The sequence below is a fragment of the Butyricimonas hominis genome (assembly GCF_014287455.1).
Classification (GTDB): Bacteria; Bacteroidota; Bacteroidia; order Bacteroidales; family Marinifilaceae; genus Butyricimonas; species Butyricimonas muris.
In genome coordinates this window covers 57,672-115,342 of record NZ_JACOOH010000004.1, presented here as the reverse complement: position 1 = coordinate 115,342, position 57,671 = coordinate 57,672, and the positions used below count along the sequence as shown (strand labels likewise).

The window sequence follows — 57,671 nt, the reverse complement described above, 5'->3', positions numbered from 1 at the left end:
GGGTTGTATCGTGTCAGCGGTCGTGTTAACGGGGATTTTAATTTGAGGAAAAACGTGTTGATATCTGTCGGGTTGAGCGGAAGTTCACAAAAAGCAAAATACAATCATTCGGCGTATTCGGCTTTTAACGAGGCGTATAATATGAGCCGGGCGGTACCTGCACGAGAGGAAAATGGCGGTTTGTATTATATTGACCGGATATCTATTCAGAATACCACTGGTGATTATCGTTACGTGAAATACAATATCTTGAATGAACTTGCTAATTCGGGTCGTACGGTGTATAACTGGGATTTTAATGTTCGTGCTTCTGTTGATTGGGAGATTATTCATGGTTTGAAGGTTCGGAGTCAATTTTCTTTCCGAAATACCACTAATTCTTCCGAGGAGTGGATCGGTGGAGATACGTATTATATGTCAATGTGGCGTTCTATCGGTGATGACGCTGACGAGGAGAGTAAAAAGGGTACGGTGGTACCTTTCGGTGGATTGTATTCCAGCGGTATGGTGCTTTCGGAGGCAACTTCCATATTGACACAGATCAACTATAATAAGTCTTTTGGGGAACGGCATTTTTTTAATTTGAATATAGGGCAGGAGGCTTCGTCTACTATTTATAAAGGGGCGGAAGGTTGGATGGCTCCCGGTTATAATCACGAGCAAGGTAGGTCGTTTATAAAGATTCCGACTTTTTTGATGACGGAGATTGATGATTTGAAATATCCTTTCATGCTTCGTTGGTTGGCGGCTGGAGGAGTAGGTGGAGCTTCAGTTTATCCGACCGTTACGGATCGCGTGAGGAACGTGATGTCGATGTTCGCTATTTTTAATTATTCGTTTGAGAACAGGTATATTTTCAATTTTAATATCCGAAGTGACGGTTCCAATCAGTTCGGTCAATATGAACGTTATAAATTCAGACCGGCGTGGTCTACTTCCGTGCGTTGGAATTTGCATAATGAACCTTTTATCAAGAATATGGCGGTGTCGTTTATGGATGAGTTGGCTCTTCGTTTGTCTTATGGTTTCCGGGGGAATCCGCCTTCGGCTTCACCTTATCTGACGATACAGAATTACGGGCAAGGTAATACAGATTTATCACCGGAGTATGTTTCCGAACTGGCATCTTTCCCGAATGCTAATTTGAAATGGGAGCGAACGAAGACTTTGAATATCGGGTTGAATCACTCTTGGTTGGGTGGTCGTATCAGCGGGGCTTTGGATTACGGGTATTCGAAGAGTCTCGATTTGTTGTTGACTCGTCCGGTTTCTTTAGTTAATGGTGCTTCTTCTCAGTTGTATAATGGAGGTTCGAAGGAAGACCATACTTTCGAGTTTAATATTATGACGCAGAATATTAAGACAAAAGATTTCCAATGGAATATGAATTTTAATATCACTCGTGTGAAAGAGAAAATTCTGGATGGTATTAACGAGGATGTAAGTTTCAGTACCGTAGAGAGTTTTTTGAACGGTTCGATTTATATGAAGGGGTTCCCGATAGACGGTTTTTATTCTTATCGTTTCGGGGGATTGGATTCCAATGGTTTGCCGACGTTCGAGGGAATGGTTGGCGATAAGAATCTTACGAACCGGGATGGTTATTGGGATACGAGGACGATATACGCCCAATTACAAAAAGCTCTGGTGTACGAGGGAAGTCGGTTGCCTTTGTTTTACGGGGGATTCGGGACGGAGTTTAAATATAAGAATTTGAGATTATCTGCAAGTTTCACGTACAAGATAGGGCAGAAGGTTCGTTTGTTGGAGATGTATGGTGAGAATCAAACGATGCCGTTGCCGGAGCAGAATATGACGGGCGAGTTTAACAAGAGATGGCGTAAGCCCGGGGATGAGGCTCATACGAATATTCCGGCTTTGTCCAATGAACTTTTGACTCCGTCGTATACTTTTGAAGAAGCCGTGTCTCCGTATGTTCTTCCCTGGCAAAAATCTTACTGGTGGGCTTATGACCGGAGTGATGTACGTACGGCTAAAGGAGATTATATCCGGTGGCAGCTTTTGACATTGAATTATGATTTGCCCGATCGTCATTTGAAACGGTTAGGTATTTCTAATATGCGCTTCGGTTTTCAGGTTCAGAATATCGGTTACTTGACTTTTGATAAGAAGTTGAAGGGGAAGGATCCGGAGCAGGTGAACTCTGTGGGAATGCCGGTGTTACCTTCTTATAATTTTAGCCTTGGTTTTAGTTTTTAATGTATTATGTTGAAATTATGAAAACAATTAACCTGTATCTTTTGCTTTTGACAATTATATTGGCTGGGTGTGACGGTTTTCTTGATGAGTCGTCACAGGATCAGATTAGACCCAATAAGGCCGAGCATCTTGCTTCTCTTGTTTTGAATGAATGCACGTTGTCGCATCCTTATTTTTACGGGGCAAGCCACATGACGGATGATATTTCCGAGAATATGCTTACCCCGACGAGTAAAAAAAGGAATTATAAGACCATTTATACTTGGAAGAATGAGATTGAACTTGATGATTACGGTGCGCAGATCGGGACGAATGTGGCGTGGGGAAATTTGTATCGTTCGATCGCTATTTTGAATGACGTGTTGATCAGTTGTGAAGATATTCATGATGACGAGAAGGAGTTGGCTTTCGTGAAAGGTGAAGCTTATTTTTTACGGGCTTTGGCATATTTTGACTTGGTAAATTTGTACGGGTTGCCCTATGATCCGGAAAAGGCTAAAGAACAATTGGGTGTTGCTATTCGTTTGGATCATGGGGTCGAGCAATTTTATTCAAGGAATAGTTTGGAGGAGTGTTATAATTTGATCGAGCGTGATTTGTCGATTGGTAAGACTGAATTGGAGAAGTCTGGGTTGGAGAAGTCGTTGTGGCACCCGTCTGTGAATGCATGTAATTTATTGATGTCGAGAGTGAAGTTATTCCGTCAGGAGTGGCAGGCCGCGGCAGATTACGCTGATTCGGTTACATCGAAAGTCGGAATGACCAAGTTGTTGGATTCTATGAAGTTTGTAGATCAGTCCAATAGCGAGATTATTTATTCTTTCGTGTATGATAGAAGAGTTTTAAGTATCGAAAATATGGAGAATACCGGTTTCGTTGTTAGCGAGAATCTGCTTTCTTGTTATGATCAGGATAATGATATTCGTTTCCGGAGCTTTTTTGTAATGCGGGGTGATTCTCGGCAAAAGTATTATTACCCGAGAAAGTTTGAATCTTATTTCACTTCTCTTGGCGGGTTTAATATGCGAGTTGCCGAGGCATGGCTGAATAAAGCGGAGGCTTGTGTTCGGCTGGGAGATATTAATGGTGCCCGTTTGGCGGTGAAAAGGGTGGTTGATCATCGATACAGACATCCCGCGAATGTAGTTATCCCTTTTGATGATGAGGAACTTCTGCAATTCATATTCGATGAGAGAAGGCGGGAATTTTGTTTTGAAAGTCATTTCCGTTGGTATGATTTAAGGCGGATGGGTGAGGAATACAGACCGGAAATTAAGCATGTATTTACCTATGTTAATGATGATGAGGTGAGAGAGGGACAGGAGAGTTACCGTTTACTCAAGAATGATCCTAATTACGTGTTGCCGATTCCTTTACAGGAACGCGAGAATAATCCGTTGATTATTAATAATGATCGTTTGGAGAAATTGCCTGAATAATCTTTTGACTTTTAATAAAAATTACCGAGATGAATAGGATAAGTATTATTTTAGCTATTAGCGCATTATTGTTTTGTTGTGTCGCTTGTGAGGACGAGGATGGGTTGTCTCCCTCGGGCTTGGATGTTGACCGGGTGCAAGATTTGCTTGATTGGTCAAATCCCGTTGTCAAAAGATATTATGATGATTATGGTGTGGCATTGATGACGGATTTTGATGAAAATCTGGATATAAAGTTTAATTTTTACGAGAGTTGGGCCAATCGTTTCTGGAGAAATATGGAGATCGGGAAGATGGAGCGAAAATCGGAATGCGATTCGGCGATAGCGGTTCTTGATACGGCTGTTTTCCGTTATTTTAAAGATGAACTGGAATTTCAAGGGGAGGTGTATCGTTCTGATTTTAAGAAGAAATATTTTCCGAATAAAATATTGATAACAAATAAGTTGATTGTCGGTACGGATGTGAGCGGTCTGATAATGCAGACGGTGAACAGACCGAGTAAGACGGGGGCAGGTTCTACTTTTTGCCAGAGTAATGATAATGCGATAGTGGTTAATTTGGAGTCCGGTATGTTGAATATTTCACCGGAGAAGTTTGAGCAGGTGACGAAAGCTATTTTGTACGTGATGATTATTTATGCTTTTGAAAAGTATGATTTGTATAGTATGATTCCTGACGCTTTCTATGAATTTAGTAAACCGTATTATGGTAAACGTGTTTATCAAGTTCAGGAGGAACTCGGTGAGGAACAGCACGCTATTTCTCGAATGGAGTGGGTTGAGAATTACCACATGGTTGTTACAAGCGTGGGACCAACGGATAATATGTTCGGTTTTCTTGCCACGTATCCTATTCCTGATGCGAAAAGGGATGTCCGTATTTGTATCGATCATTTGATTAATCCGGAAACGCTCGATGGTGCCCGGGTAGAAACGGAAAGTGATCCTTTTGTTTACCAGTGGGATGCGCGATGTTCTATCAAGATGTGGTATATCGCCCAGACGTTGATAAAGTTAGGAATTGATGTTATGGCGATATCTCCGGATCCTAATTTCAGGGAATTTATATCCAACAAGACGCAGGAGGATATTGATGATATAACCAATAATTTGTTTTAAGCCATGATGAGGATGAAAAGTACATATTTATTTTTTTTCTGGTTGAGTTTTTTGTTTATAGCTTGTCAGGAAACTCCGGAGTTTCCCGATCCGAAGTTCGATTCGACGGATACGCGAGTTTATGAGGTAAGGCGTGACACGGCGGATTTCGTGAATCTGGAGTGTTTTATGGATGTACCGAACGGTATTGACCGGATAGAAATTTTGGAGGGGCGTAGTTATGAGGTTTTGGACGTGTTGGAAGAGTATAAGGGCGAGAAAGAGTTGAATTTTAATTATCAGGTGGATGTCAGTGATATCGTGCGCGATTCTTCTCTTGCTTTTATCGTGAAAGTTTATGATTTAAAATACCGTACGTATAATAAGGCTTTTATGGTACGGGTGAAGAAGTTTTCCGTTCCGGAGATTATTTTAGAGGGGGGGGGAACGATTTCGACGGATGTAGATGCTTTTTCTATACGGGCGACTTTGACCACGGGAATGATCCCGATTCGGCAGGTACGTCTTACGGTTGACGGAGAGAAACAGGAACTCCCGGCAGTGGAGGAAGATATGACCGAATACCTGTTGAATTATCGTATACCGTTACGTCGTCAAAAAGAGTATTCCGTGCAAATTTTACTGGAGGATGTGGATGGAAGACGAACGACGAAGAGCGTGAAGATTTTTAAAGTTCGGGAGATGGAGAAACCGGTAAAGATTCTTTGTGGTGGCCAGCTGCCGTATGAGGTGCTTTTGGAGTATGATGAACAAAATCGTATAAGCTTGATCGATGTTTTGGAACATTACAAGTTCCAGATTATGTATGATCAGATCAAGGAAAAGGAGGTGATACGGAGTATTTCTCAAAGCGGTTACGGTTTGGAGAATCCGGATAATATCAATTATGTTTTTAATTATGACACGACAGGGATGTTGCAGAACGTGACCGAGTCGTGGGGAGCGGCAGTTACTTACCATGTCGGTCAATGTTTGTATGATAAAGAGAAGTTGAACGGGTTCGTGGCGGGTGCTGTTGTTGTTACCCAGGTTGCGTACGAGGATATAACCGGAATCGGAGAGATTATGTCGGAGGTTTGGGGAACTGCATTTGCGGCGACATTGGAGAGGGATCGTCTTCGGGCAACAGATTTTCAAACGATGAGGATTCCGACTTATTTGAAACAATTGCCTTATTCCCTGTTTGTTCCTTTTAAAGTGGGTATTTTGTTCCAAGATGTTTTTCTTAGTCCGTACGTGTATTTGAAAATGGTAAAGTATTTGGATGCTTCTGTTGTTGTGAATAATTTTTCTTACAAGACGGATGAAAAGGGGCGTTTGTCTTCTCTGACCAGAACTTCTACGAGTACCGGAAGTGACGGTCGTGCTATTATGTATTATTATCAGTTTGTGTATAAAGATACTGTTTTGCCCGAGAATTAAGTTTTAATAAAAAATAATATGAAAGACAGGATTAGCTGTGTTAAAATCTTTTTGTTGCTTTTATTCTTGGGATGGAATGGAGTGACAATGGGCATACCGGCCCAAAGAGGGGTGTGTTATAAGGTATTGCCGGATGGAACGACTTTATCCATTCGCATGTATGGGGATGAACGATTTCATTACTTGACAACGCTTGACGGTTATGTGATCGCTCAAAAAGAGGACGGTTTTTATTATTACGTTGATTTTTCTTCGACAGGTGCGAGGGTGATTAGTGATATGCGGGCTAATGATCAGGGAAAACGTGATTCCCGGGAGACGGCTTCTTTGACAAAACGTACGAAGGGGATTCCTGCTAGTTTCAAGGTGCGTGCAAAGATGCGATACGCGGAGCGGGAACAAAAGGAGGTTCAAAAAGTTTTTGTAGCCAAGGGAAGCCCGAAGGCTTTGGTGGTGTTGGTCGAGTTTGAGGATGTTAAGTTTGCAACGCCTTCTCCTCAACAAGCCTTTAATGACCTGCTTAATCTGGGGGGATATAGTGCTAATGGGGCTACGGGGAGCGCACGTGATTATTATCGGGATAATTCATACGGGCAGTTCGATCCTGAATTTGTGGTTGTGGGACCCTATAATTTAGGCAAGCCAATGGCGTATTACGGAAAGAACGATGATTATGGCAATGATGCGCGTATGGTGGATTTTGTTAAGGATGCCTGTCAGAAAGTTGTGGATAACGGGGTTTCGTTGAGACAATTTGATACTGATGGAGATGGGGTGTTGGATAATGTTTTTATTTATTATGCCGGTTTTAATGAAGCGGAACACGGACCGGCAGAGTCGATCTGGCCTCATCGTGCTTCTCTCGCTTTGTATAATTATACTGTGGATGGGATGAAGTTGGCTGATTACGCGTGTACTTCAGAGCTTCGCGGGAATACAGGAAATAGAATGGCGGGCATCGGGACGTTCTGTCATGAATTTGGTCATGTCGTAGGTTTGATGGATGCTTATGATACGGATTACGGTGAAAATGGAGAGGGAGCGGGTTTGTTCGAACTTTCTTTGATGTCATCGGGGAATTATAATAATGACGGGTGTACACCCCCGTGTCTTACTGCCATGGAGCGTGTGATGGCTGGGTGGCTGGAACCGGAGGAGTTGACTCGAGCCGGTAGTTATAATCTGCTCCCGATCAGTGAGAATAAAGCTTATTTTTATACGACAGATGTGGAAGGGGAGATTTTTATGTTGGAATGTCGCGAACAAAAAGGATGGGATGCATTTATTAGAGGTGCGGGGTTATTGATTTACCAAATCGATCGTTCGAATAATTGGGTGAATGGTGTTAAGGCAAAAGATCGCTGGCTTCAGAATACGATTAATTGTATTAAGGCGCATCCGTGTATGAGAATTATTCCGGCGAATGGTGTTGAGGCAGGTGGTTTTAGTAGTTCGGGCATGTTTTATCCCGGTTCGTTGAATAAGACGCAAGTGCAGCCGAAACCTTGGTCCGGTATAGAGTTGGGGAAGGGATTGTCTAATATCAGTCAACGTGGGAGTGAGCTTTCATTTGATTTTTATTTAGCGGAATCGGTTGGGATGACAGGTGTGGTTACGAATATGAAGGGAGAGCCGCAGTCGGGTGTGTGCGTTACGCTGAAAGCTGTGGAAGAGGTGGTAGCTAAGAGTGTTGTTCCTTTTATTGAATATGCCAGAAGCGCACGAAGTGAGAGTATTGAGACAATCACGGATTCTCGCGGAAATTATACTTTTAAGGATATACCCGCGGGAAAATATGTTGTTGAAGCGGAGAAAGAGGGGTTTGCTCGTTTTAGTACGGTGAAAGATATAATATTGACCGATAATCGTTTAGATATACAACTTCAAACACCTGCGGAGGAGCGTGCTATGAAGTTGTCCCAGAATAAGGATGAAGAGATTATGGGTTCGATACGTAATATTTCGGGAGCGGGTCCGCTTTACGTGGCGCACAACTGGACAGTGGAGGAGTTGAGGGATTATGAAAATTGCAGTTTGAAGTGGGTGGATTTGGATGTGTCGAAGGCCGCCGGTTTGGAACTGAAGGTATGGCTCGATGATGCTTGCGTGTTGACCAAGTCGTTGGATAATTTTGTTTACGGAAGGTTGAATCGGATTTACCTGGGAGATGATGCCGTTATGATTCCTGCCGGTAAAACTTTAAAGATTGGTGTACGTGCCACGGGTGAAACGAACGAGATCGAGATCCCGATTACCGCTTCCCGTGTTTCCGGGGGAGGAGTGATGAGTTCTAATGGGACGTCATGGGAAAAGCAGGAGGTGTGTATGATTTTGTCTGCTTGGTTGTTGGAAACGGTGTGGTCGACGGGAGTAGAGTTGGATCAGAAGGAGGTGACCGTGGGGATTTTGGATACAGTGAGATTGAGTGCGAAGGTTCTTCCGGAGGATGTAACTAATAAGGCTATCGTGTGGAGTAGTTCGGATAATCAGATTGTTAAAGTCACGGATAAAGGGGAAGTTATCGGGTTGACCGAGGGGGTGGCTACGGTTACGGCAGCTGCGGCAGACGGGAAAAGCAAGATAACATGTAACGTGACTGTTGTGCAGGATATTGTTCAGTTAAAAGATTTCATGATCGGACAGCGGGAAGTACGGTTAGTTTGGAATGACGATAAAGAGGTGTTGAATTGGAAAATCAGGTATAAACAGCAGAAAGATAATAATCTCCGTGTTCTTGAATCGGATACGACGTTCTGTATTATCAATCAATTGCTGCCAGGTACGGCGTACGACGTGGAGATTGTGGTTCAATCGGGGGATGTGGAAACCGGAGCGTTGGTGAGCAGAAGTTTTACTACGGAGAAGATTCAAGAGGAGGTTGCTTCTTTGGCGGGCATTCGGACGGATTGGCGTGAAGGAGATTTGTATTGGCCGGTAGTGACTAATATTCAAAAGGATGTACGTCGGATTGTGTGGAAGTTGGACGGTAAAACTTTCGTGCCTACCCGGGATTTAGTATTGCCTGCCGGCTCGCATGTTTTGAGAGCGGAGGTGACAACGACTGATGGTGTGACGGAAATTCTGGTTCGTAAAATAAATGTTCAATCTAAAGCAAAGAAAGATGTTAAATAAAGTTGTGTATCCGTTAGTACTAATGTGTTGTTTGCTCGGTTGTAAAGATGACGAGGTTGAGACGATGGGGGATAATGCCAAGCGTGAAAAGTTTTTACAACAGACGGTGAGTGGCGTTTATGATGGCGATGTCCCTTTGTTGATGTTCGATGAAGCTAATCATCAAATGGCTTTTACGGCAGATCAAAGGGTTTGGAGAATCCAAACGGATAGTCAGGATAAATATGTTCATTGTGAATTGTCGGAAGCTCCGGTGGCAGAGGCTAAGGTGGTGATGAGCGTGAAAGCTAAAGGGGTGAATGAAGTGCTTGTCGGAGAACAGGAAGGAGTAGTGTTGAAAAAGGAAAATAATAAATGCTGGCTCTGGTCGATTGCTGCCGGAGTCGGTTATTTGATGCAAAATAATGAATAATTGTTGAATTAAAATCTGATGATTATGAAAAAGAATCTGATGTTAATGCTTGTGTTAAGCATTTGGGGAATGTTGTGTTCTTGTAGTGATAGTGACAAAGAACCTTCGGAAGTGCCTCTTACGGTGAGTCCGTCTAAAGTGGAGTTTAGCGCTCAAGGAGGAAGTAGGGAGCTTGCCGTGGTTACGACTGCCGAGGCGTGGATGGCTTCTTCCGATGCGGAGTGGTGTAAGATTGAGCAGGCAGGTGAGAAGTTGAAACTTACGGTGGATCCCCATAACGAGGTGGAGTTACGGACGGCTAAGGTGACTGTTAAAGCGGAGTATGCTATAGACCAAATTGTTGAAGTACGTCAATCTGCTGCAGCTGCCGCTACTTTGGAATTGTCCGCCGATGTTTTAGAATTCAAGGCTAAGACCGAGGAAACTAAGACGATAACTATAGAGACGAATCAGGCAGACGTGAAAGTAAATACGGAGGGAATGGCTTCGTGGTGTCATGTTACACTTGCCGAGGATAAAACTTCATTGAGCGTGACACTTGATTTGAATTCCGATGTGGCTCGTGAAACGACCTTTAAGGTGATTGCAGGTACGGAATCAAATAATGCAGATGCCGAGGTAACTGTAAAACAAGCGGATGGTTCTATCAAGATTGAGTTGTCATCTACGGAAATAGAGTTGAATTCTCTTGGATACAGGGAGATTGTAATTGCTAATATTGATGTTAAGCAATTGCAACTTACGTCTGATGCGGATTGGTGTAAAGTTGAAGCTACGGATAACGGTATTGCTATTTCTGCCACGACGAATTTCGGTCAAGATGAGCGGAATGCTGTAGTGACGGTTTCTGATGGAAAGGAAACGAGTGTGGAAGTAAAGGTATTACAAACCGGAGAAGAGTTGAAAATGGGAAGTATCTTTTACTACAAGGGCAAAGAAGTGGGGATAGTGATTAGAAATGAAAATAATCAAGTTGATGTTTGGGCATTGGAAGAAAAGGCAGGATTGGTATGGAGTACGGAAACTAAAACAATCGGTAATTATCTGGAATCAGCTGAAGCTATCTTCAAAAAAATCAAACAACAGGAAAATTGGAAAGAAAAATATCCTGTGTTTGCCTATTGTGCTGAAATGGATGAGAAAACCGGTATGGAAGGATGGTATATCCCTGAAGCTGATGTTTCAGGTTCAAAACCTAATTGTCTAAATCTTGTATTGAAAACAAACCTAAGTGTGTTTAATAAAGTATTGGGGGATTTGGGGTTGGAGCAATATGATAGAGATAACCAAAAAATTTACGCAAAATATTGGACTTGTTCAGAAGTTCCTGGGGGTATGAGTGTTTACGCTTGGCAATATACTCCTTATAATTTTTACGCTGAGACAGTTAAAACTAGTGCTGCATCCGGTCGTACTTCGAATTTCACCGAGATGATAACTCGTTGCGTTTGGTCGTATAAGTATTAATAATGGTGTTTTTATGAAGGTGTGTTTAAAAGGGAATGGACTTTTAACACACCTTCGCTTTTTCTTTTTCAGTATAGAATATTAAAATGGAGTATGAGTAAAAACTATGATTCCTTTTCAAGAGGGAGAGGTTGCGTTATGTTTCTTCTTTTCTTCTTGATACTCCCCGGTTGGGGGGTGTTGAATGCCACGACGATTCCTAAAATAATTCATACAGAGTCGCAACAAGTTAAGGATTCTTTGATTCATGGAGTGGTTGTCGATGAAAAGAATGTTCCCATGCCGGGAGTGACCGTGCGAGTGGAGGGAACAAAAGTGGGTACTGCTACGGATAATAAAGGTGAATTTAAGCTACGGTTACCGGGGAAAGGTGGAGTCTTGATATTTACGTTTATAGGGTTTAAAGAAAAGAAAGTTGCTTATAAAGCGGGGGCACCTCGTATGGTGGTGGTGCTTGAAGAAGATGTCGAAAGTATAGATGAAGTTGTTGTTGTGGGATACGGAACAACAACTCGTCGTAAAGCGACCGGGGCGGTTTCCGTTATTAAAGCAGAGGAACTTGAGGGAATACCTACTTCTAATATAGCTAATCTTTTGCAAGGGCGGGTTGCCGGTATGGATGTTACCAATATGTCGGGAGCTCCCGGAAGCGGGGGAACGGCTATTACTATCCGGGGGTACAATTCGTTGGATGTTGAACAGGGACGGCGCTTTTCCAACCCGTTGTGGGTTGTTGACGGGGTCCCGTTGAATTCTTTTACTTCTCCGGTCACGGGTACAAATTTATTGTCGGATTTGAATCCGGATATGATAGAGTCTATCCAAATTCTTAAGGATGCGTCTTCTGCGGCTATTTATGGTTCTCGTGCTGCTAACGGGGTTATCATCGTGACCACGAAGAAGGGAAGTAAGAACCAAAAGGCTACTTTTTCAGTCAATGCCTCCCAGACTTGGAGTATTTTACCCCAGTTGCCCACGGTTACCATCGGGAGTGCCGAGCGTCGTTTCCGGCTGGAACAACAAAGACGGTTGATGGTGGCTTATCGGGATCCAGAAACGGGACGATATAAATATCCGACTTCTTGGAAAGAGGTATATGAAGTGGGTGGTGATGCAAAATTAGACGGTTTTTGGGAGCCGCATAGGAATTTAATTGCCAAGAAAGGAAATATTTATCAAGATAGTTTGAATGCTTTTTACGCTCATTCAACTAATTTCTTCCCGATGTATTATCGCACGGGGAGAGTGACGAATGCCAATATTCAGGCTTACGGGGGACAAGAGCGAATGACTTATGGTATCGGTCTCGGGTATTATGATGAAGAAGGTATTGTGAAGGGAACCGGGTATAATCGTATCGATTTGAATTCGCAGATGAATGTTACTCCCGTGGAACGTTTTAATGTTGATTTGCGTTTCAACGCTTCTCTTGCCGGTCGTATGCGGGGAGTTCGGTCCGGGCAATTGACCTCCGTGCAGAACGTGGAAACGGTACCGGGAGATCCTTACCAGTTAAATACTTTCTTGCCGGGAGAAGGAACTGTCGTTTGGGATGAGATTATTAATCAATATCAAGGGATTCACGAACGGAATCGGTCTGTACGTTTGCGTTCTAATTTTAAACTCGGTTTGGATTTGATCGAGGGATTGAATATTTCGGCTTCACTTGCTGCGGATTATTCAATTGAAAGAAGAAATTATTTTGCGCCCGCTTCGTTGGACGTGAACGGGTGGTCGAACAGTTTGGGAGAAACGGGAATTAATCTAATGGTATTAAATGAGAACTTGATTTCTTATAATAAGATAATTGGAGAGAGTCATTCGATTTCTGCTATCGGTGGTTTTTCTTATCAATATGACCAGATAGAGTACAACGGGGGATATGCCCGGAATTCTCCCAGTGATAAGATCGAGTATGCGCCCGGTGGACTACCCGGTTTAACGATTTTGGGAAGTGGTGATTTTCAACAAACTGTTGCGTTGAAGAATTATATTTCGGACATGGAGGAGAAAACATTACTTTCGTGGTTTGCCCGTTTGGAGTATAATTATTTGCAGAAGTATTTTTTATCAGCTTCCATACGGAGGGATGGTTCGTCAACTTTCGGGAAAAATAACAAGTGGGGGACGTTTCCTGCTATTGCCGCGGGTTGGACTTTCACGGAGGAAAATTTTATGGAGTCGTTCAAAAATTGGTTCAATTTTGGAAAGCTTCGGGTGAGTTGGGGGATGTCCGGTATGCATTTTTATCAGAATTATCTGGCGTTGGGAATTATGGCCGTGGATAATTCTTCTTATTTGGGTAATCCTGTTATTACTCCGGTGTGGAATGACGGGTTGTATAATCAAGATCTATCGTGGGAGAAAACGTCCCAGTATGATTTCGGGCTTGATTTGAATTTTTTGAATTATCGACTTGGTGTTACGTTAGATTACTATTACCGGTATACGGAAGATTTGCTAATGCCTGTGCCCCTGCCGGGAAATTATAACGGTTTTCAGAATCAATGGAGGAATACTGCCGCAATTTCTAATGAAGGTATAGAGTTGATGGTGGAGTACAAGTTCTTTGATCGTCCCGATTTTTTGTGGCGTATGTCGGTTAACGGGGCAAGGAACTGGAATCGTTTTGAGAAATCATACGATGGTCATGATTTGGATAATAAGATTATAGGTAAGCCTCTTAATCAGATGCGCGTGTTGAGAACGGAAGGGTTTATTAATGATCAGGCGGAAGTTCCTGTTAGTTGGAAAACAGATGGTTCAAACGGACCGATGAACGTGGGTTCAGGATATATGCAACCGGGAGATTACAAAATCGTGGATGCGAGTGGCGACGGTCATATAGATGGTAATGATTTGGTATATATCGGAAGTGCTTTGCCCTCTATATCCGGGGGAATTGTCAATGAGTTGAAATGGAAGGGATTTGATGTTAATATGTTATTAAGTTATCAGTTGGGAAGGCATATTTTGTATCCGTATGCAGTACAGTCTATTATGATGAATAATGATTACTACGCTTTGGTTTTCGATTTGGAGAAAACTACTTTCTGGGAAAAAAACGGGGATCGTGCCGATTATGCTAGATTGCAACCGGGAATTCTTGATAATCATGTGTATGATTATTTGTTAGATAGAAATGTTTCCAAGGTGAATTGGTTGAAATTGAAAACATTGACTGTTGGCTATACTCTTCCCTCTCGATGGACGAGACGTTGGTTTATCGATCAATTGAGGTTTTTTGTTAGTGGAGAAAATTTGTTGACTTGGACGAATTATATCGGTATGGATCCCGAAACTGTCGATATTACCACGGGTATTGACGGGGTGCTTACAGGAAATGGAATACAAGGTTCTTATCCCTTGGCGAGGAAGTTTACCATAGGTGTTACGTTTAAATTTTAGTGAGGATGAGAAAACTTAGTTATATTATAGGTTTGGGCATTTTGTTCGGTTGTTGGGCATGTAATGACATTCTGGATATGGATCCGGAAAATTCGGTTACTTTTTCGAATGCGATGCAAACAGAACGAGAGATCGAGGTCGGTTTGGGAACAATAGAAAAGAAAATTCGGGATTATTCGCAAGATAACCAGCGGATTAAACCTGCTCGGGCCGGACGTTTTGCTTCCAATATTTGGGGTAATAGTGAACAAACTCTTGATCAACCGTATACTTACGCTTTGTGTGATTGGGGTAATATTTATCAGATTATTGCTTCGGCTAATATTGTTTTGCCTTATATCGATCAGGTAAAAATGACTCGAGAGCGAAGGAATTTTTACAAGGGTCAAGTATATTTTTTCAAGGCATTTTGTTATTACGAATTGATTCGCAGATGGGGTGATTGTCCTTATATCGGAACTCAGGTCGAGCTTGAGCCGATTGCCAAGTCTCCTTGGACAACGATTGCGGATTCCGCGATATACATGGCGCAGATGGCTGCGGATTTGTTACCGGAATTATCGCAGGCGACAAAATGTGATGGAGGCGGGATATCGTATAAGTCGACTCCAGTCAGAGGGGCTGCCAATACGTTGTTGGCGCATCTTTGCGCGTGGAAAGCGGGATGTAAGTATTTGGCTTCACGGGATGAGAATGATTACGATGAAGACGAGTTATGGCAAAGAGCGGAAACCGCTTGTACCGATGTTATTTGGTCGGAAGAGTACGAGTTAGCTGCTACACCGGAAGAAGTCTGCACGCGGGTGTTGGTTGATGGAGGGAAAGAAGCGATTTTCGTGAGTGTTTTCCGGAATTTCTGGAATGAGGTAGGGTCTAATCCTTTTAACGTGTATGCCACGATTTACACGACTTATCCGGTGAAACCGATGGTTGGTCCCGGTGAAAATAGAGGTTGGGATGCTGTAAGTTATCAGGATGTAAAAGCAATGTACCCGGGGAAAGATCAACGACGGAATGCGTATTTTTATAAGCCGGATTCCATGAACGTGCAGGTGGTCAGTGAAGGCGGTACGCCTTTGTATCGGGATGCGTTTTTATATAAATGGAGAAAATGTGTGTTGGAGACAGCGGGGAATGATAAGGGGAAGTTCATCACGTTTGATCAAAATATGATTTGGTGGCGGTTGGCGGATGTGATTTTATTGCGTGCGGAATGTAGATGCCATTTAGGTAATAAGAAAGGTGCGATCGATGATTTGAATACGGTACGTCGGCGTGCGGGAGCTGCTGATTACAAAAATACCGAGTATAACGGAGATTTGCAGCGTGCTATATTCAAGGAGCGGGAGAAAGAGTTGCTGTTGGAAGGTGAGCGTTATTTCGATATTATGCGCAATAATTATCGAAAACTTGATTTGAGGGGAAATTTTATCACCTTGGATGATCAGGATTTTGTTGACGGTGCGTTCTGGAATGCTGTCGGTTCGGCGGCTTTTGTGAGGAATACATTGATGAGACAGAATACGTTTTGGTTGAAAAAAATGTAGAATTATAAAGGTGTATGAAAACGATGTTGAGATATATTGCAATATGTATTTTGTGTGTCTGTTGTTTTGCCTGCACGAAACAGGATGTTATAGACACGGGTATTTCTTCTCCTTATTACGAGGGGTCGGTTATGGATTATCTTCGGGGGGATCATTACAATTTTGGTATGACGGTCGAGATGATCGAGCGTGCCGGACTTGTTGATTTGTTCGAGGGAATGGATGCGGATTGTCCGGAAATTACTTTTCTGGCGTTTAAGACACATACGGTTTATCTTTATTTGTTGCGAAACGATTTGGATAGTGTGCCTCAACTTAGTTCTACATTTTGTAGAAACGTGGTTATGCATCATGTGATCCGGGGAAAGCATCTTAAACAAGAGATGGGATACCGGAATCCCGAGGTTAATTTCACTGATGGGGAGTTACCCGCGGAGGAAATCGGCGGTAGTGTGTTTACGACGTTGGATGGAGGGGAAGTGTTGATTTACCGGGAGAAGACGGATTACGGGGGCATACCGGATATGGGACCCGAGTTTATGTATAGCTATTCTTTGACGGATAAGAAGTATTGGCCTGTTGCCACTCCTGATATCCAGCCTGTCAATGGGGTTATTCACGCTCTCACGGAGTATTATCGTTGGGATTATAAAATGGCGGAATGGCAGTAAGTAATATGATGGATGAATGTAAAAATTAGATAATATGAGAAAATTATTAGGAATAGTTCTGTTATTACTTGTCTACTGGGGATGTCAGGATATTACGGTAGGTTATCTGGATGTAAAAAATGCGGCATACAATCCGGATTCTCTAGTCGTACGTATTCATTTGGACTCCACGGGTATAGATGCACAACGTGTTAAAACGGGACAGCCTTGGATGAGTTACCAGATAGAAGGCGTGGAAGGTACGAGACCGATTTTTTTTAGTGTTCGGGATGTTGTGGCTTTTGATGGTGATAAAGATAGCATGTTGAAATGGTTGTCTGTTAGAAATGATGGAACATTTATGATTCCGTTAGAACATCAAATTGCTCCCGGACGCTACCTCATCTCTCTTGATTTTGAAAACGAAGGATATAAAAAGTTTAAAGATGCGGTGTTTACTGTAATTGTGAAAGAAAAATGATGAAATTGAAACAGATTATTGCGTGTTTGATTTTCGGTTCGCTTGTTGTTTTAATGGCTGTTCAGCAGAAGCCGGGGTTTGTTATTGAAGGTTATGTTGATACTCCCAAGGAGGGAACGATGTTACTTATTACTTTGAACGCCAGTGATACTTTTGCGAGGGCTCCTATCGTGGACGGTCGTTTCCGGCTCACGGGATCCGTTGATTCCATTATCGAGGCAGCGTTAATTCCTGAAGGGTGTACGATGGGATCTTTACCGCTTTTTCTTGAAAATAGCGAAAATAAATTTGAAGCTTATTATAATCGGACGAATGATATTTTTTCCAGTAAGGTCACGGGAGGAGGTATTCAAGATATTGCGGCTAAATTCTTAAGCCTTTCTTTGGGTTTTAGAATTAAAATGGATGCGGTAGCCAAGGATATTCAGCGGGCTCAACAGGATGGAAAGCAAGAAGATCTAGAGCGTGCCGCTCGTCGTTACGGGCAATTGAAAGTTCAAGCGCGACGGGGTGAGGACTCTTTGTTGAATGTATATAAAGATACTTATGTTGCGGCTTATTTGTTGTTTACCAGAAGCAGGCATGATCTTGATTTGTTGAAGGCGGAAAGTCGGGTGTTGGGACCAAACGCTTGGAACACGACTTATGGTAAATATATCAAGTCGATGTTGACGCAATACGAGAAGTTGAAAGTTGGGGAAACGGCACCTGATTTTTTCGCGTACACGCCTGATGGAGAATCGGTATCTTTGTATGATGTTAAAGGTAAGGTGAAGTTGTTGTATTTCTGGGCTTCTTGGAGTGGAGATTGCCAGAAAGAAGGTTCGAAATTACTAAAACTTTATGATGAATTTCATGACAAAGGATTGGAGATTGTCGGTTTTTCCATGGATCTTAGCGAGAAAAGGTGGTTGGGGGCTTTAGAACGGGATCAATATTCTTGGATTCAGTTGATTGATGAGAAGAATCAGGGTAAGGCTTCAGATTTGTATGTAGTTACATCAGTTCCGAATATATTGCTTTTGGATGAGGATAATAAAATTGTAGGTCGGAACTTGCAAGATGAAGTTCTTCGGGCGGAATTGGAAAAAAGATTAGGAAAATAATAATTGTAAATAGAGTTCCCGGGAAGTGAAACGGGAACTCTACTAGTATAAAATCTAAAATTCTATTTTATAACTAATATTCGGTATTACATTCGCTTCTCTTTCGGCCTCCACCTGACGCGTGATATAATTATACCTATGCCCGTAATAATCCTTGTATCCGGTAATATTCAGTACTTTGGCCGCAACCTCATGTGACACTTTTTTCTTGTTTATTTTATAACTTATTGTGAGATGTCCCAGTAAAACCGGGACTAATTGTTTAGAATAAGGTTTACTCTCGTCATGAATTGCGTCTTGTTGTTTTAAAGAAACGATTTCATTAATCGGGGAATACCTGTCACCACCTTGAAATGTTGCTCTGGCATTTATCCCCAGTATATTCTGATTATTTTCACCTAGCATCCATTCTTTCCCTGCGAGTAAATTGAGTACGAAATTGCGATTATAACGTGTATTATACCATTTGTCCCTTGTTGTCTTGTACCGGGAATTGAATATGGAAGCTGTTATCATGTAATAATCCCTGCGTGACATATATTTCTCGAATGTGATATCAATCCCGTAATTAAGCCCTTTCCCCGTGTTAATAAGCCTTTCCGACAGAAACCAATCATCATTACCTTGTAAATTAATAAAAGAGTAGGTGCTATCGGGTAAAACCGGAACATCATATAGATATTGTATATAAGGTTCAATTTTTAAATGTTTATTTTCTTCAATATTCAAATCATAACCTAAAGACAAATGATGCGCTTTCGTGAAATCAAGGTCTTTATTTATTTTTTCCCCTTCTTTTTCCGTGAAATAATAATTCAGCATTTCCAAACGACTGTGCACGCCATAGGCCAAAGAGTATGCTTGGTTAGGCATAAATTGACATTTCAGGCTCACTCGCGGTTCAATCGTGTAATTCCCGTTGAGGGTAAAATATTGTGCGTTTATCCCGACATTCACGCTCCATTGGTTTGTAAACCGGAACGTGGATGAGGAATAAGCGGTAAGCAAAGAACTGAATCCCGACTCATCAGTTAAAGTTTGTAATTCTCCCCTTGTTTGTTGCGCGTCTTGCATGAACATGTCATATTTCAACCCAGTAATTCTGAAACCTGTTTTATTTGTATGATGTTCACTGAATCGCTTTTGGAACGCGGAGGAAAACACGAAGTTCCAGTTGGTATTTTTTATGACGTTTTTCGGTACAAGTAACACGTGTTCATTCATTCGTTCCGTGTGCATATTCAACCCGCTAATGGTCAGTGCTATTGTTGTTTTCAAGAAAGATGTCTTGTCAATATTTATCTTGTGATTGACTCCCAATGCCCCGGCGTATTGTTTCACGTCTTGATTTTCCATATCCTGCTCGTATTGCCATTTGCTTTTATCTTTCTCCGCTATGGTACCCGAGTGGTCAATTAACCCTATTCCCCATGCGGAAAAAACTCCGGCCTTACGGGTTGGGAAAAATAATTTGAATGACAGGTCTTGATAGTCCGTGCCGTCCGCGTCTTCCGGTTGCAACGGTGATAATAATGCCAGCGTGGAATAACGGTAATTAAAGAGATAGGAACCGTCGTATCCTTTCGTGAAAGGTCCTTCGGATGCAGCCTCGATACCGAGAAAACTAATCTGCGCGGTATGTTCATGTCGTGTGTTATTGCCATTTCTAAGATACATGTCAAAAACACCCGATAGGGCGTTGCTGTATTCGGCAGGAAAAGCCCCGGTAAAAAAATCGGAGTTCCCGAGAACCAGACTACTTAGAGCTGTCAATCCTCCACCGCCGAAACTCGTGACGTCTGCAAAATGGTTCGGGTTGGGTATCTCGACATCTTCCATGCGCCATTGTAGAAACTTGGGTGCGTTTCCCCGTATCGCGATGCCATTATTTCCCACGTTTGCCGTTACTCCCGCGAACGAGGATACCAGACGTGCCGGGTCATCCATCCCGCCCGCGTAACGGCTTGCTTCCTCCACGCTCAGCATACGCCCGCCCGCAATAGCCATGCTGTTAAGAGGTTGTGTTTTATTGATGCTCGGTTTGACTGTTATTTCGCCCAATTCCATTAAAGTTTCCTGCAAACGGATGTCAAGAATTATTTCTTTGGAAGAACTGACAAGAATCTCTTTCACGGTAACGGTTTCATACCCTAGACAACGTACTTCTATAGTATGTCTTCCCACCGGTACGTTCGGCAAAGAAAATCGGCCTGCCGTATCCGTGGTGGCACCGATGACGGGAGTAATATTAAGCAACATGACAGTCGCGTAAGGAACAGGAGTGCCACTATTTTTTTCGGTGACAGTTCCTTTGACGGTCTGGTATGATTGCCCGTGCGAGAAATTGAAAAATAGAGTATTCAGCAGAATAACAATACAAATTTTCTTCATGGCTTCAATTGCATTAAATTGTTTTTAAGAATTTTGATGCAAAATTACCCGGCTCTCGCGGCGGTTACAATACTGATAAATCAGTAATCACGTATCCAGTAAGCCTAATGTTTGAGCGTATTTTATCGCTTCTATGGAATTGTTCACGTTCAGTTTTTCAAGTATTCGTTGTCTGTGAGTATTTACCGTGTGTATGCTGATGTTTAAATATTCAGCGATTTCCTTGCTTAACTTTCCCCGTTCTATCCATTTCAATATCTCTATTTCCCGTTGTGACAAAATGGTGTCTTTATCGAAATATTTATCTAGCGGGGAAAATATATCTCCCGTTTTGAAATTGACCAGTTGGGAGTTGACTTTTGAAAAAGGGGATTGATTGAGGGAAATATCAACAATGCTTAAAGACAACCAGATATTACCCCTTTTGTCTATTTCCAGAATTTGTATTTGTTCGGTAATTCTTTTGTACTTACCGTTAATCAAAGTTCTGTATTCCCGAATCAGTTTACTGTATTTCGTGTATTTATTGTGCATGAAAATATGCTTCATCGCGGCAATGCCGTTTTTCAGGACTTGCTCGTAATCATCGGGATGAATTTGCACGCTCGTGTATTCTCCGTTTGAATTTTTGAACAGTTCTTTATGATACGATGACTCGTAAACATGGCATTTTTTATACATGTCGAAAATCGATACCGCACTTCCTGAAAAAACAGTTGATTTTGATAAAACCGAAATATGTTTATCCAGTATGTCATAATCCAACTCTTCTTTATCGAAATGCTGGGATTTCAACAATTCGAGGTATTCTTTTTGAAGGTTATCCATAGAATTGACTATTATGTTTTTTTCAAGCGTAAAAATAGTAATTCTCGTGTAAAAACAACTTTTAGGCTTCACTTCAAAACACGCCTCTCGTCCGTGAGGTCAAATATTCAGGTATAATATTGAAGGCTACAACCGCATGTGTAAAATAGGATATTCTTTACCTTCTCCGTCTAAGCTTGACCTTTTGTATACGCTAAAGCCCATATGTTTATAAAAACCGACAGCTTGAGTATTTTGCTCGTTCACATCGACTTTAGTTACTTGCAAATTATCTATGGCATAAGTAATCAATTTTTTCCCGATACCCGTGCCTCGATAATTATTGTCGATAAACAACATCTCAAGATTTCTTTCCGCGATACCCATAAACCCGATTAAGATACCCTCTTGTTCAAACCCGAATAGAGTGACATGCTGAAAATATACCGGAAGGTGTTCTTTATAATATAGAAAATCTTCCTCTTTGAGAAAATCATGTGTACTCAACACTGCACTTTCCCAAATTTCCGTCAAACGCGGATAATCCGTAGCTTTTATTTTTCTAATCATAACTGTACTTTCGATTTAAGGTTGTAAAGTTCGGAACTTACATATTCAAAGCACTGAACCCAAGTTAAGAAATACGTTTACGGATTCTGCTTAGTGCTTGCGGTGTGATACCCAAGTAAGAAGCTATATCTTTTAATGGTATATAGTTTAATGTAATGCCATATTCTTCAATCATCTGTAGATAATACTGTTCAGGAGAATATTTAATCAAGTCGATATTTCTTTTCAAGAGTTTATTCAACAATATAGCATTCAAATCTTCGAATACGGTTTTTACCTTAGGGATAGCGGTATATAGTTCATTTGCTTGTTGCTTGTCTATTCGGTAAATAACGCTATCTACAATTGTTTGCACGTTAAATGCAGACCTTGTTTGTAATGTAAAAGATATGTTTGACATTGAAAACGTACCCTCTTTACAAAACCAGAAAACTTGTTCTTCCCCTTTATGATTTAAAAGCCAGCAACGTAATATTCCGTCAAAAACGAAATAACTATACCTTTCTATTTCTCCTTCCTTAATCAAGAATGTGCCTTTGCTAATTAATATTCGTTCAAAATATTGGTCGAATAATTTAGATTCCTCCAAATTAAAAGTATTGGTGCTAAAATTAAATTCTTTAAGTAGTTTTTCTAAAAGCATAAACTAAAAGTCACTGGATTATAAAAAGAAAACCTGTAAGTTGTTGATGCTTACAGGTTTTTATCTTTCCTTTTCGCCTTTCGGCTCCACGGGAGTGGGCGCTGAGGGATTCGAACCCCCGACCCTCTGGGTGTAAACCAGATGCTCTGAACCAGCTGAGCTAAGCGCCCGTGTTGCTTGATTGCGGGTGCAAATGTAACGCAATTTTTGAATACTGCAAAAGTTTAGTCGATTTTTTTTTCAAAAAAGAAGAAGGTTTTATTTAAATGTGGAATTTAATGATAGAGAAAAGTCATTTTAAAATTATTTTTCACGTAAATATAGATTTTATTGTATTCTATGTTATTGAATGGTAGTTGTTATAATTTTATTAGATGTAATCATAAAAACAATCGATTTGATTTATATTATTATACTTCTTATATTTGTAATAGAAAAATGAAAGAGAAATATAATAATAAAAATCAATAGATATGAAAACAAAGAATTTAATCGGATTAGACGTTGAGAAATCAAAACAATTAGTTGAGCATTTGAATGATTTATTGGCAAACTATCAGTTGTATTATCAGAACGTGAGAGGTTTCCACTGGAACGTGAAGGGACGCGGGTTCTTCCAGTTGCATGCCAAATTTGAAGAGTATTACAATGACGCTATCGAGAAAATAGACGAGATTGCTGAGCGCGTGCTTACGTTGGAAGGGACCCCGTTACACGCTTACTCGGCTTACATGAAAGTAGCCGAGATCAAAGAAGTAACGGGTGTTTCCAACGGATTGGAATGCGTGAAGCATATCATGGACAGCCTCGTGATTTTAATCCGGAAGGAAAGAGAGATTTTGGCACTTGCAGCCGAGGCGGGAGATGACGGTACTCAGGATATGATCAATCCTTATATCTCCGAACAGGAAAAGACTTTGTGGATGCTACGGGCATTTTTAAGTGAATAAGTTTAAGTTTTGAATTTGTAACCACAGAAGGCTATCGGAATCATCCGGTAGCCTTTCTCTTTATCAGCTATAGAAACCTTTTTCGGCAACTTCTCCCTTGGGGTGACGTTTTAATTACTATATTTGCGTTATATAACAATCTAATTCATCAACACCATGTGGGAGTATATTATTGCCGGAATAGTGACTTTAAGTAATCTGGCTTTCTTTCTTTACTATAAAAGAAGGATGTCCGAAGCGCGTGACGGTACGGCAGAAACGATGCCAGAGAGGATCATCAGCTCTGTGCCGGATATGATTTTCATGGTGGATAACAAACTGGATATACAAAAGATATATAATGCCGACGCCTCGAAATTGTCGTTACCGGTTGAGGCGTTGATCGGGAGAAACTTGAAGAATTGTGTTGACCCGGAGTGCGTGGAGGACGTGACCGCTAATATACAAGAGGCTTTATTGACGGGCGAGGTGCGCGAGTCCGAGTATTCGGTAACGATGAACGGGAAAAAGATACTTTACGAGGGACGTTTCAAGCGGGTGGAGGATAATCTCGTCGCTTGTTTCGAGCGGGATATCACGGAACGTAAAAAGACGGAGGCTGAAATCAAGCAGAACGAGCGGCTGTTGAACGCTGTTTTGGATAATATGCCGATGCCATTGATAATTAAAGATATCGAGAACGATCTGAAATATATTTTTTGGAATAAACAATGCGAGCTACTGGGAGGATATACCCGGGAAGAAGTTCTCGGGAAAAATGATATTGAAATTTACGGTGAAGAACGGGGGCGTCAGTACAGGGAAATAGATTTCGAGATTATAAAGAATGGCGGTTCGTACCGGGAACAAGAGGAGTACGTGACCCCCGATGGCGTGAAACACGTTTCGATCGTGAACAAAAACATGGTGGCAAACGACGTTCATCATTGGTTGTTAGCGACCCGTTGGGATATTTCCGATTTGATCGGGGTGCAGGAGCAATTGCAAAAGGCGAATCAAAATTTGAGGCAAATACAAGAGATCAATCAGTTGATACTGGATCACTCGAATAGCGGATTGGTATACGTGAACACGGATTATATCGTGGAGTGGGAAAATTTGGCCAAGTATTCCACGCATCCTTTAGCCGGAAAATACAAACAAGGGGTATGTTGTTACCGGAACGTTATGGGCAGAGAGGAACCTTGTCCCGGCTGTGTGATGCAGCGGGCTTTGATTTCCGGTAAAGTGGAAACGAAGGAATTGGAACTGGAAGGCGATGTGTTTGTTGAAGTTGTGGCGACTCCCGTGTCCGCGGAAGATGGCAGGCAACCGCGGGGTGTCGTGTTGAAATACGAGGATGTAACCGAAAGGCGCAGAGTGGCGAAAGAGTGGATACGGGCGAAAGAGGCCGCGGAGAATTCCGATAAATTGAAATCGATGTTCCTGTCAAACATGAGCCATGAGATTCGTACGCCGTTAAACGCTATCGTGGGATTCAGCGAATTATTGACACAGACGGAAGACCGGACGGAGAGAGAAGAGTATATAGATATTATTCAACGGAATAACGAGTTGTTGTTACAATTGATCAGTGATATACTGGATTTGTCCAAAATTGAGGCAGGGACGTTGGAATTTGTTTACACGATGGTGGATATGAATGAATTGCTACGAAGTCTCGAGTTAAGTAGTCGCCAGAAAATAGTCGATAATCCGGATATAGAGGTGGCTTTTATCTCCCGTCATGACGAGTGTATCGTGTACACGGAGAAAAACAGGGTATTGCAGGTATTGTCCAACTTTATGAGCAACGCCTTGAAATTCACGAATAAGGGACACGTGCATTTCGGTTACGAGCGACGGGGGGATGAGTTACGTTTTTTTGTTTCCGATACCGGTAGGGGCATCCCGACAAATAAGCAAACCGATATTTTCAAACGATTTATCAAATTGGATAGTTTCTCGAACGGAACCGGATTAGGATTAGCGATATGCCAGACGATCGTGAATAAGCTGGGAGGTACTATCGGCGTGGAATCCGAGGAAGGGAGAGGAAGTACTTTCTGGTTCTCTTTGCCCTTGAAACCGGGGGATAGACTTCTATAATAGATAGTATAGGTTAGGGTGTAATCCTACTCGTTACCCGTGTGATTTCCGCGGGAATAGGGGATCACTTCCGGTTCAATAGTGCATATAAAGTTTTAATTTAGCTTTTACTTCCCTGTAAGAACGCTATTGTATATAGGGTTCGTATAGGGTTCGTATAGGGTTCCTATAGCGTTCATGACGGAAGTGATGCGGAATTACACCGGAATTATACTACGAATCCTGTGGGAATCGTGCATGTATTCCCTTTGTTCAGTACAGGTACAAATTACGATTGTTTCTCGATATCGGCTCGTGATTTACTTTGTGTCACGAGGTAGACGCCGAGGAACACGAGGAGGGCGGCGACGGGTTTGTCCCACGTGAAGCTATCCTGTCCGATGAGGATAGCAACGATCGAGGCGATGATCGGTTGGGCGTTGTTGTACATGCTGACGGTGGTCGGGCGTATACGTTTCAAGGCGATGGGTACGAGCAGGTAAGCGACTCCGGTTGCCATGATGACGATGTACGCGAGGCGTAGCAGGGCGTTCAGGTCAAGCACGGGTGTCATGAATATTTTGGATTCGTCGAGTTTGTCGAGGCCAAGGGGGAGAGCAACGAGCGCGGCAAAGAGAAACATCCATTTCATTAAAGTGACCGGGGAGTAACGCTGCGATATGGTGCGGGTGATGATCAGGTACGTGGCATAAGTCACTATATTCACGATGCAAAGAAGAGTGCCGAGCGTGTGATTGCTCCCGCCACCCGCGGGAGTGGATTGAAGTATTAATAGCAATGCCCCGCAAGCCCCGATAAATACTCCGGTTGCTTTTTTACCGGTGATAGGTTCTTTCAGGAACACGGCTGCCATGAGCATAACGATGACGGGAGTCATGGCGGCGATAAGGGAGATGTTGACGGGCGAGGAGTATTGCAAGGCGACGGCAAAGGACAATTGTGCCCCGATAAGCCCGAAGAGGGCGGCGAAGAAGAGTATTGTCAAATCTTTAAAACTTACTTTTTCTCGTGGCAGAAACAAGGAGATACTCCAGAAAATCAAGGTGGCACATGACATCCTGACCAGCGTGAGGGCAAACGGGTGAATCCATTCCGGGACTAATGTTTTGGCGATAGAGGTGTTCAATCCGAAGATGACGTTTGTCATCAGAATAGCGATGTGTCCTTGCCATTTTTCTCTGGTCATGTGAACTTGAATTAAATGTTCGTTACAAAAGTAGGACTAAAATCAGAGATTTGTTCCGGGATTTTATTAATTTTGAAAATCAATTTCGGGTGTGGATTTTTGAGAGTGTCGAGTTTAATTGATGCAAGCGAATGGAAGAGAATTTGAAATATCGGGACATGGCGATTTTGACGAGAGATTTGAAAGCGGGAGAAGAGGCTGCTTTCGATTTTCTCTTCCGTACTCGTTACAAGAATTTGTGTCGGTTTGCCGCCACGTTTGTCGTGCATTTCGATGTGGCGGAGGATATCGTGCAGGAGATTTTCGAGAAGATATGGCAGAAGAGTGCCCGGATTGCGGAAGGTGAATCCATTGATAGTTATTTGTTTGTTGCCACGCGTAACGCTTGCTTCACGTTCTTGAAAGATAGGCGGGAACGTGTTGATTTGGAGGGGTTGAAACAGGAGTTGGAGGCTCCCGAAGAGGTTGTCGAGTTCGAAAGTGCGGAGTTGAATCGTTTGTGGGGGGAGATCGAGAAATTGCCTTTGCAGTGTAAGACCGTTTTTAAATTGGTGGTGTTGGAAGATATGAAGTACAGGGAGGTGGCTGAGGCTTTGGATATTTCGGTGAACACGGTGAAGACTCAGGTTAAGATTGCCTATAAGACTTTGAGGGAAAGTTTACAACGGGGACAGTTCACTCTTTTTTTGTTGCTTTACGGGAGGAGGTAATTATATTCGGATATTTTTTTCAAAAAAAATCATTTTTTTCTTCACCCTGTTTTCGTGTTTTGCAGTACTCTATGTAAAAACCATAGAGAATGAAAATTGAAGACAGGGTATATGAATTGATTTCCGGTAAACTCGATGACGTGTTGTCAGAAGAGGAAGAGAGGGAATTGTCGGGTTGGTTGGAAGCTGACGGGGAGCATCGGGTGATTTTCGATGAGATGCGGAGATTGCACGAGCAAGCGAAATTGTTGCGGCGGGAGTTTAACCCGGACGTGGAGGGTACGCTAAGGAGATTGAAAGTACGCGGGGGAAAACGGATCGGGTTGCACGCGTGGTGGAAGTACGCGGCGATGTTTGTTTTGCCGTTGGGTATTGCTTTTGCTTTGTGGCAGGGGTTGAAAGAAAAAAAGATTGTTTTGCATCGGCAATTCGGCGAGGTGGCTCGCCCGGGGGCGGAGCGTGCCGTGTTGAAACTTTTTGACGGGAAAACCGTGGTGTTGGATAGTACGTCTGGGAATATGTTGATTGCGCGAGGCGAGAATGTTCGGGTGGAAGTGGATTCGAATCGCTTGTTACGTTATTCCCGGGAGGATACTGTTGTGACTTCACGGGAAGAGAGGAAGAATGAGTTGATTGTTCCGAGAGGGGGGGAGTATCAGATTGTGTTGGCTGACGGGACGCAGGTATGGTTGAATTCGGCGACTAAGTTGATATTCCCTCAAAATTTCACGGGAAAGGAGAGAAGGGTGGTGTTGTCGGGTGAGGCTTTTTTCGAAGTGGCACGGGACGAGAATAAACCTTTTATCGTGGAGACTTCCAGAATGGACGTGAAGGTGCTGGGTACTCGGTTTAACGTGAATGCTTACACGGATAACGAGATGGTTTCGACCACGTTGGTGGATGGTAGCGTGGAAGTGGCTTCCGGTACACAGAAACCCATTACGCTGGTTCCGGGAGAGCAGGCGTACGGGGAAGCGGGTGAGTTGGAAAAACGGGAGGTGAATGTGAGGTTGTACACTTCGTGGATAGATGGCAGATTTATGTTTAATAACGTGGAGTTGGAGGAGATAGCGAAACAGATTTCTCGTTGGTATGACGTGGAAATTTTTTTCACGAATGAGAACGTGAAGAAAATCCGTTTCACGGGTGGAATGGTGAAGTTCAAACCGTTGGATGATTTGATACGGATGATAGAGAGCACGAGTTCGGTATGTTTCAGCGTGAAAGGGAGAACGATAGTGATTTCGGAAGGATAAATAAATACCGGAAACGTGTGATGGCATTCCGGTATTTAATAGATAAATGTCTTGCCCGACGTTTGGCGATGGAGGACAAGACGAGTTATAAATCTTAAAAACAAATGTATGGAAAAAAAATGTGATTTGGGGATTAATCCCCCCAGATGGCTAAAAAAATTTTTATTGGTCATGCGAATAACAGGTATTTTGTGTTTGGTGTGCGTGATGCATTTGTCGGCGGCGGTGTACTCACAAACGGCACGTATCAATTTGAAAATGAAGGATGCGACGATCGAGCAAGTGTTGAACCGGATTTCGGAGTCGACGAAGATGGATTTCTTTTACAGTAATTCGAAGATTGACGTGGCGAAGAAAGTGAGCGTCGATTTTTTTGACGCCACGTTGGAAGAGGCTTTACGTGCCATATTTAAGGGATGTGATGTTAAGTTCGAGATTGCGGATGATTTTGTGATCATTCATGATGTGCGGGCGAAGGTTGCAGTAGCGGTTGATACACTGAAGAATACGATTTGTTCCGGTAAGGTGACAGACAAGGAGAACAATCCATTGCCGGGGGTAACGGTGATATTGAAAGGGACATCTATCGGAACAACAACAGATGTGAAGGGATGCTTTGAGTTTCCGATACCTCAGACCAAGAATCCGGTGTTGATTTTCACGTTTATCGGGATGAAGAGCACGGAGAAGGCGGTTAAGGTCGGGGAAATTTTGCATGTCCAATTGGAAGAGGAGAACACGGAATTAGAAGAAGTGGTTTCCTACGGTTATTACAACGTGGATAAACGTCTTTTGACAAGTTCCGTTACTTCATTGAAAGCAAGTGATATTATGATGCCGGGTGTGAGCACAATTGATCAAATGCTGGAAGGGCATGTTCCCGGTATGATCTTTATGCAAAATTCGGGACAAGTCGGCGCCTCTCCGAAAATCAAAATCCGGGGGACTACCACGATACTGGGAAAACAAGCCCCGTTATGGGTATTGGATGGTATTATTTTATCTGATCCAGTAAATGTGGATGCTTCTCAATTGAATGATTTGGATTTTGTTAATTTATTGGGTAACGCTATTTCTGGATTGAACCCGGAGGATGTTGAACAAATTGATGTATTGAAAGATGCTTCAGCTACAGCTATTTACGGTCCTCGTGCTTCGAATGGGGTTATCGTTATTACCACGAAAAAAGGAAAAATCGGTAAACCAAGTGTTTCTTATTCATTGTCCGGAACATTTCGGAGAAGACCTCGATATTCAGATCGAGCCGTGAACGTGATGAATTCGCAAGAGCGTATAGCGTATTCACGTGAAGCTATCGAGAGTAAATTGCCGATACCCAATATTTCCACTTGGATAGGCTATGAAGCGGCGTATTATGATTATTCTAAAGGAATTTTGAATCATGATGAATTTACTCGGCAAGTACGTCGAATGGAAACTGTCAATACGGATTGGTTGGGATTATTGATGAACGATACTTATTCTAATTCTCATACGTTAAGTCTTTCCGGTGGAACCCATAATATGCGTTATTATGCATCGCTCGGTTATAGTGACGAGCAAGGAAATATTAAAAACGAGGAGAACAAAAGGTATTCCGGTATGGTGAAATTGGATCTCAATTACAATAAATTTATCGCTCGCTTCGGTCTTTCTGGTAGTCTGTCGAAACGCAATTACACGCCGGAAGTCATTGGAGTTACCAATTACGCATATAATTCATCCCGCAGTGTGCCGGCTTGTAATGAAGATGGTTCTTTGTTTTTTTATCAAAGAGAGGTAAGTGATTTATTTGATCACTCGTATAATATCTTGAATGAGATGAAACACTCGGATCAAACGATTAACACTAATTCATTGGGTCTGAGTGTTGCGTTAGCTTATAAATTTTTCCCTGCGTTAAAAGCTGAAGTAACATTCGGTTATAATATTTCAGATACGGATCAAGAAACTTACTTCGGGGAAAAAAGTTGGCATATCATGTCAATGAAGGCTATATTGAAGGAAACCGGACAACAGAGTGAATATACTTCATGTCCTTCCGGGGGAGAATTAAGTTTGTCAAATACCAATAATGAAGGTTGGACTACACGTTTCTCGCTCTCTTATAATAAGATGTTGGATCATGAAGAGTCACATTTGTTGAACGCCACTCTGATTGGTGAGATTAGTTCTGTTCGCTATCATGGTTTCTCTATCACGAAACGAGGTTATTTACCTGATCGAGGGTTAAGTTTTGATATTATAGAGCCGGGGGAATTTAAAGAATACGATAAATGGCTATTGACGAATGAAGCGAGAGGGATCATGACGGATAATTTGACAAGGCTTGTGGGGTTGGTCGGTAGTATCAATTATTCTTATAAAAATGAATTCATACTGAATGCTAATGCTCGTATTGATGGTTCGAATAAATTTGGCGATCAAAGTAACAAAAAATTGAATCCTATCTGGTCTGTTTCCGGTAGATGGAACTTTGAAGAAAAACTCTTGTATCACGTGCATTGGGTTAATCGGTTAGCATTAAGAGCTTCTTTCGGGTACCAAGGTAATATGTCGGCGCAGGAATCCCCTCGTTTAATTATAAAAAAAATGGGAACCGATCGTTATTTTAAAGAATTCTATTCTACGATTAAAAATTATCCCAACCCGAATTTGAAGTGGGAAAAAACGTCGAATGTGAATGTTGGGTTAGATTTTAGTTTGTTTAACGAGAAATTGTGCGGTTCGGTAGAGTATTATTATCGTTATACGAAAGACGCTTTCTTGGCTAAACAGGTTTCAGTGGTAAACGGGGTTGAGTCTTATCTCGTAAATGGGGGAAATATTAATAATCAGGGAGTTGAGTTTTATTTTAATTTTGTCCCGATAAATAATTTGAATACGGGTGGAAGTCGAAAAGGGTTTGTTTGGAAAATTGACCCTAATTTCGGTTCGGTGTTTAATCAGTTGGTTGACAAGATTAAGCCTAAAAATAAAGTTTTACAAGACGAGATCACGTATCGTGATTATCTTGATGGTAAGGTACAAGTGGTGGGACGTCCGGTAAATACATTTTATTCTTACCGTTTCAAAGGTTTGAATCCTGAAAATGGAGCTCCCATGTTTTATAACACGGATAGAGTGACTATGGTGGATGGGGAAGAAGTTGAAACAGCCACGATATATCAAGATATGGATAAGGAAGAGGTATTTACTACTGTGCTCACGTATTCCGGTTGTCGGGAGCCTTTTTTGCAAGGAGGTGTTTATAATTATTTGGGTTACGGTAATTGGGTTCTTTCTTTCAATTTGAGTTATAGTATCGGCTCTAAAATACGATTGTTCAGGTTATTTCCGAACGATGGGCAGATTGTTTCGCCGGAAAAGAATCTTCGAAAAGAATTATCAAATCGATGGAAACGTCCCGGGGATGAGAATATTACAAATATTCCCGGTATTTTGAGCGGATTAGATCAATTCTATGCTACTAATTTGTGGTGTAATGATAAGCCTTATGTTTTTGCATCTAATATTTGGCAGATGTATGACGAATCAAATATACGAGTTGTTTCGGGCAATTATTTGAAATTATCTTCTATTTCTCTACGGTATGTGATTCCCGAATCTTTGTGTAAAAAAGTATATATGCGTTCGGCTTATCTGAGTTTTAGTGGAACAAATGTATTCACTTTATGCAGTAAAAAACTTAAAGGTCAGGATCCTTCGCAATCAGGTACAACGGATTTGATTAATATTTCCGTTCGCCCGACGTACTCACTTCAATTAAATGTAACATTTTAATTTTGAGCGATATGAAAAAGTATTACATGATATTATTTTTTGCCATTAGTTGCGTGACATTTCTTTCTTGTGGCGATTTTTTGCAAGAATATTCTCGAGATCTGGTTTATGCATCTTCGTGTACTGATTTGGACGAAATTATGATCGGGGACGGATATATGCAACGTATGCCGGAAGGTAGTTACGGGTCGACGAGTATTACATATTCTCGAACCAGTCACTATTTTCCGCATCTACATGTGATGGATGATGATGTAGAAGAATTTGTTTCGGGATATTTTTCAGAAACTAGTTTAATAAGCCCGGCTTCTTGGTGTAGGAATTTGTATACGTGGCAAGAAGAGCCGTTTATGACATTAAGTAATAGTCCGATTGACAATTATGATTACGCTCGCCTTTACAAGCATATTGGCTACTTAAATGTGATTATATCCTATGTCAAAGAATTTCAAGATGATCCAGAAGAACTTCGTCGTAGAGTGTTGGGCGAAGCTTTGTTTTTGCGCGGAGCTTATTACTACTTATTGGTGAATCTTTATGCGAAACCTTTTTCAAAAGAAACTGCAGATTCGGATCTTGGTGTTAGTTTGAATCTCACGGAATATATAGAGGACAAGCATTTTAGTCGAGATCCGGTATCCCATGTTTATAAACAGATTGTGAAAGATCTGAAAGGTGCCGCTGAAAATTTAGCAGGTATTAAACAGCCGACAATTTATAGGGCTGATGAGCAAGATGCTAGATTGTTGTTAAGTCGTGTTTATTTGTACATGGGAGAATGGCAATTGGCGATAGAGGAGTGTGATAAGATTATTGAACAAAAGGTGACTTTATACGATTTTAACGAGTTGGCAAGAGGACAAGTTATAAACACGTCGAAATCTCCCGAGATATTCTTCACGCAAGGTAGTTCAAGCGTGCAAATTTTAATGACTGACGATTGGATGAAGCCGGCAATCGGACGTTATCGGGTGTCAGATGAATTATATAATTTGTATTTCAAATATGCAGATCAGGGGGTTGTTGACCTTAGAGCTAATTTCTTTTTTAAGAGGTCAGAAAAAGAAAGTGGTAAGTATCTTTGTATAAAAGGTACTAAAGCTTATAATGGAGCGACTTCTGTGTTTGATGCTTTTGTTATGCGTGCGGCAGAGGTGTATTTGAACAAGGCAGAGGCGCAAGCCATGCTTGATCAGACTGAAGCTAAAAATACGATCAAAATATTGATGGATAAGAGATTCGCATACAATCAGTCACCTAATATTTCTAATTTGAGTGGTCAAGAATTGGTAAATTTTATTCGGGAAGAACGTCGAAGAGAGTTGTGTTTTGAAGGACATCGTTGGTTTGATTTGCGTCGTTATGCGGTGTCACCAAAGTATTCGCATGCAAAGGAAATAGTGCATAAGGTATTCGATGCTGCGTCTAGTTATGGTGGAGCGGGAGTGTACAAGGGGACCTATGTTCTGAAACCCTATCCGAATGATAACGCATGGGTATTGCCTATCCCTGATCGTGAGCTGGTGTTTAATGAAGGAGTGACGGTTGATAACGAGAAACGTGAGGTGCGTACGATGATTGGTAATAACAATTAAAAATCACGAAATTATGAAGACATTATATTTTATAACATGCATAATTATTATTTGTTTTTTTGCTCGTTGTACAAATGGTGACGAGGATGTGGTAGCAACGGAAAGTTCCCCGGATTGGTTTGAAATTAAAGATAGACCGGGGGAGTTGAATCAATTGTTATATCAGATATATAGAGATTACCAGTTTTCTATTTTTGTGAATGATACCTTGGGACAAAGAGATTTGGGGGTAGATGCGTATGGTAATCCGATTATTTATATACAATTATTTGATCCGGGTTATTATGTTTGGGGTACTTATTCTGATTTTGGGACAATGGCTTTGTCCAAAGATACGTTGGCGATGATTAAAGCGGTCACTACATTTAAAGAACGTTTTCTTGCGGTTCTTCCAGAAGAAATATATCCTAGATCTTTATTGTTCGTTGATACCATAAATTCTCGGATGGAATATCAATATGAAATGCATGATGTCGAAATTGACGTGTATAGTAACGGGATAAGAGGATATGTCGTTGGAAAATTATCCTCGATTTTACAAATGAGTGATATGGAGTTGGAGCATTGGGTAGGGGGAATATTTGCTCCTCGTTGTGTTGATTGGATAAATGCCAATATAGAGCAGGAAGAGTTAGAAGAATTTTATAAGATTACCAACGAGGGGAATGGTTGGGGAAGATACGATACTGAGTTTTCCGAGTATCATGATGAATATGAAGCAGATCCGAAATCTTTAGGATTTTGGCGTTGGAAGAAAGAGTTTACGGACGTGAAAAAGTCTGTTACCCAAACAGATGATTTGCGAGACTTTGCTGCTTGGGCGTTCGTTTATTGGAATAAAAAAGACGAGTTTTATGAAACTTATAAAGATTTTGAACGCTTGATCCGGAAATTTGCCCTGTTTGAAACCTTCTTTGCGGCTTATTGTGAAAAGTATAACGTTGATCTTTCAAATTAAAAATTGATGGAAGGGGGAATCCGCATTGTGGTGTTCCCCTTTCTCGTTTTTGTATATAAATACTGTATTCATGAAAAAAATTACTCTTATTACATTACTCGTGGTCGCTTGTGTTGCGGCATTCGGACAAGACGGGATTCGTTTTGAATCATTGACATTCAAAGAGGCTTTAGCAAAAGCAAAATGCGAAAAGAAGTTGGTGTTTTTGGATTGCTATACCTCGTGGTGTGGGCCTTGTAAAGCGATGGCGGATGAAATCTTCCCGTTGAAAAAAGCCGGGGATTATTTTAATCCGAGGTTTGTAAGTATTAAACTTGATATGGAAAAAGGCGAAGGAATCGAGTTGGACAAAAAACTTGAAATTGCCGGGTATCCGACATTTTTTATTTTTACCCCGAATGGGCACATGCAGCATAAAATCATGGGTGGCTCCCCGAATATAGAGGTTTTCATTAATAGAATCGAGAAAGGTATGAAGAAAGAGACTTCATACGGTTATTTACGAGATCTTTATGAAGCCGGTAAAATTAACAAGAAGCAATTGATTAATTACAAGTTGGCCTTGATGGATGCTTTTGAAACAAGAAGACTTGGCGAGGTCGATTACTTGATAGACTCTCTTTTGACAGCTGAAGATAAGTTGGGAAAAGAGTACTGGCCGATCATGAAAGGGTACGGTTCGGATGATTTCAAGTTTGTGGTAAATAATTTGTCAAAATTTCGGAAACGTATAGGTAAGCAAGATGTTAACCGATATTTGTTTAATAATTTCCATGCGGCGATTTTCAAGGCGCTGGATTATGATTCCAAGGCGAATCGTAAAAAGTTAGAACAAATTCACGAGGAACTTCAAGTGCTGGACCTGCCACACAAAGAGGTCTTGATTACCGAGATCGAGATCGCCGAAGTGATGAGAAATGAGAATGTACCCGCTTTAGTTCAGGCATTGAAGAAATATAGTGAGTATGATAATATCGATTTTGAATTGATATTTTCCATGATACGAAGTATTCCACTTGAGGAAGGTCGAGAGTTAATAGCATTGTATGAGCCGTTGTTGAAAAAATGTCCGGAAGAGCAACGTGGTTACCTTAACTTCCTTTTTGAAAAGTTGCGAGAGTCTTTAAAATAGATCTTTTAAAATTTTGGAGGTGTCTAAAAAGTACTTATTAGTGTGGTAGATGAGTACTTTTTAAACCCCTCCTTTTCTTGTTTTCTTTGAATTAATTCACGTTATTTGCGCTTGTTATGATCACAGAAGAGAGTATAGAGTACTTTGTGACCCAAGCGCACCGGTATGGTGAGGCAGGGTTGATGCTTTGCAGTAGCGGGAATTTGTCATGGAGAGTCGGGGAGAAGGCTCTCGTTTCGGGGACGGGTTCATGGTTGCCTGTTTTGACGGGGGAGCGGGTGGCAGTATGTGATGTGGTGAGCGGGCTGTCGGAAAACGGGGTAAGACCTTCCATGGAGAGTGTTTTTCATTTGGGGGTTATGCGGGAGCGGGCGGACGTGAACGTGGTGTTGCATTTCCAATCGGAGTACGCGACTGTTGTGGCGTGCATGAAGGAGAAACCGGAAAGTTTTAACGTGACATTGGAGGTGCCTTATCACGTGGGGGAGATTGCTGTTATTCCTTATTATTGTCCCGGCTCACCGGAATTGGCGCAAGCGGTGATTGACGGTATGCGGGAACACGATGCGGTGCTGATGAGTAATCACGGGCAGGTGGTGTGCGGGAAGGATTTTGACGATGTGCTTCAACGGGCGTTATTTTTCGAGATGGCGTGCCGGATTATCGTTCAAAGTAGAGGTAGATATGAGGTACTTGGAAAAAAAGATGTCGAGAATTTGAAGAGATTACGTTTAAATTCTCGATAATTATTTGCATCTTTGTATTAAGGTGATGGGATCTGAATTAGAATTGGATATTGTAATTATGGATCATTTTATTGAAAATGTGAACAAGAAGCGAGAGGGAGCGTGGAGAGAGTTGTACAGGAGATTTTATCCTGCACTCTGTAACTATGCCTTGAAAATCGTGAAAGATACGGATGTTGCGGAGGATGTTGTTCAGGATTGTTTCATTAAAATATGGGATTCATCTATCCGGTTTGAAGATGGTCCTTCATTAACAGCTTATTTGTATCGGGCGGTATATACCCGTTCATTAAATCTGGTACGGGATCAAGGGTACGCTCAAGGACTTTACGAGAAATGGGGAGAGAAAGTGCTGGAGGAGCAGGAAGAGTTTGATCCTGTGATCGAGATTGCGGTGGAGGAAGATGTCGTGAACAGGTTCTACGCGATAGTGGACGAGTTGTCCGGGCAGCAGAAGGATGTGCTGTTGATGAGTATGAATGGCGATAAAGTGAAAGAGATTGCCGAAAAATTGCAGATAAGCGAAAATTCCGTTAAGACGCAGAAAAAGAGGGCGTATGCTTATGTACGTGAACGTTTGGGTGAGGGGTGGTTCATTTTTTTGATTTTTTTTGTCACCCGTTTTTTAAAGTCATGTGTTCTTTAAATGAGAAGAAACATGAAATGATACGAGATTGGAAAAATATAGCGAATAGATCCAAGCGGGTTACGGATTATCTAAAAGGACTTTTTTTAGAAGAGGAAAGTTCTGACAGAGAATTTGTCGGTGATTCGATGGAGGAACGGATCGCCGGGAGGCTTTCCCGACCGGATTATCTAAAACAAAAGTATGAGGAACAGCGACGTTTTGATGCTGACGCGGCTTTCGGGAAATTGAGAAGGCGTAATCGTCGCCGGGTGATGATTCGGGTAAGTTCGGTAGCGGCTTCGGTAGCTGTTCTTTTAGGGGTGGTTTGGATGTTCCAAGTGGAACCGGAGCAACGGGGGAATGTGCCTTCAGTGAAAAAGGTGATTACTCCCGGGGAACGGAAAGCGGTGCTCGTGTTGAATGACGGGCGGACGCTTGACCTGAAAGAGGCTCGTTCCTCGAGGATAGAAACCACGGAAGGAGTTATCCATATTGATTCCGCGGGAGTGATATGCGGAGAGGAGGCAAGTGAAGTTGTCATGACGGAAAAGAGTTATAATAAATTGATTATTCCCCGTGGAGGAGAGTATCATCTGGTTTTGTCGGACGGTACGAACGTGTGGTTAAATTCCGAGACGGAGTTACATTTCCCGCTTCAGTTCAAGGGGGATTCCCGGCAGGTTTATTTGAAGGGGGAGGCTTATTTTGACGTGAAAAGTAATCCGGATAAACCTTTTATCGTGAACACGGCTGCCGGTGACGTGAAAGTATTGGGTACGGGATTCGACGTGGCTGTCTACGACTCGACCACGATGATCGCGACTTTGGAACGAGGGGCAATCAGTTACGTGCATGAGTCGCAACCGGAAATCGTGTTGCGTCCCGGGGAACAATTAACTTACAAGATAGGGAATGAATTACCTCGGGTCTGTAAGGTGAATACAAGATTGTACACGGCATGGAAAGATCATCTTTTCTGTTTCGAGGAACAGCGTTTATCGGAGATTATGGTCGTTTTAGCGCGTTGGTACGATTTGAAAGTGCAGTTTGATTCGGAGGATTTGAAAAACGTGGAGTTATCCGGAACGCTGGATAAATATTCGGATGTAAGACCGTTATTGAATTTATTCGAGTTAGGAACAAACGTGAAATTTGAAATAGAAGATAATGTTGTGATAGTGAGAAAAGCAAAATAAAAAAAGGGCTCGAAACAGAGCGACCAAACCATGTATCGAATCCCTTTTTGTTCTAAGTGTTAAACTTATAAAATCAAACAAAGTTATGAAAAAAAATCCACCCGAAGTGTGGGTACGACCACATTGTGTCAAAAAAATTTTTCAAGTGATGAAACTGACGTTATTTTTTGTGATGTTTTTCTTTATTTCAGCCAGTGCATTTACCCAAAAGGTGAATATCTCGGTAAAGTCCGATATGAATTTGAACGAGGTGCTGAAGCAAATAAAGAATCAGTCGGGAATCCGTATTCTGTATGATGCGGGTAAGACGAAACAAGTGCAGTGCCGTGAGATGAAAATCACGGAAATGGATGTAGTCGAAGCGTTGCGACAAGTGCTGAAAGATACTCGTTTCGAGTTTTTCGAAGAGGGAGGAGTGTATATTGTTCGGGAACTTGCCGTGCAACAGGCAAAGGTTATTCGTATTGTCGGAAAAGTGACGGACGCGAAGAAGCAACCTCTACCCGGTGTTACCGTTCAATTGAAGGGATTCCCGATAGGAACGGCAACGAATAGCACGGGAGATTATCAACTTTCGATACCGAATGCCCCGGAGAAGTTTTCTCTCGTGTTTTCTTTTATCGGTATGGAAGCGCAAGAGATTGTCTATGCCGGGAAGGATACGATCAACGTGGTGATGAAGGAGGATGTGGCGACATTGGATGATGTTGTCGTGACGGGATATATGACAGTAAATAGAGGTAGTTACGTGGGAGCCGTGACCACGGTAAAAGTGGACGATATCAAAATTGCGGGTATGACTTCTATTGATCAAATGTTGCAAGGTGTGGTTCCCGGTATGACAGTTCGGATGAGTACCGGGCAGGTCGGTGCTTCTCCGAAAATTAGGGTAAGAGGAACTTCCACGTTGTTAGGAAATAAGGAACCTGTCTGGGTGGTCGACGGCGTGATTCAGCGTGAGCCGATTCCAATGCAGGATGAGTTGTCCGGGGATATCGAGGATTTACGTTTGATTGTATCGAATGCTATCTCTTGGTTGAATCCGAATGATATTGAGACTTTGACAGTGTTAAAAGACGCTTCCGCCACGGCAATTTACGGCTCGCAAGCAGCAAACGGCGTGATCGTGATAACCACGAAAAAAGCAGAAACGGGAAGACTTTCCGTGTCTTACAGTGGGAGTGTGACTGTAGGTCAACGTCCTAAATACGGGATGTACGACCGGATGACTTCACAAGAAAGAATGCAATTATCCCAAGAAATCTACGAGGAACGGGTATCGTTCCCTAATTCGATATTGCCTATCGGGTACGAGGGACTTGTAGAGAAATTGAACAATAAGGAAATCACGGAGAGTGAAATGAAAGAGGAGTTCCGGAAAATGGAGCGGATGAATACGGATTGGTTTAGTATTTTATTCCGTAATTCTGTCAGTCACCAGCATTCGCTTAGCGTGACCGGAGGGTCGGAGAAAATTTCAAACCGGACTTCAATCAATATCTCCGAAACGCTCGGAGAGGCTATCGGGAATGAAATGTCGAATTTTTCCGTGAGTTCAAATACAACGATGAAGTTCCTGCCTACTTTACAAGCCAGTTTTTTGGTTAACGGGAGTTTGCGGAACACGGAGGGATTTGCTTATAATGTTAGTCCGTTTGATTATGCTTATAATACATCTCGGGTGATTCCTGCCTATAATGAGGACGGAACGTTGTTTTATCATGAAAAGGTAGGTGCCTCGAGTAATTCTATACCTTTGAAAAATCGGTATAATTATAATATTCTTAATGAACGGAATAATACGGGGAATGAAAACACGACGAAAAAGCTTTCTACTTCTTTGGATTTGAATTGGACGATTCTTCCGGGATTACAGTATCAAGGCGTGTTCTCCTATGGGCTGTCTTCTTCCAATATTAAATCGTGGGCTACGGAACAATCATTCTATATCACGAGTATGAGGGGATATGAGTTTGGTTCCGTGTTGGCGAATCAGGCGGAAGAGAAAGGTTCTCGTTTGCCTTGGGGGGGATTGTTGTACACGGAGGAATCATCTGTAAGGGATTATACTTTCCGGAATAGTTTGGTGTATGACAAGACGTTTAAGGATGTTCATCGTATGACTCTGCAAGCTGGAATCGAGATCGCATCGGCAAAAACGACAGGAACGAGAAACAAGAATTACGGTTACTTGAAATACCGGGGAGAGTCGTTTGCAAGTGTTCCGCTGATGTATACTCCTGTTGGGGCGTCGGCTAAAAATAATGAGCTTTATGAAGAGATGCGAACGAACCGGAAAGTGGTAAATCGTAAATCAAATTCTTTGAGTGAATATTTCACGGGTATATACTCGTATGATAATCGTTATGTGGTGAATTTTAACGCTCGTTTGGATGCTTCCAACCGATTCGGACAGGATCCGGATAAGAAATTCAGACCTACTTGGTCAGTCGGGGCTAAATGGAGAGTTGCTAATGAGCCTTTCACCCGGGGATGGAATTGGATTGATGGGTTGGATATATCGGCTTCATATGGTTATCAAGGGAATGCCGTGGAAAATGTTTCTCCTTATCTGATAGCGTCAGATGGTGGTTTCCATGAACAATATAAACAATATACGTTGAATATTAAAGGCTTGCCTTACGATAATCTGGGTTGGGAGAAGACGAAGAGTTGGAATTTCAGCGTGGATTTAGCTTTCTTGAATGGACGGTTGAACGTGTTGGCAAATGTTTTCGGTAAGAATAGCGACGTGCTTTCTTCCCGGGATGTACCGGCGGAGAATGGTATGTTGAATTCCGTGATTTTCGGTTCTAAAATGGAAAATAAGGGGTACGAATTAACAGTCAATGTCGTGCCTGTCCGGACAAAGGATTTCTTGTGGCAATTTTCCGTGAATACGGGTGTTACGAAAAATAAACAGACGAATAACGAGCGGGTGAATACCGTGGACGATTTCCTGAACGGAACTTGTATTGTCAACGGTGAGGCTTACTCGGCATTTTATTCATTTGAATTTGACGGGCTTGACCCGGAGAACGGAACACCGTTGTTTAAAAATCTGGATATAGATGACACGGAAGATTTCACGAAATTTTTGGTGTTGAGCGGTAAGGATGAACCGGACTTCAGTGGTGGTCTTTCCACTTCGTTCAGGTATAAGAATTTCCGTTTCCAAGCTAATTTCTCCATGCAGTTCGGGGGACAGGGGCGTATTCCGGACTTCTATAATACTTCCAGCCAGAAGGGACTTCCTTCTCCGGAACAAAATGCTTCCCGAAAATTGTTGAACCGTTGGAGAAATCCCGGGGATGAAACAATATATCCTTCTTTACCCGGGCGAGGCAGTACCACGGAACTGCGTTTGCCGACAAGCGGAGGAACATATAAGTCTCCTTATCAAATGTATAATATGGCGAATATTCGGGTAGCCGATACGGACTTGATCCGGTGTACTCAATTGTCGTTGTCTTATCAGTTTGGTGAGCAAGTGTTACGGGTGCTTCACGTGAGGAACTTGAACCTGAGCGCAAGTATGGCAAATCCGTTTATGATCGTGTTCGATAAAAAATGGAAAGGCATTGATCCGGAAACGGGAGGATGGCCTACCCGGCGTACGATGTCACTCTCGTTGAGTGCTGCATTCTGATGTTGAAATTGAAAAAAAAGAAGATATGAAGAAAAGAGATATATTAAGATTGGCTGTTGTTACAGTGGGATTATTTTTGAGCGGGGGATGTTCCGATTTTTTGGAAGAAGAATCCCAAGATGAAGTTATCCCGAAAACAGTGACGGATTTTAGTGAATTGCTCATGGGATCCGGTTATCCTTCCACGGCATATTATCCGGGCTCGATACTTGCCCAATTGGATGATGACAAGATGCTTGACAGGGATGGAGAAAATGTGCTTGGAAGTACTGGTGCCGAGGAGTGGTTTCCTGCCTTTACATGGCAACCGGATTTGTACCGGAGAGATGAGGGGACGCCTTTGGCCTCAACGGAATACTATATGTGGTACGAGCGGATCAAGGGATGTAATGCCGTGCTGGATTATATTGACGATGCTATCGGTACGCAGTCAGAACGTGAGCAAGTGAAAGCGGAGGCTTTGGCGTTAAGGGCTTATTATTATTTCTGGTTGGTAAACCTGTACGGGGAACCGTATAATTATAATAAAGAAGCGTTGGGAGTTCCTTTGAAATTAACTTCTACGGTGCAGGAGGAAGTCGGGGGAGTCCGCAACACGGTGAAAGAGGTGTACGAACAGATATTGAAAGACTTGGATGCTTCTGCCAAGTTGTTTGAAAAATATAACGTGGTGATTGGGAATTACCGGATGAATCTCCCTGCCGTGAAGATTTTGTTGTCCCGGGTATATCTTTACATGGAGGAATGGCAGAATGCGGTTAACGCGGCAAATGATGCGATAGAATTAGGACGGGGATTAACGGATCTTACTTTAGTGGATGAAAACGTGAACTATTGCATGAACAGTTATGATGTGAATGAGACGGTTTGTATTTTCGGTGCAAGAATAGATAATTATAGCATGGCTTACGTGGTTAGTTCAGATTTATTGAAGTTGTTTAATAGTAAAGACAGAAGGATAGGGATTTATATTATTGCTCAATATTCTGGGGGTGGAGATTTTACGGGTTGGCTAATAAATAAAAATGCTGCAGCCGGAGAGCCGGGACAGTGTTTGCGTCTGGCGGAAGCTTATTTAAACCGTGCAGAAGCTTATTCGCGGTTGACCGGAAAGCAATCCGATGCGTTGGCTGATTTGAATACGCTTCGTAAGCATCGTATTATGGATTACAGGGATGTATCGATTGCCGATCCGACGGCTTTGTTGGATACCATCCGGAAAGAACGCCGTTTGGAACTTTGTTACGAGGGACACCGCTGGTTTGATTTGCGTCGTTACGGGATGCCGGAGATTACGCATATTTATCAAGAGAGTACAACCAGTCCGGCTATGGTGTACACGTTGAAGGAGAAAGATCCGATGTACACGTTGCCATTACCGAGTAGCGTGATGGATAAAAATAAGGAATTGGTACAGAATGCTTCCGACAAGGAACCGCTGAGAGTGGGTGTTAGTATGTAATGATTTTAAAAATAAGACGTTATGCGAAAGATATTTATATTTGTGATTGTCGCTTTGAGTTCGTGGACTGCCTGCACGGACAATGATAATGACTTGGGACCGGATATCCCGTTTGGCGAGAGTTATAAATTGCCGCAGGGGAAATCTCCGGCAGACGATCGGGTGGTGGCTTTGTTCGAGAAGTATGGTTCTTATTTCTTGTACGAATATTCGCAAAAGGATTTTAACTGGACGCAGGTTGCGGTCTCTACCGGTAATAATATATTCGGAACGATATTGGGGGATCCGCAGTATTTGGGAGGGATGTTGGATTTGCTGGAAGAAGTTTGGTTGAATTATTATCCGGATGATTTTTTAGAAAAGAATCTTCCTTACCGGATACTTCTTGCTGATTCCGTGAAACAGACCTATACTTACGAGAGGCCTGCAACTTACCTTAAGTTATATCTGACGACGAATACGTTGGCTATTGCGGGATTAAATGAAGATGTGGGTTCTATGTCGCTTGCTGACAAAAAGTCGACAAAGAATTGGATACAACAGGCTTTCTTGGATCATTTATTAAATATTAATGCTATTGAAGCTCCTAATGAATTTTATCAAGTTAGCGATTACACGAAAGCTACTGAACGAGATCCGATGAATGCCCGGGAGAGAGGTTTTATTCCTAGTATAGACAGTGAGGAGCAATACGGATACGCGAGTGAATGGTGTTATTTCGTGGATTATTACACGAAGATGTTATCAAAAGACACTGATTTCAAGCAGTACGTGAAAAATATGATTAGTCATGCCGTGACAGAGGAGAATTCATGGGCAACTTATCTGACTTTTCCGTTGGTAAAGAAGAAACATGACATTTTGCAAGCGTATTTCCTCGAAAAGTACGGCATTGATTTACAAGCGATCGGGAATGCCAACTCCGGTTATGTCGAGTAGTTTTTATTAGTTTATAAATTATACTGAAAGTCACTTGTGCTATCGCCGAAAGGCGATAGCATGGGACGACTATGTCTTTTGAATTTCGTGTTCGTTGTATGGAATAATTTAAATAAATCACTAAATGGAAAATTCAATTGTAAAAGTAGAGCATTTATCTCATCGTTACAGTGTCCAATGGGCTATCCGGGATATTAATTTCGAGATTAATCAACGGGGTATCATGGGACTCCTTGGCTCCAACGGAGCGGGAAAATCAACGACGATGAATATTATATGCGGGGTGTTGAAGCAGACAGAGGGAAACGTGTTTATAGACGGGATTAACCTGCGGGAGAATCCGGTGGAGGCGAAGAAGAATATCGGATTCTTGCCTCAAAAGGCTCCCCTGCATTTAGATTTCACGGTAGACGAGTATCTGACGTATTGTGCGGATCTTCACATGGTGGATAAGAAGCAGATTAAGGCAGCGGTGGATGAGGCGAAGGCTCGTTGCGGAATTACGCATTTCAGCAAACGGGTGTTGCGGAATCTTTCCGGGGGATACCAGCAACGTGTGGGTATCGCACAGGCAATCGTGCATAAGCCGAAATTCGTCGTATTGGATGAACCGACGAATGGATTGGACCCGAACCAAATCACGGAAGTACGCCATTTGATAAAGGAAATAGCGGAAGAGCGTTCGGTGTTGTTGTCTACCCATATTCTTTCCGAAGTACAGGCTACTTGCCGGAATATTAAGATGATCGAGAACGGGCAGATGATATTTTCGGGCAGTATCGAGGAATTTGATAATTATATCCAACCGAATACCCTGCTAGTGGAATTGGATACGCCGCCGATGGAGTGCGATTTGCTTATGCCGGGAATCTCCAAGGTGGAAACCTTGTCGGAAAGACGATTCCGTTTGCGGTATGACGGTGATCAGGATACGGCTAAACGTGTGGCTGAAACTTGTGTCACGAGAGGATGGGGATTGATCGAGCTGGTGATCGAGAAGAGTTCGCTGGACGCGATATTTGCCCAATTATCAAAAAGTGCTTCCAAGGGGAGAAAGTAGTATGTGAATTTATACGAGAAGAATATTATGAGAAGAATATATAAAATTGCAAAAGCGGAGTTGGCTACCTTGTTTTATTCTCCGGTAGCATGGTTTATTTTGGTCGTGTTCGCGTTTCAAGTAGGGATGACGTTTGTCGGGTTGATGGAAGAAAAGGCTCAGGCGAATACCTTAGGTTACGCGTGGGGGATGCAAACGGCTTCGTTATTAGGTGGTATGCGCGGCTTGTACACGATCGTGCAACAATATCTTTACTTGTATATGCCTTTGTTGACGATGTCGTTGATGAGCCGGGAATATAGCAGTGGTTCCATTAAGTTGCTGTATGCGTCGCCGGTGACTTCTACCCATATCATTCTGGGAAAATTCCTTTCCATGATGCTTTACGGGTTGGTGTTGATGGGAGTGTTGTTTATCATGGTGTTGTTTGCCGGTTGTGTTATTGATAATTTCGGATTCAAGGAAGCTTTGGTCGGTTTGCTGGGACTTTACTTGTTACTGTGTGCTTACGCGTCTATCGGTCTGTTCGTATCTTCGCTGACTTCCTATCAGGTAGTTGCCGGTATCGGGACCTTGGTGATTCTGGCCGCGTTAAACTACGTGAACCAAGTAGGACAGAGTTATGATTTTGTGCGTGATATTACCTATTGGCTTTGTATTTCAGGACGTTCGGGAGAGATGATTGCCGGATTGATTTGCAGCGAGGATATAATCTATTTTATCGTGGTGTCGGCAATGTTCTTGTCACTAGCTATTTTGAGATTGAATTCAACCCGCCAGTACGCCCCGAAGGGTGTCATGTGGGGAAAGTATCTGGGAGTGATTGCGGGAACTTGTCTGATCGGTTATATCACTTCTCGCCCGATGATGATGTGTTTCTATGATTCGACGGAAACGAAACGGATGACACTGACGCCTGTAAGTCAGGAAATCATGAACTCGCTGGAGGATGGAATGACGATAACGACTTATGTGAATTATTTGGATCGAGATGCTTATTACGGGTGGCCCGAGATGGTGAACGATGATAAAAGGCGTTTCAAGCAATATCTTCGCTTCAAGCCGGATATTAAGATGAAATATGTTTATTATTATGATACGGTGACTACTAATCCTTGGCTGATGAGTCGCTATCCGGGAAAAACAATTGATGAAATCGCAAAAGAGGAGTCTGAAAAAAGGGATTGGGATATCAAAAAAATGCTGACACCGAAACAGATTAAAAAGATAATCGATTTGGAACCGGAAGGGAATGTTTTCGTGCGGTTGGTAGAACGGAAAAACGGACAAAAGGCTTTCCTACGGTTGTTTAACGATATGGAAACACACCCGAGTGAGGCGGAAATCGGGGTAATGTTCAAACGTTTTGTAATGGATATGCCCAAAGTGGGATTCCTTACCGGACACGGGGAACCTTCCATCACCGGAGAGCGGAAACGGGATTATTTGTTGTTTGCCGGGGAGAAAACATTCCGCCATTCATTGCTGAATCAAGGATTCGATACGGAAGAGGTTTCTATTTCGGGTGATGCTGATATTCCCGGTTATATAAATATTTTGGTTATTGCCGATATGTCAGAACCTTTGACTCCGGGAGAGATGACGAAATTGAACAAGTATATCGAGCGTGGCGGCAATTTGTTGATTGCGGGGGGAGCCGGGAAACAGAGCGTGATGAACCCGATCGTGGAACCGTTAGGCGTGCGTTTGTTACCGGGAACATTGGTACAGAAAAAGGTGGATATTCTTCCGAATTCCATGATGGTGAATGCCGTGCCCGAAACGGTGAAAGAGCTTTCGTATCATTATGAGTTCATGTGGCTGGTACGTAGGTTTAAAGTGAACATGAAGGATGCCGTGGGACTGGATTACACGACGGATAAGGGCTTTACCGTGCGGGAGTTATTGCGAACCGATTCTACCGGATGTTGGAATGAGATGGAAACACGGGATTTCGTGAATGATTCCGTGGTATTGAATCCCGCGGCGGGAGAGATCGAACGAATGTACCCGACGGCTTTGGCTCTATCCCGTAAAATAGGTGATCGTGAACAACGAATCATGATCTTGGGAAATGCCAGTTGTATCAGTAATGACGGGGTAGCCGGAGAACGAGGGGTAGCCGTGGCGAATTATCCGTTGGTAACCGGGACGTTCCATTGGTTCTCTTACGGGGAGGCGCCTTTGGATGTACGCCGTCCGAACGGGTCGGATGTCGGGATTCATCTGAAACGTCCGGATATGCCGTACGTGAAGATTGCCTTCATGGGTGTTGTTCCCGTGATTCTGTTGTTGTGGGGTACGATTTTGTGGATTCGTAGAAAGAGAAATTAATAAAAAGAAATTGAAATAATGGGATTTCGGATAGATAAACAAACTTTGAACGACTTGGCGATATTGAGCGCCGGGGCTAACAAATCGGTGTACGAAATCTTCAACAGGACGCATACGCGAGGAGGGGCAAAAGTACTGGAAGAGATGTTCCAGTACCCCCTTTCCGAATACGATTTGGTTGCTAACCGGAGTGCGGCGATACATTACTATCAAGAGTGCGGGATGGAATTTCCGTTTAGAGCGGCTATTTTCGATGCCATCGAGTTTTATCTGGATAACACGGATACCCGTAGTCAGTTGATGAGTCAGAATAATACGCTGGAATGGAAAGTGAAAAATCTGATGGGAGCCGAAACGGGATATACATGGATACAAAACGGTATTCTGGGATGTCTTGAATTGTTGAATACCTTGAATGATTTTCTGAATAAAACCGGAAGCACGGACAGTAAAGACGTAACCGAGGTAAATGTGAACTTGAAGAATTTGTTGGACAATGAAAAGTGGGCATGGTACGCGGGCAAGAAAAAGATAAATTACGAGGAAGCCGTCGTCTATGACCGGATTCTTCGGTTCGAGGAACGGGAGAATTTCCGAAAGATACTTCATTACGTTTATTTGATGGATGTATATATCGCCGTGGCACGGGTCGCTAAGGAACGAGGGTTTGCTTTTGCTTCCGTGCTTCCTGCCGAGCGCAACGTGTTGAAGATAAAAGGTGCTTTCCATCCGTTTTTGGCGAAACCGATAGGCAACACGATCGAGGTGGACGAGAATAGCAATATCATTTTTCTCACGGGAGCCAATATGGCGGGGAAATCCACGTTTATGAAAACTTTTTCCATCGCGATATTCCTTGCGCACGTGGGGTTCCCCGTTCCGGCGGAAGCGATGGAGTTCTCCGTGCGCAACGGGATGTTCACGACTATTAATCTGCCCGATAACCTAAGCATGGGATATAGCCATTTTTACGCGGAGGTATTACGTTTGAAGAAAGTCGTGATGCAATTGCAACAGACCAAGAATCTCGTGATCGTGTTCGACGAACTTTTCCGGGGTACGAATGTCAAGGATGCTTATGATGCCACGCTTGCCGTGACGGAAGCCTTCGCGGGTGTTCCCAATTGCTTGTTTTTGATTTCTACACATATCATAGAAGTCGGTTTAGTTTTGAAAGAACGGTGTAAGAATATTCGTTTTGTTTATCTTCCGACTAAAATGGAGGGGAGCAAACCGGTTTATACTTATCGGCTGGCAGAGGGGATCACGAATGACCGACACGGAATGATTATCATCAATAACGAGAGAATCATTGATATTATAAACGGGGAAGGAGGAAAATCATGAGTTTTGAAACGGATAAACAGACTTTGGACGATTTGAACATATTGGGTAAGTATAGCAGTAATTCGGTTTATAGCTTGTTTGGCGGATTGGTAACCAGAGGGGCGGAACGATTGATGGATCAGATGTTTGCCCACCCCTTGACGGATGCTGATGAGATAAACCGGAGAACAGCGATTTTCCGTTATTTTAAAACGCATGCCCTTGAATTTCCCGGTGATTCCGAGGAACTGGAAGAGATCGACCAGTACATAGGGAATGCCGATCGTACATCTTGGTTTGTCAATTTGTTGTTGCTGTGCAAAATGAAGTCTTTGGAGTTGATTAGTAAAGACGAGCATTTTGGCATCTGGCGTGCCGGCATGGAAGCGACTATTCATTTCTTGCGTGAAAGCAAAGCGTTTCTCGAGCGGGTGAATGAAGATATAGCGGGCAATCCATTGGAAGAACGAGTGAAGTGGGGATTGGATTTGTTGAATAATAAGGCTTTTGCCCGGTTGTTGGAAGATACGACACAACCTTTGAGTTTCGGTCAGATGTTTTCTGTCGACCGTTTGTTGCGGAGCGTATGGCTCAAGCCGTTGCAGGAGTTACTCGGTCTTTTCTGCGAGATAGACCTTTATATTGTGGTCGGACGAGTGGCTCGTGAATATGACTTCTGTTTCGCGGAAGCCATGAAAGAGGGAGAGGTATCTATCGAGATAAAAGGTTTGCATCATCCCTGTATCCGTAAGGCTGTTGCCAACGATCTTTCCATAACCCGCCAGAAGAATATCTTTTTCCTGACGGGAGCGAATATGGCGGGGAAGTCCACGCTGATGAAATCTTTCGGTATCGCGGTGTATATGGCACACATGGGATTCCCCGTGGCTGCCAGAGAAATGCGTTTTACCGTGCAGGACGGGATGTATACCTCTATCAATGTGCCGGATAATATAAACATGGGATACAGTCATTTTTACGCGGAAGTGCTTCGGGTGAAGAAAGTGGCTATCGAGGTGAGCCTTTCCAAACGACTCGTGGTGATCTTCGATGAACTTTTCAAGGGTACGAATGTCAAGGATGCTTATGATGCCACGTATGCCGTGACCTCGGCTTTGGCAAAGCGCCACGCTTGTTCCTTTATGATCTCGACGCATATCATCGAGGTCGGTCATGAGTTGGGTAAAAATTGCGATAATGCAACCTTTGCTTACTTGCCCACGGTGATGAACGGGAGTGTACCGACTTACACCTATAAGTTGGAACCGGGAATAACCAATGATAAGCACGGTATGATTATCATTAATAATGAGCGGATTGTCGAGCTGATTCGGGAAGTGAAGTAAAGGGGATATTCCGGATGATATAATTACCTCGTCGATGATTAATTGTCGATGAGGTAATTTGTTTTATAGCTAATTACTGGTGTGGTTGTTTTTCTCGATTATATCGTTTATTTTTGCTGTGATAGTAATATGTACATGGAAGATAAGGAAATCGATATTTTAATTCGTTTGCAGAAGCGTGACCGGGAAGCGTTTCGGTTTCTTTACGAGCAGTATTTTGCTAAAATGGTTTTATTTGCCGAGAGTTACTTGTATGACGAGGAGGAGGCGAAAGATCTGGTACAGGATTTATTTTTTTATATCTGGGATCACGCGAAGACCTTGCAGGTGATGACCTCTTTGAAAGCATATCTTTATACCTCTTTACGGAATCGCTGTCTGAATGTGTTGCGTGATCGTAAAATCCGGGATGAGCATAACGATAAGTTATTTGAAGCACAATTGTTTTCCGGGACGGAAGATGTTGTGATTGATGAAGAAGTACAGCGGCGTCTACAAGAAGCCTTAGACTCATTGCCGGATCGGTGCAAAGAGATTATCCTGTTGAAGGTGGTGGAAGGAAAGAAGAATCGGGAAATAGCCGAGCAATTGGATATTGCCGAAACGACGGTAAAGACTCAGGTACAACGGGCATACCGGATGTTGCGTGAGAAGTTGGTGCCGATTCTCTTGTTGATAGAATGGCTCCAGCAGGGGTAATGCGTCCGTGAGCTTAAAAATCTTTTGTTAAAATCATTTTTTTTGTACTCCGTTTTTTATTCCTATGTGTCTTAGATGTGTAATTGTGATGAAACTATGACAAACAGGATGCATATAAATTGGGATATCATTGTGCGACGGCTATTGCATGAATCTTCGGAAGAGGAGAATCAGCTAGTGGAGAAATGGCTTGCGGAGGATGAAGCGAACCGGGAATATTACCGGAAGGCGAAGCATTACTTTGACGTGTACTACACGGGAGAGGAGTCCCGGAAAGTAGATTCGGAAGGTGCGTGGGCGGAGTTCGTTACTTATACCGATAAGTCTTCCCGTAAATTTTTATGGAAGAAAGTAATCGGGTATGCAGCAGCGGTGCTTATACTTTTTGGGGTGGGATTCACGTATTGGATGTCGGATAGTCGGGTAAAACAGCCGGAGGCGGTAGCCGTGAATAAACCGTTGAAACCGGGTACGATGAAAGCGTTTTTAGTATTTAATTCGGGAGAACAAATTGCATTGACCGATTCGTCCGTCTTGGAACGGGTGGTTGAGGAGTACAAGCAAAAAATGGTGACCTCTCGAGATATGCAACAGGAAAAAGAGGAATATAATACACTTGTTATTCCAAGAGGAGGTGAGTACAATTTGGTATTGGCAGATGGGACAAGTGTGAAACTGAATTCCGATTCGAAATTGAGTTTCCCGGAGAGGTTTATCGGGAAAGAGAGAAGGGTACGATTGGAAGGTGAGGCTTTATTTCAAGTGGTAAAGGACACGGGGCATCCTTTTATCGTGGAAACGGAAAATGGAGAGGTCGAAGTTTTGGGAACGGTGTTTAACGTGAACGCGTATCCCGATGAAGAATTCGTGCAAACCACGCTGGTAGAGGGGAAGGTAGCATTCCAAGGAACAGGAATGCCGGATGCATTGGTAATTACTCCCGGAGAACAAGTAACCTACGATAAAGAAACCCGGGAAGCGGATGTCGTGAAAGTAGACACGGAAATCTACACGGCATGGGCTGAGGGGAAATGGATTATCGAGGGCGAGAGATTGGAAAATATCATGAAACAACTGGCTCGTTGGTATGATGTGAAAGTTTTTTATCAAAACCCGCGAGTCAAGGATTTAGTTTTCACGGGTGACTTGGAAAAATACAATAACTGCGAGGTCATATTGAATATTATATCCATGACGACAAACGTGGTTTTTGAAGTAAAGGATAATACTATAACTGTAAAAATGTAATAAATAAAAACCGGAAGGTGTTGCGACCACCTGCCGGCTGAAAATGTGTTAATCTTTGTATCAATCTTAACATTAACAAGACAAATGTATGAAAAAAAATCGAAACGAGGGCTACCCCGCTAAGTGGGTATGTCTAAAAAAAATGATTTTAGTGATGAAACTGACGTGTTTTTTTACGGTGCTCTTACTATTACAAGTTTCGGCGGCAACTTACTCGCAGAAGCGGGTGAACTTGGATGTCGAGAATGTAAGCATGTTGGATGTAATTCAAGAATTACGCCAGCAGACGGGCTATAAATTCTTTTTTAATCACAACGAATTAGAAAAGGTGAAAGATGTTTCTGCGAAGTTCGAGAACGAGGAGTTGGAGAAGGTATTGGATGCGATTCTCGGGAAAGTGAATTTAGCTTATCGCGTGGAGCAAGGTGTGATTATTATTGTATCGGGCAAGGGAAATGACGAGAAAAAGGAAGTCGTACGTATCACGGGAAAAGTGACGGACGAGAAAAAACAGCCGCTTCCCGGGGTAACTGTTATCGTGAAAGGTTTGACGCTGGGGACAGCTACCGATACGAAGGGAGCGTTCTCGTTGACTTTACCGAAAGCAGAGAATATATCGTTGCTTTTTTCATTTATCGGGATGGAAACACAAGAAGTGAAATACACGGGGCAGGATACTCTTCGTGTTGTCATGAAAGAATCAGCCGAACAATTGGATGAAGTGATCGTGCGAACCGGGTATCAGAATATTGATAAGCGTAAATTGACCAGTGCCGTGCAAACCATCAAGATGGATGATATAAGGGTTGCGGGAGTGAACACCATCGACCAGATGTTGGAAGGACGTATTCCGGGTATGATTTTCATGCAGAACTCCGGTCAGGTGGGTGCCGCACCGAAATTGAGGATACGGGGTACTTCGACTGTTCTGGGCAATAGGGAGCCGTTGTGGGTGCTGGACGGGGTGGTTTTGACCGATCCGGTGAACGTGGATCCGGCACAAATCAATGACTTGGACTTCGTGAATCTGTTGGGGAATGCCATTTCGGGATTGAATCCTAACGATATAGAACAAATCGACGTGTTGAAGGATGCTTCGGCAACGGCTCTCTATGGTGCTAAAGCAGGTAACGGGGTGATTGTGATCACGACGAAAAAAGGGAAGGCTGGTCCTCCCAGCGTGACTTATTCCGGGACGGCTTCTTTTACACGGCGTCCGCGTTACAGTGACCGGGCTATATATCTGATGAATTCAAAGGAGCGGGTAGATGTTTCCCGGGAGTTGGTAGAGCGTGGTGTTTATTATAACAATGTGGATAGCTGGGTAGGATACGAGGCTGTGGTACAAGATTATTACAATGGTGCGATTGATTATAAGGAGTATAACCGGTTGGTTTCGTATTACGAGACATTGAACACGGATTGGTTTGATATTGTGTGTCAAGATGTGTTTTCACATAACCATACGTTAAGCCTGTCGGGTGGTTCTACCAATATCCGCTATTATGCTTCTCTCGGGATGAGCGATGAGAACGGGGCTATAAAAGGCGAGAATAACAAACGCTATTCAACGACGTTGAACTTGACGGCTAATTACGAGCGTTTTACTGCACGATTCCAGCTTCAGGGAAATGTATCTAGCCGTGATTACAATCCTTCGGAATTAGGCATTTTGGATTATGCTTATAACATGAGTCGTGCCGTTCCGGCTTTTAATCCCGATGGTTCCCGTTATTTTTATCAGCGGACAGGTAGCACTATGCCGGTGTTTAATTTCAACGTGTTGAACGAAATGGATAATTCCGGGGATAAAACCAAGGGAAGCGCTATTAATATGCAGGCACATATCGGTTACAACGTTATCGACGATTTAAAACTGGAGGGAACATTATCTTACGCGGTAAGCAACACGAATCAAGAGATTTATTTCACGGAGGATACCTATTACGTGCACAAGTTACGTGCCGACCAGACGGAACGGAATGACTTGTGTCCTATCGGTGGTGAATTGCGGAAAAGTGAGGTGCGCAATACCAGCTGGATGGCCCGGGTGCAAGCAAATTACGTCAAGAACGTAGGAAAAGAGGGTAAGCATAACGTGAGTGGTTCTGCCGGTTTGGAATTGAATTCTCAAAGATACGATGGTTTCAATATTACACGTCGTGGGTATCATAGAGATCGGGGTAAATTGTTTTCTTCTATTCCCCAGACTTACACGGGATATTATAACCAATTTATGGCAAGTGCCAATGCTTTAGGGGTTATCACGGAAAATTTGACGAATTCGGTAGCGTGGTACGCAATGGCCGGGTACGATTATGACAACCGCTATATGTTGAATTTGCATATTCGAGGGGAGGCGTCCAATTTGTTCGGGTCACGGGCAAATGATCGAATGATGCCGATTTGGGCGTTGTCCGGTCGTTGGAACGTGAAGCAGGATATTTTGAAATCTGTTGATTGGGTGGATGACATCGCGTTAAGGGGTTCTTTCGGTTATCAGGGGAATATGTTGAGTAACCAGACCCCGAATATGATTATTAGGCAAGATATTGACTATTCAGGGAAATACGGTGAGTTTAATTCGAAGGTAGCCCATTACCCGAATCCTGATTTAAGATGGGAAAAGACAGCCTCCACGAACGTTACATTGGATTTTTCGCTTTTGAAAAACAAGATTAACGGTTCGGTTTCATACTATTATAAAAAGACACGGGATGCATTTTTGACCAAGACTATTTCCGAAATCAATGGAACCAAGCAATACGTGGTAAATAGCGGGACGCTTGTAAACAAGGGAATAGAGGTGAGTTTGAATTTTACCCCGATCAATCGTGCCGGGCTGGATGGCGGGAAGAGAGGGTTTGTTTGGCGCATAGATCCTCAGTTGGGGCAGGTGTTGAATGAATTGGTAAATAGTGCGATAAATAACCGGAATAACGTGTTGCGGGATGAGATCGAGTATACTGATATGTTGACCGGTGACGTGGATATTGCCGGGGAGCCTTTGAATACATTCTATTCATATCGCTTTAAAGGATTGAGTCCGGTAGACGGTTCTCCTATTTTTTACGGGGCGGAGGATGAATTGCAGGATGAGCTGAGCAAGAAATATAACAATATGGAACGGGAAGATGTCTTTTTGGAGGTAATGGAGAGATCAGGACGGCGTGAGCCTTACCTGCAAGGGGGAATCTCGAATTATTTCGGGTATCGGAATTTCGGTTTATCGTTTAATCTGGCTTATAGTTTGGGTAACAAAATTCGTTTGTTGAAATTGTGTACCGAATACGGGACAACCAACCCCAATCCGTCAAGCAATTTGCGGCGTGAATTTGTAAATCGTTGGAGAAAGCCGGGTGACGAGAATTATACCAATATTCCTGCGTTGAATACAGTTGCGGGAGCCCATACTAATCCATGGTGGAATAGCGGACCGAATGTGACACATACAATTGCATCTAATATTTACGAGATGTATGACAATTCGGACATCCGGGTGGTAAGTGGAAATTACTTGCGCTTATCGTCGCTTTCTTTCCGTTACAACGTGGATGATCGGTTTTGCAAGAAATTAGGTCTTAAGTCTGCCTATATCAACTTGACGGGAACGAACTTGTTCACGATAGCCCATAAAAAATTGCGGGGACAGGATCCTACCCAGTCCGGTTCGTCGCCGAGTGTAAATCTTTCGGTACGTCCGACTTACTCGTGTAATCTTAGTATCACTTTCTAAAATTTGAGCGATGAAAAAAAGAGTTTTAATTTATATATTCGGGGTGCTTGCCCTTGGTCTTGGCTCTTGCGGTGATTTTTTGGAAGAATATTCGCAGAATCAGCGATATGCAACCACGGCGCAGGATTTGGACGAGTTGCTTAGAGGTGAATGTTTTATGCAAACGCCGAACCTTACTTCCAGTACTCAGGAAACGATGAGTTTCAGTAGCGGGCTTACCATGAATTACCCGTGGTTGCACGTGATGGATGATGATGCGGAGGAATTCGTGGAGGGGGTATTCCCTTACACTTCGAATTACCCGCGTAATGTACTGGGTTCTTTCTATCATTGGGGTTCCGACCCGTTTTTGACTTTGGAGAATGACCAGTACAGGGATAATGATTGGGAACGGTTTTACAAGAGTATAGGGGTATTGAATTCCATCATTTACATGGCGGACGAATTTCGTTCGAAAGAAGAGGATATCGAGTTGTTGAACAGGGTGGAAGGCGAGGCGCATTTTCTTCGGGCAGGTTATTATTTCCTGTTGGTAAATATCTACGGGATGCCTTATAGCAAAGCTACCGCGTCCCGTGATGCCGGAGTGCCTTTAAAAATCACGGAACATATAGAGGATAAATATTTTAGCCGTAGTTCGGTGGAAGCGGTGTATTCGCAGATAGTCACGGATCTTAAACGTGCAACTGTTTGTCTGGAAGGTATAATACCTTCTTCGACATTGCGGGTTGGGGAAGTTGCCGCCAACGCGCTGTTGTCGAGAGTGTATTTGTATATGGAAGAATATGAGGCATGTATTGCCGCCGCAGACGAGGCAATGTCGGGGGC

39 protein-coding genes and 1 tRNA gene (2 of these 40 cut by a window edge) are annotated in these 57,671 nt (G+C 42.7%); 34 read left to right on the top strand and 6 right to left on the bottom strand.

Features of this window, described 5'->3' with window-relative positions; translation table 11 throughout:
* The 12 genes from H8S64_RS09560 to H8S64_RS09505 all read left to right on the top strand — a co-directional run.
* Window positions 1–2,220 carry the 3' portion of a SusC/RagA family TonB-linked outer membrane protein gene (locus H8S64_RS09560; protein ID WP_186975900.1) on the top strand. Its footprint begins 1,401 nt before the window's first position, so 2,220 of the gene's 3,621 nt are visible here — the last part of the coding sequence; the start codon falls outside the window, past its left edge; it ends in the stop codon at window positions 2,218–2,220.
* A gap of 17 nt (window positions 2,221–2,237) precedes the next feature.
* Entirely contained in the window at window positions 2,238–3,659 is a 1,422-nt protein-coding gene (locus H8S64_RS09555) for a RagB/SusD family nutrient uptake outer membrane protein (protein WP_186975899.1), read from the top strand.
* 29 nt (window positions 3,660–3,688) lie between these two features.
* Window positions 3,689–4,780, top strand: a complete 1,092-nt coding sequence (locus H8S64_RS09550) for a hypothetical protein (RefSeq protein ID WP_186975898.1) — start codon at window positions 3,689–3,691, stop codon at window positions 4,778–4,780.
* A 12-nt stretch (window positions 4,781–4,792) separates the two neighbouring features.
* Window positions 4,793–6,202, top strand: coding sequence for a hypothetical protein (locus H8S64_RS09545; protein WP_186975897.1), 1,410 nt, complete (start codon window positions 4,793–4,795; stop codon window positions 6,200–6,202).
* Window positions 6,203–6,220: 18 nt separating this feature from the next.
* The gene (locus tag H8S64_RS09540) at window positions 6,221–9,334 is read left to right on the top strand and encodes a M6 family metalloprotease domain-containing protein (protein ID WP_186975896.1); all 3,114 of its coding nucleotides are present in this window, start codon (window positions 6,221–6,223) and stop codon (window positions 9,332–9,334) included.
* Complete coding sequence (locus H8S64_RS09535) at window positions 9,324–9,746, top strand: hypothetical protein (RefSeq protein ID WP_186975895.1); 423 nt, start codon at window positions 9,324–9,326, stop codon at window positions 9,744–9,746. Before H8S64_RS09540 ends, H8S64_RS09535 begins: the two co-directional genes overlap by 11 nt.
* A 24-nt stretch (window positions 9,747–9,770) precedes the next feature.
* A complete protein-coding gene (locus H8S64_RS09530) occupies window positions 9,771–11,213 on the top strand; it encodes a BACON domain-containing protein (protein WP_186975894.1) in 1,443 nt (480 codons plus the stop codon).
* Window positions 11,214–11,306: 93 nt separating this feature from the next.
* Complete coding sequence (locus H8S64_RS09525; protein WP_186975893.1) at window positions 11,307–14,621, top strand: SusC/RagA family TonB-linked outer membrane protein; 3,315 nt, start codon at window positions 11,307–11,309, stop codon at window positions 14,619–14,621.
* A 5-nt stretch (window positions 14,622–14,626) separates the two neighbouring features.
* Window positions 14,627–16,168 carry a RagB/SusD family nutrient uptake outer membrane protein gene (locus H8S64_RS09520; protein WP_186975892.1) on the top strand — a complete coding sequence of 514 codons (1,542 nt, stop codon included), beginning with the start codon at window positions 14,627–14,629 and terminating at the stop codon, window positions 16,166–16,168.
* 14 nt (window positions 16,169–16,182) lie between these two features.
* On the top strand, window positions 16,183–16,839 hold the full coding sequence (locus H8S64_RS09515) for a fasciclin domain-containing protein (RefSeq protein ID WP_186975891.1): 657 nt from the start codon (window positions 16,183–16,185) through the stop codon (window positions 16,837–16,839).
* Between the two features lie 34 nt (window positions 16,840–16,873).
* Complete coding sequence (locus H8S64_RS09510; protein ID WP_099291739.1) at window positions 16,874–17,299, top strand: hypothetical protein; 426 nt, start codon at window positions 16,874–16,876, stop codon at window positions 17,297–17,299.
* Window positions 17,296–18,405 carry a TlpA disulfide reductase family protein gene (locus H8S64_RS09505; protein WP_186975890.1) on the top strand — a complete coding sequence of 370 codons (1,110 nt, stop codon included), beginning with the start codon at window positions 17,296–17,298 and terminating at the stop codon, window positions 18,403–18,405. The genes H8S64_RS09510 and H8S64_RS09505 overlap by 4 nt, the downstream gene beginning before the upstream one ends.
* 54 nt (window positions 18,406–18,459) lie before the next feature.
* Here H8S64_RS09505 and H8S64_RS09500 read toward each other — a convergent pair whose 3' ends face one another.
* The 5 genes from H8S64_RS09500 to H8S64_RS09480 form a co-directional block, all read right to left on the bottom strand.
* Window positions 18,460–20,796: a TonB-dependent receptor gene (locus H8S64_RS09500; RefSeq protein ID WP_186975889.1), complete on the bottom strand. Its 2,337-nt coding sequence runs from the start codon at window positions 20,794–20,796 to the stop codon at window positions 18,460–18,462.
* Window positions 20,797–20,883: 87 nt separating this feature from the next.
* Window positions 20,884–21,624, bottom strand: coding sequence for a response regulator transcription factor (locus tag H8S64_RS09495; protein WP_099291742.1), 741 nt, complete (start codon window positions 21,622–21,624; stop codon window positions 20,884–20,886).
* 126 nt (window positions 21,625–21,750) lie between these two features.
* On the bottom strand, window positions 21,751–22,173 hold the full coding sequence (locus tag H8S64_RS09490) for a GNAT family N-acetyltransferase (RefSeq protein ID WP_186975888.1): 423 nt from the start codon (window positions 22,171–22,173) through the stop codon (window positions 21,751–21,753).
* 64 nt (window positions 22,174–22,237) lie between these two features.
* Window positions 22,238–22,816 (bottom strand): Crp/Fnr family transcriptional regulator, encoded by a 579-nt coding sequence (locus tag H8S64_RS09485; protein ID WP_186975887.1) that lies wholly within the window; start codon window positions 22,814–22,816, stop codon window positions 22,238–22,240.
* A gap of 95 nt (window positions 22,817–22,911) precedes the next feature.
* Window positions 22,912–22,986, bottom strand: a tRNA-Val gene (locus H8S64_RS09480).
* A 303-nt stretch (window positions 22,987–23,289) separates the two neighbouring features.
* Between H8S64_RS09480 and H8S64_RS09475 the strand changes: the two genes are divergently transcribed.
* On the top strand, window positions 23,290–23,766 hold the full coding sequence (locus H8S64_RS09475) for a Dps family protein (protein ID WP_099291745.1): 477 nt from the start codon (window positions 23,290–23,292) through the stop codon (window positions 23,764–23,766).
* 156 nt (window positions 23,767–23,922) lie between these two features.
* Window positions 23,923–25,854: an ATP-binding protein gene (locus tag H8S64_RS09470; protein WP_186975886.1), complete on the top strand. Its 1,932-nt coding sequence runs from the start codon at window positions 23,923–23,925 to the stop codon at window positions 25,852–25,854.
* 268 nt (window positions 25,855–26,122) lie between these two features.
* On the opposite strand, the gene H8S64_RS09465 is transcribed toward H8S64_RS09470, so the two are convergent.
* Window positions 26,123–27,040: a DMT family transporter gene (locus tag H8S64_RS09465; protein WP_186975885.1), complete on the bottom strand. Its 918-nt coding sequence runs from the start codon at window positions 27,038–27,040 to the stop codon at window positions 26,123–26,125.
* 131 nt (window positions 27,041–27,171) lie between these two features.
* On the opposite strand from H8S64_RS09465, the gene H8S64_RS09460 reads away from it, so the two are divergent.
* The 20 genes from H8S64_RS09460 to H8S64_RS09365 all read left to right on the top strand — a co-directional run.
* A complete protein-coding gene (locus tag H8S64_RS09460; protein ID WP_099291748.1) occupies window positions 27,172–27,750 on the top strand; it encodes an RNA polymerase sigma-70 factor in 579 nt (192 codons plus the stop codon).
* Between the two features lie 89 nt (window positions 27,751–27,839).
* Window positions 27,840–29,006: a FecR family protein gene (locus H8S64_RS09455; RefSeq protein WP_186975884.1), complete on the top strand. Its 1,167-nt coding sequence runs from the start codon at window positions 27,840–27,842 to the stop codon at window positions 29,004–29,006.
* Window positions 29,007–29,114: 108 nt separating this feature from the next.
* Window positions 29,115–32,789 carry a SusC/RagA family TonB-linked outer membrane protein gene (locus H8S64_RS09450; protein ID WP_186975883.1) on the top strand — a complete coding sequence of 1,225 codons (3,675 nt, stop codon included), beginning with the start codon at window positions 29,115–29,117 and terminating at the stop codon, window positions 32,787–32,789.
* 11 nt (window positions 32,790–32,800) lie between these two features.
* Window positions 32,801–34,384 carry a RagB/SusD family nutrient uptake outer membrane protein gene (locus H8S64_RS09445; protein WP_186975882.1) on the top strand — a complete coding sequence of 528 codons (1,584 nt, stop codon included), beginning with the start codon at window positions 32,801–32,803 and terminating at the stop codon, window positions 34,382–34,384.
* Window positions 34,385–34,397: 13 nt separating this feature from the next.
* On the top strand, window positions 34,398–35,342 hold the full coding sequence (locus H8S64_RS09440) for a hypothetical protein (protein WP_186975881.1): 945 nt from the start codon (window positions 34,398–34,400) through the stop codon (window positions 35,340–35,342).
* A 70-nt stretch (window positions 35,343–35,412) separates the two neighbouring features.
* Window positions 35,413–36,474 (top strand): thioredoxin family protein, encoded by a 1,062-nt coding sequence (locus tag H8S64_RS09435; RefSeq protein ID WP_186975880.1) that lies wholly within the window; start codon window positions 35,413–35,415, stop codon window positions 36,472–36,474.
* A 116-nt stretch (window positions 36,475–36,590) separates the two neighbouring features.
* Window positions 36,591–37,220, top strand: a complete 630-nt coding sequence (locus tag H8S64_RS09430) for a class II aldolase/adducin family protein (protein WP_186975879.1) — start codon at window positions 36,591–36,593, stop codon at window positions 37,218–37,220.
* 58 nt (window positions 37,221–37,278) lie between these two features.
* Window positions 37,279–37,866, top strand: a complete 588-nt coding sequence (locus tag H8S64_RS09425) for an RNA polymerase sigma factor (protein ID WP_186975878.1) — start codon at window positions 37,279–37,281, stop codon at window positions 37,864–37,866.
* Window positions 37,867–37,883: 17 nt separating this feature from the next.
* Entirely contained in the window at window positions 37,884–39,044 is a 1,161-nt protein-coding gene (locus H8S64_RS09420; protein WP_186975877.1) for a FecR family protein, read from the top strand.
* A gap of 148 nt (window positions 39,045–39,192) precedes the next feature.
* On the top strand, window positions 39,193–42,693 hold the full coding sequence (locus tag H8S64_RS09415) for a SusC/RagA family TonB-linked outer membrane protein (RefSeq protein WP_255469495.1): 3,501 nt from the start codon (window positions 39,193–39,195) through the stop codon (window positions 42,691–42,693).
* 25 nt (window positions 42,694–42,718) lie between these two features.
* Window positions 42,719–44,155, top strand: a complete 1,437-nt coding sequence (locus H8S64_RS09410) for a RagB/SusD family nutrient uptake outer membrane protein (RefSeq protein WP_186975876.1) — start codon at window positions 42,719–42,721, stop codon at window positions 44,153–44,155.
* A gap of 21 nt (window positions 44,156–44,176) precedes the next feature.
* Window positions 44,177–45,094, top strand: a complete 918-nt coding sequence (locus tag H8S64_RS09405) for a hypothetical protein (RefSeq protein ID WP_186975875.1) — start codon at window positions 44,177–44,179, stop codon at window positions 45,092–45,094.
* A gap of 124 nt (window positions 45,095–45,218) precedes the next feature.
* Window positions 45,219–46,154, top strand: a complete 936-nt coding sequence (locus tag H8S64_RS09400) for an ABC transporter ATP-binding protein (protein ID WP_099291760.1) — start codon at window positions 45,219–45,221, stop codon at window positions 46,152–46,154.
* 27 nt (window positions 46,155–46,181) lie between these two features.
* Window positions 46,182–48,488: a Gldg family protein gene (locus H8S64_RS09395; RefSeq protein ID WP_186975874.1), complete on the top strand. Its 2,307-nt coding sequence runs from the start codon at window positions 46,182–46,184 to the stop codon at window positions 48,486–48,488.
* A gap of 18 nt (window positions 48,489–48,506) precedes the next feature.
* Window positions 48,507–49,835: a MutS-related protein gene (locus H8S64_RS09390; protein WP_186975873.1), complete on the top strand. Its 1,329-nt coding sequence runs from the start codon at window positions 48,507–48,509 to the stop codon at window positions 49,833–49,835.
* On the top strand, window positions 49,832–51,160 hold the full coding sequence (locus H8S64_RS09385; RefSeq protein WP_186975872.1) for a MutS-related protein: 1,329 nt from the start codon (window positions 49,832–49,834) through the stop codon (window positions 51,158–51,160). Before H8S64_RS09390 ends, H8S64_RS09385 begins: the two co-directional genes overlap by 4 nt.
* Before the next feature lie 135 nt (window positions 51,161–51,295).
* Window positions 51,296–51,859, top strand: a complete 564-nt coding sequence (locus H8S64_RS09380; RefSeq protein WP_227217074.1) for an RNA polymerase sigma-70 factor — start codon at window positions 51,296–51,298, stop codon at window positions 51,857–51,859.
* Window positions 51,860–51,955: 96 nt separating this feature from the next.
* Window positions 51,956–53,107 carry a FecR family protein gene (locus H8S64_RS09375; protein WP_255469494.1) on the top strand — a complete coding sequence of 384 codons (1,152 nt, stop codon included), beginning with the start codon at window positions 51,956–51,958 and terminating at the stop codon, window positions 53,105–53,107.
* An 88-nt stretch (window positions 53,108–53,195) separates the two neighbouring features.
* Entirely contained in the window at window positions 53,196–56,843 is a 3,648-nt protein-coding gene (locus H8S64_RS09370; protein WP_186975870.1) for a SusC/RagA family TonB-linked outer membrane protein, read from the top strand.
* 10 nt (window positions 56,844–56,853) lie between these two features.
* Window positions 56,854–57,671 carry the 5' portion of a RagB/SusD family nutrient uptake outer membrane protein gene (locus H8S64_RS09365; RefSeq protein ID WP_186975869.1) on the top strand. It continues 775 nt past the right edge of the window, so 818 of the gene's 1,593 nt are visible here — the first part of the coding sequence; it begins with the start codon at window positions 56,854–56,856; the stop codon falls past the right edge of the window.

Coding starts and splice junctions, on each gene's coding strand:
- H8S64_RS09555 (WP_186975899.1), top strand. CDS start 2,238: ATGAAAACAATTAACCTGTATCTTTTGCTTTTGACAATTATATTGGCT.
- H8S64_RS09550 (WP_186975898.1), top strand. CDS start 3,689: ATGAATAGGATAAGTATTATTTTAGCTATTAGCGCATTATTGTTTTGT.
- H8S64_RS09545 (WP_186975897.1), top strand. CDS start 4,793: ATGAAAAGTACATATTTATTTTTTTTCTGGTTGAGTTTTTTGTTTATA.
- H8S64_RS09540 (WP_186975896.1), top strand. CDS start 6,221: ATGAAAGACAGGATTAGCTGTGTTAAAATCTTTTTGTTGCTTTTATTC.
- H8S64_RS09535 (WP_186975895.1), top strand. CDS start 9,324: ATGTTAAATAAAGTTGTGTATCCGTTAGTACTAATGTGTTGTTTGCTC.
- H8S64_RS09530 (WP_186975894.1), top strand. CDS start 9,771: ATGAAAAAGAATCTGATGTTAATGCTTGTGTTAAGCATTTGGGGAATG.
- H8S64_RS09525 (WP_186975893.1), top strand. CDS start 11,307: ATGAGTAAAAACTATGATTCCTTTTCAAGAGGGAGAGGTTGCGTTATG.
- H8S64_RS09520 (WP_186975892.1), top strand. CDS start 14,627: ATGAGAAAACTTAGTTATATTATAGGTTTGGGCATTTTGTTCGGTTGT.
- H8S64_RS09515 (WP_186975891.1), top strand. CDS start 16,183: ATGAAAACGATGTTGAGATATATTGCAATATGTATTTTGTGTGTCTGT.
- H8S64_RS09510 (WP_099291739.1), top strand. CDS start 16,874: ATGAGAAAATTATTAGGAATAGTTCTGTTATTACTTGTCTACTGGGGA.
- H8S64_RS09505 (WP_186975890.1), top strand. CDS start 17,296: ATGATGAAATTGAAACAGATTATTGCGTGTTTGATTTTCGGTTCGCTT.
- H8S64_RS09500 (WP_186975889.1), bottom strand. CDS start 20,796: ATGAAGAAAATTTGTATTGTTATTCTGCTGAATACTCTATTTTTCAAT.
- H8S64_RS09495 (WP_099291742.1), bottom strand. CDS start 21,624: ATGGATAACCTTCAAAAAGAATACCTCGAATTGTTGAAATCCCAGCAT.
- H8S64_RS09490 (WP_186975888.1), bottom strand. CDS start 22,173: ATGATTAGAAAAATAAAAGCTACGGATTATCCGCGTTTGACGGAAATT.
- H8S64_RS09485 (WP_186975887.1), bottom strand. CDS start 22,816: ATGCTTTTAGAAAAACTACTTAAAGAATTTAATTTTAGCACCAATACT.
- H8S64_RS09475 (WP_099291745.1), top strand. CDS start 23,290: ATGAAAACAAAGAATTTAATCGGATTAGACGTTGAGAAATCAAAACAA.
- H8S64_RS09470 (WP_186975886.1), top strand. CDS start 23,923: ATGTGGGAGTATATTATTGCCGGAATAGTGACTTTAAGTAATCTGGCT.
- H8S64_RS09465 (WP_186975885.1), bottom strand. CDS start 27,040: ATGACCAGAGAAAAATGGCAAGGACACATCGCTATTCTGATGACAAAC.
- H8S64_RS09460 (WP_099291748.1), top strand. CDS start 27,172: ATGGAAGAGAATTTGAAATATCGGGACATGGCGATTTTGACGAGAGAT.
- H8S64_RS09455 (WP_186975884.1), top strand. CDS start 27,840: ATGAAAATTGAAGACAGGGTATATGAATTGATTTCCGGTAAACTCGAT.
- H8S64_RS09450 (WP_186975883.1), top strand. CDS start 29,115: ATGGAAAAAAAATGTGATTTGGGGATTAATCCCCCCAGATGGCTAAAA.
- H8S64_RS09445 (WP_186975882.1), top strand. CDS start 32,801: ATGAAAAAGTATTACATGATATTATTTTTTGCCATTAGTTGCGTGACA.
- H8S64_RS09440 (WP_186975881.1), top strand. CDS start 34,398: ATGAAGACATTATATTTTATAACATGCATAATTATTATTTGTTTTTTT.
- H8S64_RS09435 (WP_186975880.1), top strand. CDS start 35,413: ATGAAAAAAATTACTCTTATTACATTACTCGTGGTCGCTTGTGTTGCG.
- H8S64_RS09430 (WP_186975879.1), top strand. CDS start 36,591: ATGATCACAGAAGAGAGTATAGAGTACTTTGTGACCCAAGCGCACCGG.
- H8S64_RS09425 (WP_186975878.1), top strand. CDS start 37,279: ATGGATCATTTTATTGAAAATGTGAACAAGAAGCGAGAGGGAGCGTGG.
- H8S64_RS09420 (WP_186975877.1), top strand. CDS start 37,884: ATGATACGAGATTGGAAAAATATAGCGAATAGATCCAAGCGGGTTACG.
- H8S64_RS09415 (WP_255469495.1), top strand. CDS start 39,193: ATGAAACTGACGTTATTTTTTGTGATGTTTTTCTTTATTTCAGCCAGT.
- H8S64_RS09410 (WP_186975876.1), top strand. CDS start 42,719: ATGAAGAAAAGAGATATATTAAGATTGGCTGTTGTTACAGTGGGATTA.
- H8S64_RS09405 (WP_186975875.1), top strand. CDS start 44,177: ATGCGAAAGATATTTATATTTGTGATTGTCGCTTTGAGTTCGTGGACT.
- H8S64_RS09400 (WP_099291760.1), top strand. CDS start 45,219: ATGGAAAATTCAATTGTAAAAGTAGAGCATTTATCTCATCGTTACAGT.
- H8S64_RS09395 (WP_186975874.1), top strand. CDS start 46,182: ATGAGAAGAATATATAAAATTGCAAAAGCGGAGTTGGCTACCTTGTTT.
- H8S64_RS09390 (WP_186975873.1), top strand. CDS start 48,507: ATGGGATTTCGGATAGATAAACAAACTTTGAACGACTTGGCGATATTG.
- H8S64_RS09385 (WP_186975872.1), top strand. CDS start 49,832: ATGAGTTTTGAAACGGATAAACAGACTTTGGACGATTTGAACATATTG.
- H8S64_RS09380 (WP_227217074.1), top strand. CDS start 51,296: ATGGAAGATAAGGAAATCGATATTTTAATTCGTTTGCAGAAGCGTGAC.
- H8S64_RS09375 (WP_255469494.1), top strand. CDS start 51,956: ATGACAAACAGGATGCATATAAATTGGGATATCATTGTGCGACGGCTA.
- H8S64_RS09370 (WP_186975870.1), top strand. CDS start 53,196: ATGAAAAAAAATCGAAACGAGGGCTACCCCGCTAAGTGGGTATGTCTA.